Here is a 56,744-nt window from a genome sequence, read left to right on the forward strand (position 1 = left end):
CCCGATCGCCGTCACGATTCCGATCGGGGCGTGGATCGCGAGCTTCGTGTTCGACATCATCGGCCTCATCGTCGCCGACCCCACCCCGTACGCCGTGGGTTCGCGCGTCCTCATCGGGATCGGTCTCGTCGGCAGCCTCGTCGCCATCGTGCTCGGCATCTTCGACTACCTCCGCATCCCCGATCGGACGCGCTCGTCGAGCACCGCCACGATCCACATGGGGCTCAACTTCGTGGTGTGCGGTGCGTATCTGTTCCAGCTCTTCCTGCGGACCTCCACCGACGACATCCCCATCGCCGGGGTGATCTTCAGCGCCGTGAGCCTGCTGATCCTCAGCGCGTCGGGATGGCTCGGCGGCAAGCTCGCCTACCGCTACGGCGTGCGCGTGGCTCACGAGTCGAAGCAGGCGGAGGGCTTCGTCACGCGACGCAGCCGGCGCTGAGCGCTGGTGAAACGGGCGGCGACCTTCGGGAGAGAAGGCCGCCGCCCGTTCACGGCGGCGTGCGCCGGTGTCAGGCGGTGCCGGCCCGGCGTGCGGGTCGGATCGACCACAGGACGCCTCCCGCGACGAGCATGAGCGCAGCCAGCAACGCGGCGCCGAGCGGCGCCTGAGCGCCGGTGACGGCCAGCTGCCCGGAGGCGGTCACGGTGATCGGCACGCTGCCGATCACCTGACCGTCGGCGCCGAAGACCACGATCGTGTGACTGCCCGTAGCCAGATCGGCAGGGATGCGGACGTCGAACGCGACGCGCCCGTTCGCATCGGCGGTGGGGATGCCGGTGACCCGGATCGGGTCGCTCCGCAGTTCGGCGGCCACCTGTTCGCCGGAGTCGAGTCCGGTCACCGTCACCCGCACGGACTGCCCGCGCTCGACCGTCGTCGCCGAGACCGAGACGACCGGCGCCGTGGTGCCGGGCTCGGTCGGGTTGGGCTCGGTCGGGTTGGGCTCGGTCGTGCCGGGCACCTCGCGGGGATCGACGCTCGCGAGCGTCGGCGTCACCGTCTGGAACAGTCCGTCCTCACCGATCTCGAGGCGATCGATCGTCGTCTCGCGGTTGGTGCCGTTGCCGCCGGGGATCGCGAACCGGTGGTAGGCGATGTACCACTCGTCCGTTCCCGGGACGTTGATGATCGAGCTGTGGCCGGTGCCGAGGATGCCCTGCGACGGGTCTTTCTGCAAGAGGATGCCGCGGTAGGTCCACGGCCCGTCGATGCTCGTCGACGTCGCGTAGCCGACGCGGTAGTTCTCCGAACCGGTGTCGTCGATCGAGTACGTCAGGTGGTACGTCCCGTCGCGGTAGTTCAGGAAGAGTCCCTCGCGGAAGTCGGGCAATCCGTCGATGGGCCGGATCGTCTCCTCCTCGACGCTCAGCATGTCGTCGGACAGCTCGCCGTAGACGGGTCGTCCGTTGCCCCAGAAGAGGTACGACTTGCCGGTCTCGGGGTCGGTGAACGCGGCCGGATCGATCGCCTGACCGCTGTTGACGGCCTCGGCGTTGGTGATCATCGGCTCCGCCCGCGCGGTGAACGGTCCTTCGGGACTGTCGGCGACGGCGACGCCGATCATCTTGCGGCTCGCATTCGGCTCATGCCCGCTGAAGTAGAAGTAGTACTTCTCGCCCTTCTCGATGATCGTAGGAGCCCACGCGTTTCCCGTGGCCCACGGCACGTTTCCGTTCGCGCCGTCGAGCGTCAGGATCGGCTCGTCCGACCGGGTCCAGTCGATCAGGTTCTTCGACGTCCAGACGTAGAACGTGTTGCCGGCCCAGCCCGGCGTGCCGTCGGTGGTCGCGTAGATGTAATAGGTGTCGCCGAACACGGCGATGTTCGGGTCGGCGTACAGCCCCGGCAGCACCGGACTCTTCATCTCCACGGCCACGAGCGTCCAGACGACGCCGGGCTGTTCCGGTGTGGTGAGCGTGACCGTGGCGGGCGTGCTCAGGTCGTGCACGGTGCCCGACGCGGGTGTGGCGGTGGTGCCGGATGCTGTGGTGAACACGGGGCGCAGCTGCGTGAGATCCGTGCCGCGGTTCACCGGGAACACGACCGTGCGGGCGTCGGTGTCGACCAGCGGTGCGACCTTGAGGGCACCGGCATCCTGCAGGCTGACGGCCCCGAGCGCTGCGGTGTTGCCGGAGTTCTGCACGATCTCTTCGGCGCTCAGAGCGCGGTTGTACAGCGCGAACTCGCGCATCTGCCCGCGGAAGAGGTTGTCGGCGTCGTAGACCGACTTGCCCAGGTAGTTCGCGAGCGTGCTGCCGCCGCCGATGTCCCCGGGGCGCACCGTCACGTCGGTGTTCTCGGCGACCTGCTGACCGTCGAGGTACAGCCGTGCCGTGTTCCCGCTCAGCGTGTAGGTGAGGTGCACCCAGCGGTCGCGGGGAAGCGCCGCGCCCGACGTGACGTTCTGCTCGCCGCTCCAGTTTCCGGTGGTCAGTGCCGCGCGGTACTGGTCGCCGGTCGAGAACAGGTAGCCGTTGCCGGCACCGTCGCCGCCGGTGTTGCCGAAGCCGTAGAGGAAGTACGGAGTGCGCTGGGCCGGGTCGATCCGCAGTTCGGCCTCGACCGTGATGTCGTCGACGCCGACGAGGACGTTGTCGGGCAGGTCGACGTAGTCGTCGGTGCCGTCGAAGGCGAGCGCGCCGTCGGCGAACGTCGCTCCGCCGCGCACCTGAGCGTCACGCCCGGCGCCGGAACGGTCGTGCAGCACGGCGCCTGCGGCATCCGTGAAGTCGTAGTGCAGCAGCTCGCCCTTCTCGTTGGCCGCGAGGGGCTGCGGCAGGTCGGCACGCAGCGCCTCGAGCTCGGCCGCGGTCACGGGCATGACCGTGCCGTGGCGCGGGCTCGCCGGAAGGCGGTAGCTCGCCGGCACCTGCCAGTCCGGCGCGTCGAGGTCGTCGGTTCCCAGGGGGATGTAGCCGCGTCCGCCGTACTCGTCGACGAAGAGGTAGTAGTTCGAACCGGAGGTGTCGCCGGGGTTGGCCGCGAAGATGGTCGGGCCTTCGACGGCACCGAGGCCCGCATCGCGACCGATGCAGCTGTCGATCAGCTTCCAGGCGGGGTCGCCGGGGTTCCAGCCGGGAGCGTTGCGATCGTCGACGGCGGTCAGGCTGGACGAGGACTCCTGGATGATGTCGCGGCATCCGGTCGTGCTGGCTTCATCCTTCGTGAACCGGTAGTACGTGCCGTTGTCCTCGAGCACCGTGGAGTCGATGCGCGATGCTCCGAAGTCCTGCCAGACCTTCGGCTCGCTGAACGTCGTGAAGTCGCGCGTGGTCGCGTACATCATGGTCTGGTAGAAGCTGCCCGTGTGGTTCGGGTCGTCCTCGCCGAAGAGCGACGATGCCCAGAACACGACGTACTCGCCGAGTGTCTCGTCGTAGTACGCCTCGGGCGCCCAGGTGTTGCCCGCGTTGTCGGGGGCGACGCGGACGTGGCGCTGCTCGCTCCAGGTGACGAGGTCGTGCGACTCCCACACCTCGAGGTACTTCGAACCCTGCGTCTGCGCTCGGCCCCAGTCGCCGTTCCGCCCGATGGAGAGGTCGGTGGCGATGAGGTAGAACGTGTCGCCCTCGGGGGATCGGATGAGGAACGGGTCGCGCAGGCCCCGCTCGCCCTCCGTGGAGGTGAGCGTCGGCTGGCCACCGTTGAGCTCGGTCCACGACAGCGCGTCGTTGCCGTTGCTGGCGGCGAAGTAGATGTTCTCGCCCGCCACGGAGTTTCCCGTGAAGTAGGCGAAGGTGTAGCCCTCGAAGGCTCCGATGTTCGCGGCCTTGCGCACCGCGGCCGGGAAGGAGCGGGTGAGCGTCGACGCGCCCTTCGTCACGGATGCCGTCAGCGCGACGGTGGTGTCTTCCCCGGGACGCGTGACGATGCCGTCAGCGGTGATGACACTCGTGTCGGCCGACGACCAGGTCACGTCGAGTCCCCGCGACGTCGTCGGCAGCGTGAGGTTGCCGCGCACGTCGTCGATGTTCGTGACGGTGAGGGCGTCGAGGGCGGCCTGCGCGGCCTGATCGTCGGGGGTATCGACGAGCGCGACCTGCCCGGAATGCTGAAGTGGTCCGGCAGCCTGAGCTGCGGCGGGAACGACGAGCGGCGCGGCCACGAGTGCAGCGACGAGCGGGACGGCGAGCGTCCAGGGATGGTGTCGGCGCCAGGGCGCCGGGCGAGTGGATGCGGGCACGGGGGAACCTCTCGTATGCGACGTTGCATGGCCGTCAGCTCTGACGACGCTGAAATGTTAGCGCTCACAATTGCCGCAGCGCCAGTGCGCTGCATCCGGCCCTGCCGACGCCGAGGACGCGCATCTGCAGGGTGTTGACTCCCCAGAACCGTGCGGATGCGCCTCCTCGCCGTTGCCGGACGAGCCGTGCAACGCGTTGCAACGTGGCGCGGCGTAGCGTGCCCGACACCACCGCAGCACCGGCGCTGCGGGGAGTCGAGGAGATGACATGACCATCGTCGAAGAGGGCGTCTCGAGCGTCTACGCCGCTCCCGGTCAGCGTGGAGCCGTCGCAGAGTATCGAGCCCGCTACGGGCACTACATCGGCGGCGAGTTCGTCGAACCCGTCAAGGGGCAGTACTTCGAGAACATCACGCCCGTCACCGGAAAACCGTTCTGCGAGGTGGGTCGCGGCACCGTCGAAGATATCGACCGTGCCGTCGACGTCGCCTGGCAGGCGTTCGCGTCGTGGAAGAAGACCACGCCGGCCGAGCGCGCCGTCATCCTGAACAAGATCGCCGACCGCATGGAGCAGCACCTCGAGAAGATCGCGGTGGCCGAGACATGGGAGAACGGCAAGCCCGTCCGCGAGACGCTCGCCGCCGACATCCCCCTCGCGATCGACCACTTCCGCTACTTCGCGGGGGTTCTGCGCGCCCAGGAGGGCTCGCTCAGCCAGATCGACGAAGACACCGTCGCCTATCACTTCCACGAGCCGCTCGGCGTGGTGGGGCAGATCATCCCGTGGAACTTCCCGATCCTCATGGCGACGTGGAAGCTCGCGCCCGCGCTCGCCGCCGGCAACTGCGTCGTGCTGAAGCCCGCCGAGCAGACGCCCGCGTCGATCCTGTTCCTCTTCGAACTGATCGGCGACCTGCTGCCCGCCGGCGTCGTGAACATCGTCAACGGTTTCGGCATCGAGGCGGGCGCGCCGCTCGCGCAGCACCGCCGCATCCGCAAGGTCGCGTTCACGGGCGAGACGACGACGGGGCGATTGATCATGCAGTACGCCTCGCAGAACCTCATCCCCGTCACGCTCGAACTCGGTGGCAAGAGCGCCAACGTGTTCTTCGAGGATGTCGCGCGCGAGCGCGACGACTACTACGACAAGGCCCTCGAGGGGTTCACGTTCTTCGCGCTCAACCAGGGCGAGGTGTGCACGTGCCCGTCGCGGGCGCTCATCCAGCGGTCGGTGTACGACTCGTTCCTCGGCGACGGCCTCGACCGCGTCGGCAAGATCGTGCAGGGCAACCCGCTCGACCCGGCGACGATGATCGGTGCGCAGGCATCCAATGATCAGCTCGAGAAGATCCTGTCGTACATCGACATCGGCAAGGCCGGGGGAGCGAAGCTGCTCGCCGGCGGCGAGCGGGTCGACCTCGGCGGCGAGCTGAGCGGCGGGTACTACGTCGCCCCGACGGTCTTCGAGGGCACGAACGACATGCGCATCTTCCAAGAGGAGATCTTCGGTCCGGTCGTCTCGGTGACGAGCTTCGACGACTTCGACGACGCGATCGGCATCGCGAACGACACCCTGTACGGACTCGGCGCCGGCGTCTGGAGCCGCTCGGGCGACACCGCCTACCGGGCCGGCCGTGCGATCGAGGCCGGGCGCGTGTGGACGAACACCTACCACCAGTACCCCGCGCACGCCGCTTTCGGCGGGTACAAGCAGTCGGGCATCGGTCGCGAGAACCACCTCAAGATGCTCGACCACTACCAGCAGACGAAGAACCTCCTCGTGTCGTACGCCGAGGGCGCGATGGGCTTCTTCTGAGCCGCATCCACTCATCGACATGTCGAACGACACGTACAGCAGGGTCGCGGTGACCGACGCCGCCGCGGCCCTGCTGCGCGACCTCACCGCCCAGCACGGGCCGCTGATGTTCCATCAGTCGGGCGGATGCTGCGACGGCTCGGCCCCCATGTGCTACCCCGTCGGGATGTTCCTGACCGGCCCCGCCGACGTGAAGCTCGGCGAGCTCGACGTCGGCCTTGACGACCCGATCGAGGTGTTCATCTCGCTCGCGCAGTTCGAGTACTGGAAGTACACGCACATCACGATCGACGCGGTGCCGGGTCGCGGCGCCGGCTTCAGCGTGGAAGGGCCGACCGGGATGCGGTTCATCATCCGGTCGCGCATGCTCGACGACGCCGAGCTGATGGCCTTCGGACTGGCGCCGGCATCGCCGTCGTCGTAGGGCGATGATTGCGTCTCAGGCCTGGCCTCGGATCGCGACGTCGAGCTCGGCCATGAGCCGCGAGAGCCGGGAAGACCCGCTTGGAGCCGCCGGGTACCGGCGGAGGATAGCCGGCACCGGCTCGCTGACCACACCAGCCAAAGAGCCGATGTCGGCTGCGCCGGTTCGCAACTCGGAAACTCGTGCGGCGCACGCGGCAGCTCGAAGGATGTGGCCGACCTGGGTTGCCGTAGCGATGGGGTGAAGATACGCGGCGGCGGCGGCATCGCCGCAGGCGAGCGCGGCGAGCTGTGCCGCCTCGCCTTCGACTTCTTTCGCGGCCCGGTGCGCTGCGAAAGCCGAGACCCGCTGCAGGTTCGACCGCGGGCTGCCCGCAATGAACACGTGCGCCGCGTCCAGAGCTTCCTGCGGACGAGAGTCATCAGGCGCGGCTGCTGCAAACTCCGGTAAAACGCGCGTAGCGCACGCAGCTGCGAATCCAACAACCGCTCGCAGCTCGTCCACCGTCAGATCGAAGTCGCCCACCGCCATGCAGCCCATCCTCTCGCTCCTCACGAAGGGCCTCAGAGAATGGATGCCGGCACGGTCTGACGATCAAGATTCTTGTGCGGCGGCGGCAGCGCGTCGACGGGTGTGCCGACAGCTCGACCGCGACAGCCGATCAATCTCGAGTCTGAAGCTCGCCGGAGTTATTGTTCTAAGCAGCTAGTACACTTTGTACGGCATGCCTAGTACACTGAAGCCATGGATTGGCTCATCTTCATCCGGCTCTGGCTCCCCTGGATCCTGGCTGCCCTGCTGGTGAGCGTGCTCGTAGCCGGATCCCGTCGATCTGGACCACACAAGCCCACGGCGGCGTCACGCGTAGATAGCGTCATCGCAGTGGCGGCGTTGGCACTGGTTGCGCTGTGGATGGGCGCGATGGCCGCGCATCGCGGATTGTCGGACGCACTATGGGAAGCACGATTCGGCTATCCGATCATGTGCGGAGTCGTCGCCGTAGTCGTCTTGCTTGTCTCCTACCGAGGCGCCTCACCTGGTGCAACCGTCGACCTCACTCCGAGGCATGTTTGGACCTTCGCCCCACGTAGTGCGTTCATCGGTCTTGGCGCAGCTCTCACGCTGATGGTCGTGCTTGCCCTTACCGCCGGCGGTGTCTCGGAGCCCGATGAGGCAGGCGCGTACCGCGTTTTCAATGTGTCGTTCGGCGAGGCGACGACGCGGGTTGAAATCTACGGTTGGCACTATTCGGTGCCAGCGCTTGCCCTCGCTCTTTTCATGGTCGCGGGACTATATGTCTACATGCGCCGCATCGCTCGACCAGCCTGGGGATCCGACCGAGACGCAGATCAAACCGCTAGATTCGGTCGGGGTCGGAACGCCGTTCTTATCGCCAGCGGCGCCCTGCTGCTCCATCTTGGTTTCGTCTTCCAGTCGCTTAGCGCCACTTCATCTGTACGGATCGAAATCGAGGGGGATACCAACCTCTCGACGGGGACTACGTTCGCTGCGCTGGCCGAAGCTCTCGCGTTCATGGGGCTGGCAGCTACCACAGCCGGGCTAGCTTGCTGGATGTACGTGGCCGTAAGGGGAATGTTAGTCACGAGCCGACCGGCCGCGCAGTCATGAGAATCGGGATCACCTCAGGCGAAGGATCGCCGTCCGAGCAGATTCGAAGTCAGATCCGTGGCCTCATCGTCTCAGGCCAGCTTGCAGCGGGAGAATCACTGCCCACGGTCCGTCAGCTGGCACGCGACCTTGCTGTATCACCAGCCACAGTCGCGAAGGCCTATCGCACTCTAGAGGGAGAGGGGCTCATCGAAACCCGTGTCGGTTCGGGTACTCGCGTCTCTGAAGCCGCACCCGCACCGCCGATCGTGGTAGTCAAAGCAGCTCGTAACCTCATCGCGGCAAGCAAACGAAGCGATATCTCGTTGGACGACGCAATACGTATTGTTCGCGCTTCATGGTGACATAGACGAGGTTGCGGCGGTGCCCTGAAACGACACCGCCGCAACACAGGGTCGCTAATTCCGGAATGGTGCAATTGCGCCGCCCTGGACGATCTATAGAATTGCCCACGGCTGCGCGACGTACGTCGTCGGGTGGGATGCCGTAGGTGCGTTGAGCTCGCGCCGATCGCAGCTCCTCGCCAGTGGCCGAGCCCGACGACTCGCGCCGCATCGCCGTGCCGGCGAAGGTCACAATGTCCTCGGGGGCTTTGAACGGCCCACGATCAGGGCAGCGCCGCTTGCGAGCCGGCGACGGACTGAGCGGCAAGCCATAGTCCGAGGCCCGCCGACCGGGCAGTTTCGGACATCGATGCGGCGATATCGCCGGAGTCGCTGTTCGTCGATGAGGAGCTGGGCGAACTCGTCGACGAACACCACATCGGGTGTCTTTGCCTCTGCGGGTGAGCCTCGCGCTCATGTAACGACGGAGGTCGACAAGCATCAGGTCACCCACGGTGGCCTGGGCTCGGTCGGAGGTGCCGGCGATCGGCGGGTCGCCGTCGCTGCGACGCACCGGTCGGGCCTGCCCGGTGATCATCGACTCGTCCATGCTGGCCGAGCCCTGCACGATGCGCCCATCCGCGGGAACGCGTCCGCCGGGGCGCACCACCACGACATCCCCGCGAGGATCAGCATGATCCAGAACGACTGCCGGAACTGGCCCACACGATCGCCGTGTCCGACGTGATCGTGGCTCATCGTCGCGTGGTCATGTGCCGTGGTGAGCGCATCGCCGTGGTCTCGTCCGCGGCGTGATGGCTGTGTTCGTCGCGCTGTCCCATCGGAACCGCCTGGCCGGATGCGCCCCCAGCGTTCGCGTCATTCGGGCCGCGGTCAGTGCAAGCGGGCGTCGCGTGCCCCTCGGGTTACGGAGGACGCGTCGTCATGGTCCCCGTATACCCCCCCCAGGGCTACAGATCTCCGGGCTGTTCACATCCCCGTGCCAGCGTTGTCTCCCGCGGCGCGAGCCCGCCGCGACCTCAGGCTCGGATCCAGGGGTCTGATGGTCCGAATGCTTGACAGGCGAGGGTCGGGGGTGAGAACGTTTACAACGTCCAGCGTTGGAAACGTTTACAACCGCTCGAGGGAGAGCCATGGTCCGCGTCACGATCACGCAGGTCGCCGCCCGCGCCGGCGTCTCCGTCGCGAGTGCGTCGCGAGCGCTGAACGGACTCGTCGCGAGTCCCGAGACCGCGGCGAAGGTCCGGGATGCTGCGCGTGAACTCGGCTACGTCGCCGATGCCACGGCGCAATCGCTGAAGCGGGGCCGCACGTTGCAGCTGGGCTTCGCCGTCGCCGACATCGGCAACCCGGTCTACGTCGAGATGATGGCCGCGGTTGAACAGGTGGTCTCCGCATCCGGATACCGCCTGCTGCTGTCGTCGACCGGCACGTCGTCGTCTTCGGTGGATGTCGTCCGCGACCTCGGTCGCGGCTATGTCGACGGGCTGATCCTGTCGCCCCTGCGCGTCACCGACGAGCTGCTCACCGCGCTCGCCGCCGCTCCGATCCCGTTCGTCGTCCTCGGCCGGCTGCCCGCCTCGGCCGACTTCGACACCGTGCGCGCCGACTCTCCGACGGCGATGCGGCTCGTCGTCGACCACCTCGTCGCCCAGGGGCGTCGCGACATCGCGTTCATCAACGGCCCGACCGACACCACCCCGGGCGTCATGCGCCGCGACGGTTTCATCGCGGCGGTGGACCGGTACGACGACCTGCGGACGCGGCACGTCGACGCCGCCGACTTCACGATCGCCGCGGGCTACGACGCGGCGCTCCCGCTTCTCGACCGGCCCGACCGGCCGACAGCGGTGGTCGCGGCGAACGACCTGATCGGCGTCGGAGTCCTGCGTGCCGCCGAAGACCTCGGCCTGCAAGTCCCGGCCGATCTCGCCGTCACCGGCCTCGACAACACCGAGCTCGCCGAGGTCGTCCGCCCCGGGCTCACGAGCGTCGACCTCGGCGCCAAGGAGCGCGGTCGCGCCGCTGCCGAGATGCTCCTCGCCCGGATCGCCGACGACACCCGGCCGGCCCGCACCGTCACGGTTCCGCCCGCGCTGGTCGTGCGCGGGTCGACGTCGGCGTCCATCCCCGCGGCGCTCCAGCGCCCCGAGCCCATCGATGAGGAGAGGGCACACGGATGACCACGCTCGCAGAGACGAAGACGTCCTCGCGCCCACCCCGCGTCCGGCAGATCGGACCGCGCGCCCGCGCGCAGCGCAAAGAGGCGATCGCCCTCGTCGCCCCCGCGCTCCTGCCGATCATCATCTTCTCGGTCATCCCGCTCGTCAGCGGAGTGCTCCTCGGATTCACGGATGCCACGCTCGCGCGCAACGCCGAGATCTCGTTCATCGGGCTCGACAACTTCATCGAGCTCGCCGGCGACCGTCGGTTCTGGCAGTCGTTCGGCATCGGCATCGTGTGGGCGGGGTCGGTCGCCCTCCTCACCCTGGTGAGCGCGATGGGCCTTGCTCTGCTGCTCAACAGCAACCTGCGGCTGAAGGGCCTGACCCGCGTTCTCGCACTCATCCCCTGGGCGATGCCGCCGGTGGTCATCGCGATCGTCTGGCGGATGATCTACAACCCCAACTCGGGCCCGCTCAACGGCGTGCTCGGCTGGCTCGGCATCCCGGGAGTGAACTGGCTCGGCGACTTCTCGACCGCTCTCCCGGCCGTGATCGTCGTCGGCGTCTGGGCCGGCATCCCGCAGACGACCGTGCTGCTCCTCGCGGGCATGCAGTCGATCGCCCCCGAGCAGCACGAGGCTGCGGCCGTCGACGGCGCGGGAGCCGTCCGCCGGTTCTGGCACGTCACGCTGCCCGCCCTGCGGCCCGTCATCATCGCGGTCACCGCGCTCGACTTCATCTGGCAGTTCAACTCGTTCGGGCTGATCTACGTGCTGACCGAGGGCGGCCCGGGCGGCCGCACGATGATCCCGCCGCTGTTCACCTACCTCGAGGCGTTCCGCAACCGCGAGATCGGGTACGCGTCGGCGATGGGCAACGTCCTCGTCGTCGCGATCCTGGTGATCCTCTCGCTGTACCTGATCAACCAGTTCCGGCAGAACAAGGGGGCCCGCAAGTGACCACCAAGCGCCCCCTGTACGCGACCGTCCTGATGTACCTGGCGCTCGCGGGCTACCTGATCTTCCTGGGCTTTCCGCTGCTGTGGCTGCTGTCGGCGTCGTTCAAGTCGACACGCGAGCTGAACTCGCTCGCGGTGAACCTCATCCCGCAGCAGTGGGATTTCGGCAACTACATCGCCGCGCTCGAGCGGCAGAACCTGATCACCGCGGCCGGCAACTCGGTGCTCGTCTCGATCGTCACGATGATCGTCGCGGTGCTCCTGTCGATGCCGATGGCGTACGCCCTCGCCCGGCTGAAGGGCCGGCTGCGCGCGGCCGGCACGGTGTGGATCCTCGTGAGCCAGGTGTTCCCGACGATCCTCATCATCATTCCGCTGTTCCTCGTGCTGCGGAGCCTGCAGCTGAACGACACCCTCTTCGGCCTCATCCTCGTCTACGTCACCTTCACGATGCCGTTCACGCTCTGGATGCTGCAGGGGTACGTCGCGGCGATCCCGCCGGAGCTCGAGGAAGCGGCCGAGATGGACGGCGCCGGCCGGTTCACGATCCTTCGCACCGTGATCCTGCCGCTGCTGATGCCGGGCCTGGTCGCCACGGCGATGTTCACCTTCGTCTCGGCCTGGAACGAGTTCTTCCTCGCGCTCGTGCTCATCCAGAGCCCGGAGCTGTACACGCTGCCCATCGCGCTGCGCTCGTTCCTCGGCGCCGAGGGGCAGACCCAGCTGGGGCCGCTGGCCGCCGGCGCCATCCTCGCCACGATCCCGTCGCTCATCATCTTCGGGATCCTGCAGAAGAAGCTCACCGGCGGCATGCTCGCCGGTGCCGTCAAGGGCTGACCTCCCCGTGACGACGAAACCCGAAAACCAGAAAGGCCACACCATGAGAAGAATCCGCGGCATCGGCGCCGTCGTATTCGTGGGCATCGCAGCCGTCGCGCTCGCAGGATGCCAGCAGGGCAGCGCGAACGACAGCGGGGGAGACGGCGACGTCGTCACCCTCCAGTTCCAGTCGCTCTCGGACCAGCCCGCGACCCAGGCGGCCATCAGCGAGATCGTCGACGCCTGGAACGCCGAGCACGACGACGTCCAGGTCAAGATCATCCAGGCCGGCTGGGACGGCACCTACGACAAGCTGATCACCCAGTTCTCGGGCGGCACCGCGCCCGACATCATCCACTTCGAGGCGAGCTCGATCGTGTCGTTCGCGGCCGACGGCTACCTCGCCGACCTGACCGACCTCATCGACCCCGAGCTGAAGTCGGACATCTCCGACGGCATCTGGGAGTCGGTGACCCACGACGGTCAGATCGTCGCGTACCCCTCGACGCTCCAGTCGTACATGGCGTTCGCGAACGCCGACCTGCTGGCCGAGGCCGGGGTCGAGGTGCCCACGGGCGACACGATGACCTGGGATCAGCTCCAGGAGATCGCGAAGGCGACGACGACGGCAGACCACTACGGCCTCGGCTGGGGTCTCGGTTCGCCCACCGCGACGATGATGAGCCTGTCGATGGGCTTCGACGGCGGCTACTTCGACGGCGAGGGCGACGACGTGACGATCGAGGTCGGCGACGACGAGCTCGCCGTGCCCGAGCGCATCCACGAGATGGCCTACACCGACCGGTCGATCGACCCGACCTCGCTCACGCAGTCGGGCTCGGACGTGCTCCCGTCGTTCTACGGCGGCAAGGTCGCGTTGACGGTGCAGGGCTCGTTCCAGGCGACGAACATCGCAGCGGACGCTCCCGAGGGCCTCAACTGGGTCGCGCTTCCGCCGCTCGAAGGATCGGCCGGTGCCATCCAGGCCGCGAACCCGCAGACGTACTCGGTGAACATCGACTCGGAGCACGTGGAGGAGTCGGCGGAGTTCCTGAACTTCTTCATGGACGGCGAGAACCTCGCGAAGATCGCTTACGCCGATGCGCTCATCCCCTCGTCGGGTGCCGCGCGCACGCAGGTCGCCGAGCTCGCCGGCGACGACGCTGCCTGGAAGCAGGTGCTCGCGTCGGGCGAGGGCCTGGAAGGTCCGCCGTTCCTGAAGGTGTCGAAGTACACCGAGTGGAAGGACACGATCGCGACGCCGGCGTTCCAGCAGTACCTGGCGGACCAGATCGACCGCGACCAGCTCGCCGCGCAGCTCAGCGACGGCTGGACCGACGTCGCCGGTTGACGATCCGCGGGGGCGGGTCGATCCGATCCGCCCCCGCCTCACACGCTCGAACGAAGAGAGGGACGTAATGGACGTGTTGCACGATCGGGTGGCAGCAGTACTGGCGGGAGCCGCCGTGGGCGATGCGCTCGGCGGTGCGACGGAGGGCTGGACCCCGGAGCAGATCGAGGAGCGGCACGGCGGACGTGTCGAGGGGATCGTCGGTCCCTTCCTGCCCGACTGGCGCACGGCTCGCCCCATCGCGCCGTACCATAAGGGCGACGGACACGTCACAGACGACACCCTCATGACCCACGCGCTCATCGAGGTGTACGCCAAGCAGCGCCGGCACCTCGACGCGTACGACGTCGCGAGCGATCTCGTGCCCCTCATGATGGGCGAGCGCCGCTGGATCCCCGAGCTCGAAGACGAAGCGCTCATCCTGCAGCGCGTGTTCCTCGCCGAGAAGTGGCTCGTCATGAAGCTGCACTACGGCCACGCCGACCCCCGTGAGGCGGGCGTCGGCAACGTCGTCAACTGCGGCGCGACGATGTACATGGCCCCCGTCGGCCTCGTGCACATCGGCGACCCGCGCGGCGCGTATGCCGAGGCCATCGACATCACCGGCGCGCACCAATGGTCGTACGGTCGCGAGGCCGCTGGCGTGTTCGCGGCCGCCGTCGCGGCATCCGCCACTCCCGGAGCGACGATCGACGACGTTCGACGGGCGGTCCTGGAGGTCGCGCACGACGGCACCGCCGCCGCCATCCGCGCCGTGTTCGAGGCCGTCGACGCCTTCCGTGCCGCCGGCGGATCCGACGATCCGCGTGAGCTCGGTCGCATCATCCGCGACGCGGTGCGGCCCTTCGACACCGTGGGCGAGGCCTACCGGTCACCGGCCATGGACGCGCGTCTTCCCTCGCGGACGAAGGCCATCGAGGAGCTCCCCGTCGCGCTCGGCTTCGTGGTCGCTCACGACGGCGACCTGCGTGCCGCCGTGCTGGACGCGGTGAACTACGGCCGAGACGCCGACTCGATCGCCACGATGGCGGGCGCGATCTGCGGTGGGCTCCACGGCAGCGCTGCCGTTCCCGAGGAGTGGGTGCGCGAGGTCGTGACCGCGAGCCGCCTCGACCTCGATGGCGTCGTCACGACGATGGTCGACGTCGTTCGCGACGTCGCCCGTGCCGATGCCGAGCGGGCTGCCGCGCGTGCAGAGTCGCTGACGTCTTTGCTGTCGGTGGGGGCAGAGCCGTGAGACTGACGTGGGCTCAGCCCGAAGACCTGGTGCCGGCGGAACTCGCGGCGCTGCGCGAGCAGGGGGTGCCCGACGACGAGCTGTCGGCGATCGAACGGCGCTGGGCGGATGCCGGCGGAGCGACGGTCCTCGCTCCCTCCGGAGCCAGCGCGACACCGGCATCCGCCGAACTGCGCGCGACGGCCCGTCGCGTGCTCGATGAGTTGCAGGGACTGCAGCGCCCGAGTGCTGACGAACCCGATGAGTGGGAAGCGATCGAAGCACTGCTTCCCGCGCAACCCGAGCCGAGCGCTGACCGCGGCGCCGCGTTCGATCGCGTACACGGCGCGTGGCTGGGCCGGTCGGCGGGGTGCCTGCTCGGCAAGCCGGTCGAGAAGATCCCGCGCGAAGGCATCGAGCAGATCGCACGTGCCACGGGAAACTGGCCGATCAGCGGCTACTTCACCGCGCGCGGCCTGCCCGCCGATGTCGCGGAGCGCTGGCCCTGGAACCGCCGCTCCGCCCCGACCTCGCTCGTCGAGAACATCGCCGGGATGCCCGAGGACGATGACCTGAACTTCCCGCTCCTCGCCCTCGACCTGCTCGAGCGGCACGGCTCCGCGCTGACGACCGATGATGTCGCCGAGGCCTGGCTCGCGGCCCTGCCGGCGGGGCGGGTGTTCACCGCCGAACGCGCTGCGTACCGCAACATCCTCGACGCGCGGCCGGTGCCCGAGACCGCGACCCACCGCAACCCGTTCCGCGAGTGGATCGGCGCCCTCATCCGCGCCGACGTGCACGGGTGGGCGCACCCCGGCGATGTCCGGGCCGCGGCCCACTCGGCGTGGATCGATGCGCGGCTCAGCCACACCCGCAACGGCCTGTACGGCGCCATGTGGGCGGCCGCTCTCTGCGCGGCATCCCTCGTCGCCGACTCGACGGATGCCGTGCTGGATGCCGCCGACACCGTCGTGCCGCCCGCCTCCCGCCTGGCCGCGGCCGTACGGTTCGGACGCGAGACCGGCCGAGCGCTCGCCACGCGCGAGCTCACGACGGCGGGTGCGCTCGACGCCCTGCATGGCGAGTTCGCCGGGATGCACTGGGTGCACACGCTGAACAACGCCGCGCTCACCGCCTGTGCGCTGCAGGCCCACGATCGCGACTTCGGTGCCGCCGTCGCGCTCGCCGTCGCCGGCGGCTGGGACACCGACTCGGTCGGCGCCACGGTCGGCTCGGTAGTCGGCGGCCTTGTCGGTGCCGATGACATCGGGCCCGCGTGGACGGCGCCCCTGAACGACAGCATCGCGACCTCGATGCCCGGCGGACCGCAGCGATCGATCCGCGAGCTCGCCGAGCGGACGGTCGCGCTCGCGGAGGGAACCTCGTGAGCGTCGTCGTCGTCGGCAGCATCAACCAGGACGTCGTCGCCCGCGTCGCCCGCATCCCCGCTCCCGGCGAGACGCTGCTCGCATCGTCGCTCGTCCGGACCGGCGGGGGGAAGGGTGCGAACCAGGCCGTCGCCGCCCGGCGTGCCGGGGGAGCGGAGGTCGCCTTCGTGGGCGCGGTGGGAACGGATGCCGTGGGCGAGGCGCTGCGCACGGCGCTCGAGGCCGACGGCATCGACGTCTCGGGAGTGGTGCAGGTCGACGAGGTGACCGGAACAGCGCTCATCTCGGTCGATGCATCGGGCGAGAACGCGATCGTCGTCGCCGCCGGGGCCAATGCCGCGCGCGATTCCCTGAGCGACGCGCAACGCGCCGTCGTCGCCTCGGCCTCGGTTCTGCTCACGCAGCTCGAGATTCCGGTGGCTCTGGTACGCGACGCCGCAGCGACCCGGGGCGAGGGAGCCTGGCACGTGCTGAACGCGGCGCCGTCCGCACCCTTCGCCGCCCGCCGCGACGAACTGCTCGCGGCGACCGACGTGCTGGTCGTGAACGAGCACGAGGCCCTCGAGGCGGCGGGCGTCGGAGACCTCGACGAGGCCATCGCCGACCTCGCCCGCACGGTGCGCGGACTCGTCGTCACGCTCGGTTCTCGCGGCTGCCTGGTCGTCTGCGGTGACGAGCGCACCGAGGTGCCGGCCCATGTCGTGACGCCGGTCGACACGACGGGCGCCGGCGACACCTTCTGCGGTGTGCTGGCCGCCGCGCTCGCCGCCTCCGGACGCCGCCCCGACGCCGTCGATCTCGGTCTGCTCGCGGATGCCGCGCGCGCCGGTGCTGCGGCATCCGCCCTTGCCGTCACGCGCCCCGGTGCGCAGGACGCGGTGCCCACAGCCGACGAGGTCGCCGCCTTCCGGAAGGAGAACCGACCGTGAGCGGCGGATTCGATCCCCTGGTCCCGCGCGAGATCGACCGCCCGACGCCGGTGACGCTCGATGCCGACGTGCGCTCGGGCGACGCCGCGGTCGTGCTCGACGACGCGAAGATCTTCGTCGCGCCGACGGATCCGGCCGACCTCGGTGCATGGCGTGCCCAGCTGACGACGTGGCGCGAAGGCGCTCGCGAACGGCACGGCGTGCCGACCCGCTACGAACAGCCCGAGTCCGCGTGGGCGAGCCGGTGCTTCATGGTCGCCCAGGTCTGGCTCTGGGACGAGCTGTTCTTCGACTTCGACGAGCAGCGCTTCACGCCGGAACGCTTCATCGCCGACGCGCAGCGCCGGTTCGGCGGTCTCGACGGGATCGTGCTGTGGCACGCCTACCCCGTCATCGGCATCGACGACCGCAACCAGTGGGACTTCTACGCCGTGCCGGGGCTCGTCGAAGCCGCCGAGGCGCTGCGCGCCGCCGGTGTGGCCGTGTTCGTCGACTACAACCCGTGGGACGTCGGCACGCGGCGCTCGGGAGGCGACGCCGCGGAGCTCGCCGCGACGGTGCGGCGCCTCGGCGCAGACGGCGTCTTCCTCGACACGCTGCGGAAGGCCGACCCCGATCTCGTCGCGGCCCTGGATGCTGCGCGCCCGGGCATCGGCTTGGAGGGCGAGTCGAAGCTCGCGACCGAGCGCATCGCCGACCACACCCTGTCGTGGGCGCAGTGGTTCGCCGACTCGGAGGTGCCCGGCGTGCTGCGCGCCCGGTGGTTCGAGCGCCGACACATGCAGCACCACATCCGCCGGTGGCACCGCCACCACGCAGAAGAGCTGCGCTCGGCATGGCTCAACGGCGTCGGCGTGATGGTGTGGGAGGTCGTCTTCGGCGTCTGGGTCGGGTGGAGCGACCGCGACGCCGCGACCCTTCGGCGGATGCTGCCCGTGCAGCGCGGCATGCACCGCTGGCTGGTCGAGGGGGAGTGGACGCCTCTTGCCGTGCACGACGCGCCGGTATTCGGGTCGGCGTTCGAGCTCGACGGGGTGACGCTGCTGTGCCTCGTCAACACGTCGGGCGCCGACGTCGAGTTCGAGCTCGAGTCGGGGGGCCGGTGGGTGCCGCTGCACGAGCCCGGCGATCGGGTCTCATCGGTGACGGTGCCGGCCGGTGGCGTCGCCGCCGCAGTCCGAATGGCCGGGGATGCCGCGGACACGGCGGACTCCGACGTGCCGCCGGTCGTCGCCGAGGTGAAGGCCGCGCTGCGCGATGAGCCGCCGGTGGCGGACGGGTCGTTCCCGCACCGCCGAGCTCGGCGCCTCACCGCTCCGGCGTGGGCCGGGCCGGTGCGCGACACCGGCGTGCGGGATGAGGTCCAGACGGTGACGGTGACGCCCGGAACGCACCTGCTCACGGTGCGGTTCCGTGCGCGCGAGACCGGGATGTACGAGGGCGCACCCTACGTCGACGAGTGGAAGCCGCTGCCGCCCCGCCTGCACGATCAGCGGACGCTCGAACGCGTCGTCGAGGTGCGGCATCCCGTGCGCGTCGGGGCGGCCGAGGTGACCGAGGCCGAGTACGCGCGGTTCCTCGACGCGATCGGCGAAGACGCGGAGGCCCGTGACCCCGAGCGTCCGGCGACGCGGGTGACCTTCGCGCGGGCCCGGGAGTACGCCGCATGGGTCGGCGGACGTCTCCCCACCGAGGACGAGTGGCAGCTCGCGGCATCCGATCCGTCGTTCCGGCGGCGCACGCCGGAGGTGTGGAACTGGACGGAGTCGGAGCACTCCGACGGCCGCACCCGCTTCGTCATGCTCAAAGGCGGCAGCGCCCACCGCAGCGAGGGCTCGGACTGGTACTTCGACGGCGGCGTGCAGACGCCGGAGTTCTCGGCCAAGCTTCTCCTGCCGGGACTCGGCCAGGACGCGTCGCCCTCGATCGGATTCCGCGTCTGCTGGGAGGACCGCTCGTGACCCCGCTCGACGGACTGCGCGTCATCGACGCCTCGACCCTCTTCGCCGGCCCGATGGCGGCGATGCACCTCGGCGACATGGGAGCCGAGGTCGTCAAGGTCGAGCATCCGACCAAGCCCGACCCGGCACGTGGTCACGGTCCGAGCAAGGACGGCCAGAACCTGTGGTGGAAGACGCTCGGCCGCAACAAACGGACCGTCGCGATCGACCTGCACACCGCCGACGGGCGCGAGGCGTTCCTGCGCCTGGCCCGCACCGCGGACGTCGTGGTCGAGAACTTCCGCCCCGGAACCCTCGAACGCTGGGGACTCGGGTACAACGAGCTGTCTGCCGAGAACCCCGGCCTCGTACTCGCCCGCGTCACCGGATTCGGGCAGATCGGGCCGTACCGCAGTCGCCCCGGATTCGGCACGCTCGCCGAGGCGATGAGCGGGTTCGCCGCCGCAACGGGCGAGCCTGACGGGCCGCCGACCCTTCCTCCGTTCGGCCTCGCCGACGGCATCGCTTCACTCGCGACCGCCTACGCGATCATGACCGCGCTGCACGCCCGCGACCGCGACGGCCGCGGGCAGGAGGTGGATGTCGCGATCATCGAGCCGATCCTCGCGATGCTCGGCCCGCAGATCACGCGCTGGGATCAGCTCGCGACCGTGCAGCCCCGCACCGGCAATCGATCGGCGAACAACGCGCCGCGCAACACGTATCGCACGGCCGACGGTTCGTGGGTCGCCGTGTCGACGAGCGCGCAGTCGATCGCCGAGCGGGTCATGACCCTCGTCGGCCGCCCCGACCTCGCCGCCGAGCCGTGGTTCGCGAGCGGGTCGAGCCGGGCGCAGCATGCCGACCAGCTCGACGAGGCCGTCGGCAGCTGGATCGCCCAGCGCACGCGCGACGTGGTGATCGAGGCGTTCGAAGCGGCGCAGGCCGCGGTCGCCCCGGTGTACGACCCCTCCGACATCGTCGCGGACCCGCAGTTCCGGGCGCTCGGCACGGTCCACCGCATCCACGACCCCGACCTCGGCGACATGGCCATGCAGGGGCCGCTGTTCCGGATGTCGCGCGACGAGTCGACGATCGCGTTCACCGGCCGGGCTCACGGCGCCGACACCGCCGAGGTGCTCGCTTCGCTCGGCTACACCGACGACGACATCGCCCGCATGCGTGCCGAGGGATCGGTCGCATGACCCGCCCGATCGTGGTCGCGCTGTATGCGCCCGCCGACCGCCCCGAGCGCTTCGAGAAGGCGCTGGATGCGGGAGCGGATGCCGTCATCGTCGACCTCGAGGACGCCGTCGCGCCCTCCCGCAAGGCGCGGGCGCGCGCGTCGCTCACCGAGTTCGCCGAGGCGTGGGCGTCGCGAGGGGCTGCCGCGCCGGCGGTGCAGGTCAGGGTGAACGCTCGGGGCGCACGGACGCACGACGAGGACGTCGCTGCTGTCGCGGATCTGCCCGCGGCGTTCGGCATGCGCCTTCCGAAGACGCAGTCGGCGGATGACGTCGCGGCGGTCCGAGCCGCCGCACCCGGGCGCGAGATCCATGCCCTGCTCGAGTCGGCGCTCGCGATCGAGCGGGCGTTCGAGATCGCGCAGGCCGGGGTCGCGTCGGTCGCGGTGGGCGAGGCCGACCTGCGCGCGGAGATCGGCGTGCCCGCCGGGCGTGAGGGGGAGCCCGGGCTCGCGTGGTCGCGCGCGCGGGTCGTGAACGCCGTGGCGGCGGCCGGTCTGCCGCTGCCGCTCATGGCGGTGTGGGCGGACGTCGCCGACGTCAAGGGCCTGGAGGCGAGCTGCCGGGTCGGTCGTGCGCTCGGCTACGCGGGGCGGACGGCCATCCATCCGCGGCAGATCGAGGTGATCCGGCGGGTCTTCACCCCCGACGCCGACGAGGTGGAGCGCGCGCGGCGCATCGTCGAGCGGGTGCGCACGGCGGCCGCCGACGGCACGGGCGCGTTCGTGCTCGACGACGGCACCTTCATCGACATCGCGATGGTCAAGGCTGCGCAACGCATCCTCGCCGCCGCTCCCTGACCCTCGCTGCATCCGCCGGGCCCCCTGCATCCTTCGCATGCGAGGTCCCGGTTGGGCCGGTTACCGAGCCGGGATTCCCGGCCGAAGTGGGACCTCGGTGGGCGGGGTCAGCGGGTGATCACGCGGTACGGCACTTGATGGTGCACGCCGGCCTGCGTGGTCGCGTCGCTCAGGATGTCGAGGATCGACGCCGCCGCCTGCTCGACGCCGTGGTCGACGGTCGAGAACGCGGGGATGTGGAAGCGCCCCTCTTCGATGTCGTCGAAGCCCATGACCTGCACGCGGTCCGGCACGGAGATGCCGTGGGTGCCGAGGGTGTACAGCGCGCCGAGGGCGAGGCTGTCGCTGAAGCAGAACAACGCATCGACATCGGTTCCGCTCGCGAGAAGGCGTGCGACTGCCGTCGACCCTTCGGCGCGGTTGAACTGATCGACCGAGGCGTACAGCGCCGGGTCGTCGGCGATGCCCGCTGCGGCCAGCGCTCGCCGGTACCCCTCGAATCGGAGTCGAGAGGTGGCAGTGGGCCCGGCTTCCTGCACGCCTACCGCGGCGATGCGACGTCGCCCCTGCTCGATGAGCTGCGTGGTGGCTGCTGCCGCCGCCGAGACGTTGTCGATGCCGACGTGATGTACCGAAGGGTTCACGAGCTCTTCGGCCTGCTCTCCGATCAGCACGAGCGGAGGAACGCTCGGCCGGTCGCGCACATCGTCGGCGGTCAGGGCTAGCGGACTCATCACGATCCCGTCGAGCGCGGGGAAGCCCTCGCCGGCCATCATCGCCAGCTCCGCGGCACGGGCGCCGCCCGTCTGCGCGATGAGAACCGTCAATGACCGGGTCTGCGCGGTGGTGACGAACTGCGACGCGAACTCGGCGAAGTAGGGCTCTCGCAGATCGGGGAGGACGAGCGCGATCAGTCCGCTGCGCCCGTTCCGCAGTTGCCTTGCGGCGAGGTTCGGTCGGTATCCGAGCTCGTCGATCGCAGCGAGGATGCGCCGTCGCATCTCGTCGCCGACCCATCCCGTTCCGTTCACGACGTTGGAGACGGACTTCGCGCTCACACCGACACGAGCGGCGACGTCGGCAAGTGTGACGCGGGTCATGCAGGCTCCTGTCGAGCAGTTCCGAGGGTCGCTGTTGACTCTAGTTCAGCGTGGAACTATCGTGTAGTTCAACGTGGAACGGAAAGCGGTTTCCATCCCGTCTGCGGGCGGGTCAGCGACAACGCCGGCATCGATGCCGGCAGAGGGAGTCAATGCAGTGGAGCAGGATGCCGGTCGAGAGCCCGACACGGTGCGTGCGAGCACGCTCGAACCGGCGCGGCCGCGTCCGCAGCTCGTGCGCGACTCGTTCCTCCTGCTCGACGGGGAGTGGGGGTTCGCTCACGACGATGACGACCGAGGCGTCGCCGAGCGGTGGTTCGACGGCCGTGACCTGGCCGGCAGCATCCTCGTGCCTTTCCCGCCCGAGTCGCCGGCCTCGGGCGTCGGCGAGACGGGGTTCCATCCGATCGTCTGGTACCGCCGGACGCTGACCGACGCCGACCTCGCCGCCGCCGGACACCGGTCGGAGCAGCGTGCGATCGTGCGCTTCGGTGCCGTCGACTATCGGGCCACCGTCTGGGTGGACGGGCAGATGGTCGGCAGCCACGAGGGCGGCCACACCCCCTTCGCCGTCGACATCACCGACGCGCTCGACGGTGACGCTCGCGAGCATGTCATCGTCGTGCGCGCCGAGGACGACCCGCACGACCTCGCGCAGCCTCGAGGGAAGCAGGACTGGGAGGAACAGCCCCACTCGATCTGGTACCACCGCACGACGGGGATCTGGCAGTCGGTGTGGCTCGAGTCCGTCGCGCCGCAGCACATCACCGCGCTCAACTGGACCAACGACCTCACTGACGGCACGGTGACCCTCGAGCTCCGACTGAGCCGGCCCGGTCGCGCGAGCGCGAGCATCCGGATCGCGCACGAGGGGCGGGAACTCGCCGCTGCGACGATGCGGACGAGCGGCACGAGGGCGACGTTGACGATCGCCCTGGACGGACAGCGAAACGGTCAGAACTACGAACGCCTGCTCTGGAGCCCCGACCGGCCCACCCTGCTCGACGCCTGGATCGAACTGACGGATGACGGCGGACGAACGGATGCCGTCGCGAGCTACCTCGGTCTGCGCAGCGTCTCCTGGAGCGACGGCGCGCTGCTGCTCAACGACCGCCCGGTGACGCTGCGGTCGGTTCTCAGTCAGGGGTACTGGCCCGAGTCTCACCTCGCGGCCCCCTCGCCCGACGCACTGCGACGCGAGGCCGAGTTGATCGCCGAGCTCGGCTTCAACTCGGTGCGCGTGCACCAGAAGGTCGAGGACGACCGGTTCCTGTACTGGGCGGACCGGCTCGGACTCCTGGTGTGGGGCGAGATGGCCGCGACGTACACGTTCGACGAGCGAGCCGTGCAGCGGACGACCGCGGAGTGGACGGAAGCCGTGCTCCGCGACCGGGCGCACCCCAGCATCATCACGTGGGTGCCGCTCAACGAGAGCTGGGGCGTGCAGCACATCGCCTCGCGCTCGGATCAGCGGGCTTTCGCCGAAGCGCTGTTCCACCTGACGAAGGCGCTCGACCCCACCAGGCCCGTCATCTCCAACGACGGGTGGGAGCTCGGTACCTCCGACCTGTGGACCCTGCACGACTACGAGGCGGACGGCGGCATCCTCGCCCGCCGCTACGACGTCGACGCGGTCGAGCTGCGCAAACTCGTCTCGGGCATCGGCCCGGCAGGTCGCCGCGTGCGTCTGCCCGGAACGACCGACAGCGGACAGCCGGTCATGCTGACCGAGTTCGGCGGGGTGAAGTGGGCGGCTGATGCGAGCCCGGATGATTCCTGGGGCTACTCCGAAGCGCGCGGCGCCGAGGAGTACGGCCGGATGGTCGCGGCGATCCTCCGCGCGGTGCAGTCGGGCACGCGAGGCTTCGCCGGCCGACCCGACGGGCTCGCCGGCTGGTGCTGGACGCAGCTCACCGACACCATGCAGGAGCGGAACGGCCTGCTCACCGAAGCCCGGGAACCCAAGCTGCCCGTCGAGACGATTCGCTCACTCGTCCAGGGAACCGACACCGACTGATCTCGGCCGGCTCTCGGCCGGCCACCGCCATCGACACCCCGGGCCCATGCCCGCTCAATGAGGAGGAACCATGATCAAGAGACTGCCCGCATCGCTCGCCTTCGTCGGAGCCGCAGCACTTCTGCTCGCCGGCTGCGGCACGGGAAGCGGCTCGAACGCCGCCCCCGAGGAGATCACCTTCGACGACCAGACCGCAGCGAAGATCAGCTTCTCGTGGTGGGGGAACGAAGACCGTGCCGCCCGCTTCGAAGAGGTCGTGGCGCTCTTCAACGAGCAGTACCCGAACGTCGAGGTGGTGCGCAACTTCAACGCCTGGGGCGACTACTGGACTGCGCGCAACACCGAGGCGGCGGGAAAGTCGCTTCCCGACGTGGTGATGATGGATGCCGGCTACCTCGGCGAATACGCCAGCAAGGGTCTGCTCGCCGATCTCTCGCCCTACCGCGACTCACTGCTCCCGCTCGACGGCGTCAACGATCAGGTGCTGGGATCGGGAACGGTCGACGACGAACTCGTCGGCGTCCCGCTGGGCACGAACGCCTGGTCGATGATGTACAACAAGGACATCCTCGACTCGTTCGGCATCGACTATCCGACCGACGACATGACCTGGGACGAGTTCAACGACTTCGTCCTCGAGGTCAACGCGGCGGGAGCGTCATCCGAACCCCGGATCTACGGGGCGGAGGACTACACGGGCGGCCTCCCGAACTTCATCTACCACCTCATGCAGGACGGCAACCCGGTCTTCGAGGAGAACGGTGCGCCCGCGTTCGACGAGAACGATGTGATCGAGTACCTCGACTCTGCCGCCGACCTCCGCGACGACGGCGACTTCTACCCCGTCGAGCGCAGCGTCGCCCTCTCGCCCAGCGGGGGCTTCCTCGCCGGTGAGACGGCGATCTGGTTCAACTTCTCGACGACGGTGCTGCAGGGCATGACGGATGCCGGCACCGAGAACATCGGCATGGTGCAGCCGCCGCTCGAGAAGGGCCAGGACGAGCATGTGCTCGCGCCCAAGCCGAGCATGCTGCTGAGCGTGGCGAAGAACTCCGACCAGCAGCAGGCCGCTGCTGCCTTCGTGAACTTCCTCACCACCTCGCCCGAGGTCGCGACGATCTTCGGTACGTCGCTCGGCACACCGCCCACGGAGGCTGGACGTGATGCGATCGATCAGACCGCAGCCGACACCGTCAACCTCGACTACCTCGCATCCATCGACGATGAGCTGACGGCGAGCTACCCGATCCTCCCCGCGGGCTACGGCACCATCGAGGCCAAGTGGGGAGAGCTGCACGAGCAGCTGAGGTACGGCGACCTGACCACGAAGCAGTTCGCGCAGGAGCTGTTCTCGGAGATCTCGTTGGTGCTCGGCTCCTGACCGCTCCGCACGACCCTGCCGTACGGCCGAGACGCCGGTTCGCAGGAGAAAGGAACAAGCCATGACTGCTGCAGCCGTCGTCCCGGTTCGTGCGGGCTCGACCGTGCGGGCTCGACGCGAGACGCGTGCCGGCTATCTCTTCCTGAGCCCGTGGCTCATCGGGTTCTTCGCCCTGACCGCGGGGCCGATGGTCGCCTCGCTCGTGCTGTCGTTCACCGACTACAACCTGTTCAACGATCCCGAGTTCATCGGCGTGGACAACTACACGCGCATGTTCTCCGACCCGAACTTCCTGCAGGCGGTCAAGGTCACCGGGATCTACGTGCTGGTCGGTACGCCGCTGAAGCTCGTTGCCGCGCTCGGTGTGGCGCTGCTGCTGAACGCACCGCGCCGGGGCCAGGGGTTCTACCGGTCGGCGTTCTACCTGCCCTCGCTGATCGGCGGCAGCGTCTCGATCGCGATCGTGTGGAAGGCGATGTTCATCGACGACGGCATCGTCGCGCAGATCGGCTCGTTCTTCGGCGGGCCACCCGCCTCGGAGGGCGGATGGGTGGGCGACCCGGCGCGCACGCTGCCGCTGCTCATCCTGCTGACGGTGTGGCAGTTCGGCGCGCCGATGGTGATCTTCCTCGCGGGGTTGAAGCAGGTGCCGCCCGAGCTGTACGAGGCGGCCTCCGTCGACGGCGCCGGACCGGTGCGCCGGTTCCTCTCGATCACGATCCCGATGCTGTCGCCCGTGCTCTTCTTCAATCTGCTCCTCGAGACGATCCACGCCTTCCAGGTGTTCAACTCGGCCTACATCATCTCCAACGGCAGCGGTGGGCCGGCCGGATCGACGCTCTTCTACACGCTCTACCTCTACCTGCGGGGATTCCGAGATTTCCAGATGGGCTACGCCTCGGCGATGGCCTGGGTGCTCGTGATCGCCGTCGGGCTGGTCACGCTCATGCTGTTCCGCACATCGCGGGCGTGGGTTCACTATGCGGGGGACGAACGATGACGAACACGATCGCCCAGACCGAGCTCATCACGACCGACTCGTCGTCGCGGCGACGCGGCCGCGAGCACGCGGGAGGGCGGGGCTGGCGCAGGCGGGGGAGCGCAGCGGTCTTCCACGTGCTCGCGATCGCCGTGCTCGTCGTCATCCTCTATCCGGCGGCGTGGATGGTGATGTCGTCGTTCAAGCCGGGCAACGAGATCATCGGCTCGGTGAGTCTCGTGCCGGAGAGCTTCTCCCTCGAGAACTACGCGACCGCCTTCGCCGGCATCGGGGGAGTCTCGTTCTGGACGTTCGTCGTGAACTCCCTCATCCTCGCGGTCGCCTCGGTCGTCGGGGTCGTGCTCTCGTGCTCGGTCACGGCGTACGCGTTCGCCCGCATCCGTTTCCGCGGCAGCAAGGTCTTCTTCCTGTGCATGATCGCGACGATGCTCCTGCCGTTCCACGTCGTGATCATTCCGCAGTACATCGTGTTCAATCAGCTCGACATGATCAACACCTACTGGCCGCTGCTGCTGGGGAAGTTCCTCGCGGCCGACGCCTTCTTCGTGTTCCTCATGATCCAGTTCATCCGGGGTCTGCCGCGCGATCTCGACGAGGCCGCGCGCATCGACGGCGCCGGCCATGCGCGCACCTTCACCGCCGTCATCCTGCCCCTCATGCGACCCGCGCTCGTCACGAGCTCGATCTTCGCGTTCATCTGGTCGTGGAACGACTTCTTCGGGCCGCTCCTGTACCTCAAGGATCCGGGCATGTACACGATGCCGCTGGCTCTGCGCCTTTACGTCGACCAGACCTCGACCAGCGACTACGGCGCACAGATGGCTATGGCGATCCTCGCCCTGGTGCCCGTGGTGCTGTTCTTCCTCGCCTTCCAGCGGTACCTGGTGGCGGGCGTCGCGACGGAGGGGCTCAAGGGATGACCTCCGCGCGCAGGACAGACGGATCGCCCGAGAGCCGCGCGGTCTTCGGCGGCTCGGGCGTCGCCGGGTTCGGCGAGATGTTCGTGGTCGGCATCGGGGTGACGCTCCTGTCGCTGCCGCTCGTGACCCTGGCTCCGGCCTTCGGCGCAGGGGTGCAGCACTTCCGCGCACACCTCGACGACGAGCCCGACTCGATCCGACTCTTCGCTCTGCGCGGCCTCCAGGCAGTGCGTTCGGGCTGGTGGTTCGGTGCGGCCTGCGCCGTGGTCATCGCGCTCCTCGCCCTGAACGCGGTCGGGGCGGCACAGGGGGCGCTTCCCGGCGGGACGGTCTTCGCGATCATCAGCGGCGGACTGGCGGTCGTGGTCGCCGTCGCGATGCTGCGAACCGCGGCGCTCTGGACGCCGGGTGCGCGGTGGATCGACCTCTGGCGGGAGGGGCGCGGCATCGTCGTCGACGACCCGATCGGAACATCGCTGGTGCTGGTGGGCCTCGGGGTGAGCACGACCGTCGTATGGATGCTGCCGCCCCTCATCGTGATCGCGCCCGGGCTCGTCGTCGTGTCGCTCGTCGGTGCCGAACGCCGCCGCGCTGCGACATCATCGAGGAGAGCCGCGTAGGCGCGGCCCCGATCGGAGGAGAGCACGATGCAGTGGGATCTCGACGGCAAGGTCGTCGTCGTCACCGGAGCGGGTCGCGGCATCGGCCGCGCCATCGCCGAGACGTTCATGCGCGAGCGCGCCGTCGTCGTCGCGACGGACATCGCCGAAGATGCGGTGGCCTGGGCCGACGACGCACGCCGCGACGCGGAACTCGACGGTGCCTCGCTGGCGTGCGACGTGCGGTCGTCCGCTTCGGTGCGGCAGGCCGTGGATGCTGCGCTGAGCCGGTTCGGACGCGTCGACGTGCTGGTGAACAACGCCGGCATCCTGGGTGACGGGCTCATCGAGGACGCCGATGCCGAGACCTGGAACCGCGTCTTCGACGTCAACGTCACCGGCACGTTCCGCACCTGCCATGCGGTCATCCCCGCGATGAAGCGGCAGGGCGGGGGCCGCATCGTCAACGCGGCCTCGTTCGCGGCCATCATCCCCAGTGTCGGCGGTGCGGCCTATGCGGCATCCAAGGCCGCTGTCGTCCAGTTCACCAGAACACTCGCGGGAGAACTGGGCCCCTGGGGGATCACTGCCAACGCGTACGCTCCGGGCATGATCCCCACCGACATGAACGGCTTCGCCGACAAGCCGCACGATGACCAGCGTCGCCTGCTCGACACGCTCACGCTGCGGCGCTGGGGTGACCCGCGCGAGGTGGCGGACGCCGTCTGCTTCCTCGCGAGCGATGCCTCGCGCTACGTCACGGGCACGCTGCTCGATGTGAGCGGCGGCAAGTTCGCGACCCAGTTCCCCCAGCGCGCGTACGAGATGGCGGCCCGGGCATGACGTCCACCGTCGCCTCCCAGCGACGCGTCGCATGGATCACCGGCGCCGGCAGCGGGATGGGCCGCGCCGCCGCGCTGGCCCTGGCCCCCGACCGGCGTCTCGCGCTCAGCGGACGGCGCCACGACATGCTCGCCCAGACGGCGCGCGAGGTCGCGGATGCGGGCGGCGAGGCGATCGTGCTGCCGTTCGACGCCCGGGACACGGGCGCGGTGAGTGCGGCGCGTGACGAGATCCGTCATCGGTGGGGCCGCATCGACGAGCTCGTCCTCGCCGCCGGCCTCAACTCGCCGCGGCGGACGTGGGAGAACCAGTCGGTCAGCGAGGTCGAACAGGTCATCGACACGAACCTCCACGGCGTCATCCACGTGATCGACGCAGCGCTCCCGGACCTCCGGGCATCCGGTTCGGCCGTCGTCGTCGTGGTGTCGTCGATCGCAGCCTGGCGTTTTTCGCCCGTCGCGGGTGTCGCCTACAGCGCCAGCAAGCGCGCGCTCGCCGCTGTCTGCGAGACCTTGAACGCGCAGGAGGCTGCCGCCGGCATCCGCGCGTGCCACCTGTGCCCGGGCGACGTCGACACGGAGTTCCTGAGCCTCCGGCCCGAAGTGCCGGATGCGGACGCCCGCGAGCGGATGCTGACTCCCGACGACATCGGGCGAACGGTGCGCTTCGTCATCGATGCGCCCCCGCACGTGCGTATCGACGAGTTGGTGATCAGCCCGGTCGCGCGGCCCTGAAGGCGCGAGGGTGCACGTCTGCACGGTGTCGGGGGCTCCGGACCCTGCGGATGCGCGTCCTCGCTGCCGCGCGGGAGGTCAGACCCCCTGCAACCTCGCGGTCGCGTCGCGGGCGGCGGCCAGCACGAGCTGCGCGAGGTCGTGGTGCTGGGTGTCGCCGAGTCGGTCGACGAGGTAGGCGACCGAGAGAGAACCGGCCGGGCTGCCATCACGGTCGAAGATCGGGGCGGCGACGCTGCTCGACATCCGCACGCGCTCGCCCGCGGTATGCGCCCACCCGCGCTCGCGGGTCTCGGCCAGACGGTCTCGGATCATCGTCTCGTCGATGACGGTCGCCTCGGTGTACGCGTGCCGCTCCTGGCTCAGGACGTAGTCGATGTCGACCGGGTCCATGAACGCCAGGATGCTGATGCCGCTCGCTCCCGACCACAGCGGAACATGGTCTCTCATGCGCACGCTGATGCGGATCGGGTTGATGCTCTCCACGAGGCCGATGTAGTGCCGTCCATGTCCGTGGCGGGCCGTCAGCGTCGTGGTCTCGCCGGTCTGATTGGCCAGGTGCGAGATCGCCGGCATCCCCGCGGAGTACAGCCGGCTGCCCGCGGCTGCCGTCTGACCCAGGGCGACCGCCGCTGGGCCGAGGCAGTAGCGGCGAGTGTCGGGCAGGTAGTCGACGAGTCCCGATGCGACGAGGGACTGCAGGATGCGGTGAACCACCGCCTTGCTCAGGTCGCACGACCTCGCGATCTGCGAGACGCCCAGCGGCGCGGTCGCGTCGGTGAACGACATCAGCACCTCGGCGACCCGGGATGTCGTCGACGGGGCAGTATCGGCCATGGCGCACTCTCCTCGCGTGGATGAGCGTCCGGCACGCTCTGCGCAGAAGCGTACGGCCACGTTTCACTGAACGGAACGCCAGATGCCCGATTCGGGCGAGACGAAACATTCCGGATACACGCGGGCAACTGGCGCCGCATATCCGAGGCATACCGTCGCATACATCCCAGTCAGGGACTAACCCGAACGTTCCGGTCACCGAAACAGCTCCATCAGACGGAACACCACCCTCCAAGGAGTCGAGTTGAAAACCACGAGTCGCTTCACGCTCGCCGTGACCGCTCTCGCCGTCGGCAGCGTCACGCTCGCGGCCTGTGCCGGATCCGCCGTCGGAGCAAGCCAGGCAGCATCCTCGGGCGAGGCACCCGAGGAGATCGTCATCGGAGCCCTCCACCCGCTCAGCGGTTCGAACGCGGTCGACGGCCAGCAGATGAGCAACGCCGCACAGATGGCCGTCGACGCGATCAACGACGCCGGCGGCATCGAATCCCTCGGCGGCGCGAAGCTCGTCCTCGAGGCGGCCGACACCCGCGGCGAGCCGGAGACCGGGCAGAGCGAGGCGACGCGTCTCATCCAGGAGGGCGCCGCGGCGCTCGTCGGTTCGTACCAGAGCGCGACGAGCGCGAACATCGCCTCGGTCGCCGAGCGCAACGGCGTGCCGTTCGTCATGGACGTGTCGGCACTCGACTCGATCCTGGAGCAGGGCTACACCAACTCGTTCCGCATCCAGCCGTCGGCGAGCATGATGGGCGAGCAGAGCGCGACCTATCTGTCCGAGATCGCCGAGGCCGCGGGCACCCCGGTGACCAAGGTCGGCTACCTCTACGAGCAGGGGAACTTCGGCGCCTCGGCTTACGAGGCGTTCGCTGCGAAGGCCCAGGAGTACGGCATCACGGTCGAACCGGCGATCAGCTACGACCCCTCGTCGAGCGACCTGTCGACCCAGGTGCAGCAGGTGGCAGCCGCCGGCGCCGACGTGCTCGCCGTCTCGGGCTACTACAACGACAGCCTCGCGATCGCTCGCGCTGTCAGCTCCATCGCCCCCGATCTCGACGCCGTGTTCGGTGTCGCCAACGGCGGATACGACCAGGTGCAGTTCACCGCCGACGCCCCCAACGGGGGTGAGAACTACTTCGACGCGAACTACCGGTGGGATGCCACCAACGATGAGGCGGTCGCGGTCGCCGAGGCGTTCGAAGCCGAGTTCGGCGAGCCGATGCGGACGAGCGCGATGCTCACCTACGACGCCGTGACGCTCATCGCCGAAGCGATCGACGCCGCCGGGAGCGCCGACCCCGCCGACATCCGTGATGCGATCGCCGCCACGACCTACGAGCCGCACGTCGTCAACGACGGTCCCGTCTCGTTCGATGAGACGGGACAGAACGTCAACGCCTCGGTCGTCACGATGCAGGTGCTCGGCGGCGCAGTCACCCAGGTCTACCCGGCGGCCCTGGCTCAGCAGCCGCTCGTCTACCCGGCCCCCGTCCGCTGACAGCGAGGAGTGAGTCTCATGACGATCCAGGCGTCCCCGCCCACCGCCCCGGCCGGCGAGAAGCCCGTCCGCAACCGCCGCTACAACGGCCCCTCGCCGCGCGCTCTGGTCGTGACCCTCGGGGTGCTCGCCCTCGCGGCCGTGGTGGCCGGGTTCATCTCGGGCAGCCCGACCGTGCTGGCGCAGGCGCTCGTGACGGGACTGCTGACCGGAGGCATCTACAGCCTGGTCGCCATGGGACTCACCCTCGTCTACGGGGTGCTCCACATCATCAACTTCGCCAACGGGGCCATGGTCGCTCTGGCGATGTACCTCACATACGTGCTGGTGAACCTCACCGGGATGCACCCCTACGCGACGCTGCTGATCACCGTTCCGACGATGTTCCTGCTCGGCGCGGTGACGCAGGCGGGTCTGCTGAACCCGATCATGCGCGCCCCCATCCACACCCAGCTGCTCATCACGATCGGCTTGGCGCTGGCGATCGAGAACATCCTGTTGCTCGTGTTCGGCCCCAACCCGCTCTCGGTCCAGCTGCCCGGCAACACCGGTGTTCCGATCCTCGGCGCGACGGTCGACCTGAGCCGCATCTACGCCTTCGTCGGTGCGCTGGTCCTCGTCGCGGCCCTGTGGCTCATCCTGCAGCGCACCCCGGTCGGCACGGCGGTCCGATCGGTCGCCGCGAACCCCGAGGGCGCCCGCCTGGTGGGCATCGACATCAAGGGGATCTACATCCTCACCTTCGCGCTCGGCGCGGCCGCAGCCGGAGCCGCCGGCACGCTGGTTGCTCCCTTCACCACGATCGAACCGACAGCCGGGTCGGTGTTCAACCTGACGGCGTTCGTCGTCGTGGTCCTCGGCGGCATGGGCAACGTCCCCGGTGCGCTCGTCGGCGGGCTGATCGTCGGCCTCACCGAGCAGCTGGGCGGGCTGATCCTGCCCGGCCAGTCACCGCTGCTGGCCGTGTTCGTCGTCTTCCTCATCGTGCTCTTCGCCAAGCCCCGCGGAATCTTCGGGAGGACCGCATGACCGTCGCCACCCCCGCGCGCCCGACGGCGCCCGACTTCACCACGGGTGCTCACCTGCTCGCACCGCGTATCCCTCTGCACCGTCGCACGACCTTCCGTCACTACGTCGCCCTCGGGGTGCTGGCGGTCGTCGGGGTCGCCCTGCCCTTCGTCCTTCCCGCTGCGGAGCTCGCCGTCGCCATGCGCGTGCTGATCTTCGCCCTCATGGGGATCGGCTGGAACATGATGAGCGGCTTCGGCGGAATGTTCAGCTTCGGTCACGCCGCCTACTTCGGCATCGGCTCGTACGTCACGGCCGTGCTGCTCGTCGACTTCGGTGTGAGTCCGTGGATCGGCCTGATCGCCGGGATGGCCCTGGCAGCAGCGGCAGCCGTGGGCATCAGCTTCCTCGCCCTGCGCTACAAGCTGACCGGTGCCTATTACGCGCTGTCGACGTTCGCCTTCGCCGAGATGCTGCGACTGTTCGTCGTCGGCAACGACGCGCTCAACCGCACGGTCGGCTTCACCGTCCCCGTGCTGCGCGGCGACGACTGGGCGATGTTCCAGTTCCCCGTCGGCTCGCCGAACTACTGGTGGATCGGCGTGGGCATGGTCGTGCTGGCACTCGTCGTCGTCATCGAGTTCCTGCGTCGCCGCACGGGTCGTTTCACCCTGGCATCGCGCGACGACGACCTGGCGGCGGCGGCCATCGGCGCCAACGTGCTGCGGTACAAGCTGACCACCGTCGCTCTCTCCGCCGCCATCACGGCCGCGGCGGGCACGCTCTACCTGCAGTACTACATGTTCATCGATCCCGAGCTCGCGTTCGGCGCCCACGTCTCGAACAACGCGATCATCACGGCCGTCGTGGGCGGGGTCGCGACCGTCTGGGGTCCCGTCATCGGAGCCGTCGTCATGGCGCCGCTCTCGGATGCCGTCGCCGCTTTCCTCCGTCACCCTCCCGAGGCGCTGTCGTTCCTCCAGGGCCACGGCGGTCTCGACATCCTCATCTACGCCGTCATCCTCATCGCCTGCGTCCTGCTCCTCCCCAAGGGCGTCTACGGCACCGTCAAGAACTGGGTGGTGAAGAAGAAGTGACCCTTCTCGAGATTCAGGGCATCAACAAGTCGTTCCGCGGCCTGCACGCGCTGCGCGACGTCGACATCTCCGTCGACGAGGGCGAGATCGTCGGGATCATCGGCGCGAACGGCGCCGGCAAGACGACGCTGTTCAACTGCGTGACGGGCGCCTTCCCGCCCGACTCGGGGCGGGTCACGCTCGACGGGCGCGACATCACCGGCGCGAAGATGCACGTGCTCGCACGCTCGGGGCTCGTGCGGACGTTCCAGCTGATGCGGCCCTTCCACACGATGACCACCCTCGAGAACGTCACGATCGCGGTGCAGAGCCGCGGGGTGCGGCCCGAGCGCGCGGCGCGTGACGAGGCGGCGACGCTCCTCGATCGCACCGGCCTGTGGTCGTGGGCGGATGCCGAGTCGGGCTCGCTCCCGACGGCGGTCCAGAAGCGTCTCGAGCTCACCCGCGCCCTCGCGATGCGTCCGCGAGTGCTGCTGCTCGACGAGGTGCTGGCTGGTCTGGTGCCGTCCGAGCGCACTCCCGTGCTCGACCTGCTCGACGAGCTGCGGCGCGAGGAGGGCGTGACGATGCTCTTCATCGAGCACATCATGACCGCCGTCCGCCGACTCAGCGACCGCGTCGTGATGATGGACCAGGGAGCCGTCATCGCGCGGGGCTCGGTCGACGACGTTCTGCAAGATCCCCGAGTCATCGAGGCCTACCTCGGTAAGGAGTACGGCGATGCTGCTTGAGATCGACGACCTGCGTGCGGGTTACCACGGACTGGAGATCCTCCACGGGATCTCGCTCTCGGTCGACGCCGGAGAGGTCGTCGCGATCGTCGGGGCGAACGGCGCCGGCAAGTCGACGACACTGAAGACCATCGCCGGCGAGGTGAAGCAGCAGGGCGGCTCGGTCCGCTTCGACGGCGGCGCCGTCGGCTACGGACGCAGCCACCTGGTCGCGCAGCGCGGCCTGATGCTCGTGCCCGAGCACCGCGCGCTCTTCGGCTCGCTCACCGTCGAGGACAACCTGCGCATGGGCGCTTGGGGCAAGAAGGGGCGCACGGGGTTCTCGGAGGACGAGATCCTCGACCTGTTCCCGATCCTGCGCGAGCGACGCCAGCAGCTCGCCGAGACGATGTCGGGCGGTCAGCAGCAGATGCTCGCCATCGCCCGCGCTCTCATGGGAGCGCCACGTCTGCTCATGCTCGACGAACCCTCGACCGGGCTCTCGCCGAAGCTCACCTGGGACGTCTTCCACGCCGTCAACGCCATCCGCGATCGCGGTGTGGGCGTGCTGATCGTCGAGCAGAACGCCCACCAGGTGCTGCAGCTCGCCGACCGCGCCTACGTTCTCGAATCGGGCAGCGTCGCGCTCGACGGCACCGCCTCGGCGCTCGCCTCGGACGAGCGCGTCCAGGCCGCCTACCTGGGCCACTGAGCATGACGACTCACCGCGAAGCGTCTCGGATTCTCGGCGAGTGGGCCGCGTCGGCGCCGTTCGCAACGGCCTCGGATGATGCGAAGCGTTCGCTCGTCCGCGCCGTCGAGAACCTGCTCGCGGTCACCGTCGGAGCCGCCGCGATGCCCGAGATGCAGCGGCTGCGGCGTGCCTGGACGCCGAGCCCCGGGCCCGCGACCCTCGTCGGATCCCCGCGCCGCGTCGCCGTCGAATCAGCTGTGTGGCTCAACGGAGTGGCCGGGGTCTCGACCGAGCGCGACGAAGGCAACCGGTACAGCAAGGGGCACCCCGCGGCGCAGACCGTGCCGGCCGTGCTCGCGCTCGCGGAGGCGCAGGACATCGCGGGCGAGCGGCTGTGGGACGCCCTCTACGTCGGTTACGAGGTCGCCGCGCGCATCGGGCGGGCGACGACCTTCCGGCCCGACGTGCACACCCACGGACCCCTCGGCGCCGTCGGCGCGGCAGCGGGCTGCGCGGTGCTCCTGGGTGCGGATGCCGACGGCGTCGCGCGCGCCGTCGGCACCGGCGCCGCGATGGCTCCCGCGACGTCGTGGCAGCCCGTGCTGCGCGGTTCGGCGGCGCGCGATCAGTGGGTCGGCCAGGGGGCCCTGGCCGGACTCGCGGCGGCGCGCTTCTCGGCCGCCGGGCTCGCCGCCGACCCCGACGGGCTCGCCGCCGATCTCGGCGGTCTCGGGACGATCGACCCGGATGCCGTGATCCGCGGCCTCGGTGACGAGAGCCTCGTCACCACCAGCTACCTCAAGCAGCACTCCGCATGCGCCTACACGCACGGTCCCGCCGACGCGGCGCTCCTCGTTCGCGCTCGCATGGTCGCGGCGGGCGTCGACCTCGCCGACATCGTCTCGGTGCGCGTCGAGGGGGTGGCCTCGGCGGCATCCTTGCCCGCCACATCGTGGGGTTCGCGGCACGGCGCGTACTTCTCCGTCCCGTTCGCCGTCGCCAGCGCACTGTGGTTCGGTGACGTGTCGGCCGAGCGGGCCGACGTGCCTCCGCACCCGCAACTGGCGCGCATCGCCGCCGTGGTGGCGGTAACGGATGCCACGGCCGACCTGCGGCCCGATACCGCGACCTCGCGTCCCGCGCGGGTCACCGTGCACCTCGCCGACGGCACCGCCCACACGGCATCCGTCAGGCACCCGCAGGGCGACGCCGTCGATACTCCTTTCTCGGATGCGCGGATCGACGCGCTGCTCACCGAGGCGCTGCGTCCGACGGGCTTGGGCGCCCCCGACATCCATCGCGCCGTCCACGACTTCCACGACCCCGACCCCGGAGCGCTCACTCGCGCTCTCGGCCGACTCGCCCCACCCTCCGAAGGAGACCTCGCATGAACGACACGATCGACTGGAACGTCGAGATCGACACGATCCGAGACCTGCGCGCCCGGCGCACGAAGGTCGGACCGGGAACGTCACCCGCCGTGATCGTCATCGACTTCCAGCGCGCGTTCACCGAGCACGAGAAGATCGGCCCCGGGACGGCGGTGGCGCTCGCGCACACGAACGAGCTGCTCGAGGCGGCGCGGGCCGCGGGCGTTCCCGTCATCTACGCGGTGATGATCCTCGACTCGCTCGACGACCGGATGCTGGCACAGCGGGTGCGCTCGAGCCTGACCGAGCGCTGCGAACGCGGCAACCCGTGGACCGAGATCAGCGCTGCCGTTCCGCCGGCTCCGACCGACCACATCGTCGAGAAGACCGTCGCGTCGGCGTTCTACCGCACCCGCCTCGACGACCTGCTCGCCGAGCTCGGCGTCGACGAGCTGATCTTCACGGGCACCTCCACCAGCGGATGCGTCCGGGCGAGCGTCGTCGACGCCGCCTACCGCAGCTTCCACATCAGCATCGTCGAGGAGTGCTGCGACGACTTCCGCACGGTGTCGGGCGAGGTGTCGCTGTGGGACATGCAGGACCGCTTCGGCGACGTCGTGACCAAGCAGTGGGTCCTCGACCGATTCGCGGCGATGCGCGGTGCCGATGCCGAGGCGCCGGCCGAGGCCGCCGCGGAGCTCGCATGACGATCCGCAACAACGAGCGCCTCTGGTACGCCCCGATGGCGACCCGGCCACGCGTGGAGTGGCCGGGCGGCAAGCTGCTCGCGTTCTGGCACGCGCCGAACGTCGAGCACTACGACTGGATCGCGCCCGGGGGCGGCTCACCGCAGGGCCGGATCGCCTTCCCCGACGCGCAGCACTACATGCACCGCGACAGCGGCAACCGTGTCGGCCTGTGGCGGATGCTGCGCATCGTCGATGAGTTCGAGATGCCGTCGACCGTGTCGCTCAGCCTGTCGCTGCTCGAGGAGCAGCCCGAGGTTCGCGACGCCATGTTCGAGCGGGGGTGGGAGATCATGAGCCACGGCATCTCGAACCTGCGGCCGATCTACGACATGCCCTACGACGAAGAGGACGCCTTCTACGCGCTCTCGCAGCGGCTGAGCGAGACCTACTACGGCGGCCGGCGCATCAAGGGGATGCTGGGCCCGAAGATCTCGGGAACCGACAACACCGTCGACCTCATGGCCGCTCACGGAATGCAGTACTTCGCCGACTTCATCCACGATGAGCAGCCCCGTCCGCTGCGGACGGTCGGCGACGCCCCGATCGTGTCGATGCCGTACAGCTTCATGCTCAACGACGTCCCCATGGTGCACGTGCGGAGCCTCTCGGCATCCGACTTCATCGCCCTGGCGAAAGCGCAGATCGACCGCTCGGTGGCCGACAGCGAGCGCGACGGGCAGGGGCGGGTGGTCTGCCTCGCGACGCACCCCTTCCTCGCCGGGCAGCCGTGGTTCGCCGGGGCTCTCCGAGAGCTGTTCGCGCACGTTCGCGCCGACGAGCGCATCTGGGCCACGACGGCCGGCGCGATCAGCGACCACTACCTCGCCCATCACTACTACGCGCAGGTCGACTTCGCTCGCACGCTCGCCGACGAACACGCGGCTCTTCTGACGGAGGTCGGCGCATGAGCCTCATCTCCCACCCCGCGGACGCGACCGTGTTCGCCCCCGACCTGCCGCGCGCCTACGACGCGCACCGTCCGGCGTGGACGCTGCCGGGCGCGAAGAAGCTCGTGGTCTCGGTGCTGCTGCACGCTCCCTCGTACCAGGACGACCTTCCCGCGGGAGCGTTCTCGCCGACGTCGATGCAGGGCGGTGTGGGCCGCGACACCTCCGAGCCCCGGCACGGACAGGTCGCCCGTCTGTCGCAGTGGGACTTCGGCCTGACGACCGGCATCTGGCGGCTGCTCGACATCGCCGACCGTGCGGGCGTTCCCGTCGCCGTCGCGCTCGACGAGTTCGGTGCCCGTACTGTGCCGGGGCTCGCCCGCGGCGTCGCGGCACGTGCCGACGAGATCGTCGTGCGAGGTGCCGGCGCGAACGTCATCCTGTCTCCTGAGATGGATGCCGCCACCGAGCGCTCGTACATCGAGAGCGCACGCGACACCGTCCAGCGTCTGACCGGGCGCGAGGCCACCGGATGGTTCGGCCCCGAACGCGCCGGCACCTCGCGGACCACCGCCCTGCTGCGCGAGGCGGGGTTCGGCTGGTTCGGGGACTGGCCGATCGACGAGCGCCCCGTGACGCTGGTCGGCGCCTCAGACGGCCTTGTCGCCGTGCCGCATCCGCTGGAGACGGAGGACATGTTCGAGCTCTACGCCCGGGGGATCGTCGCCGACGACTACGAGGAGCTGCTCACCGCGACGGTCGACCAGCTGATCGCCGACGCGGACATCGTCGGCGCCCGCCACCTCGGACTCAGCCTCTTCGGCTGGGTCTCGGGTCAGGCGTGCTTCGCCGACGTCGTCGAGCGCACCTTCCGGATGCTCGCCGCCCACCCCGATGTGCTCCTCGCGACACCGGGCGGGGTGGCGGAGCTCGCCGAGTGACGCCGGAACCCGCGGCTGCGGGCGGCCCGGACGGCCGCCGCTCGCTGCCGCTGCGGCTGCCGTGGTCGCTCGGCAGCGGCACGATCCTCCTCGGGCTGAACTCGTCGATCATCGCCGTCGCGCTCGTCCCGATGGTCGCTTCGTTCGGAGGGGATGCAGCGGACGCGACGACCGCGACAGCGTGGATCATCAGCGCCCTCTACATCGCGGCAGCCGTCGGCTCGCCCACCGCCGGACGCCTCGCCGACCTGTACGGGCCGCGACGCGTCTACCTCGCGGGGCTGGCGCTCATCCTGGTGGCCTCGGTCGCCGGTCCGTTCATCGCCGACAGCGGCTGGATGATCGTCGACCGGGTCGTGCTCGGCCTGGGAGCCGCCGCGCAGTTCCCCGCGGCGATGGCGATCATCCGCCGCCAGGCCGACCTCGCGCGCGCCACGCCCACCGGCGCGATCGGCATCATCGCGCTGTGCGGGCAGACGACGGCAGCTCTCGGCCCGACCGTCGGCGGTCTCGTGGTGGTGGCGTGGGGGTGGCCGGGCATTTTCTGGGTCAACATCCCGATGGTGATCCTCTGCGCGACGCTCGTGCTGGCCTTCGTCCCCGCCGACGCCCGCGGCCCTCGGGCGAGCGCAGCGCAGACCTGGCGGGCGCTCGACCCCGCCGGCATGGTCCTCATGATCGGCACGCTGGTCGCGCTCATGGTGGCGCTGCTCAGCATCGACTCGGCGCCGACGGTCGCGGTGGTCTCGGCGGCGGTGACGGTCCCGTTGGCCTCCGGGTTCGTCTGGCGTGAACTGCGGGCGGAGCGGCCCTTCGTCGACGTGCGCCTGCTGGGCCGGTACCCGCAGTTCGGCCTCACCTGCCTGCGGGCGATCGCGACGTTCATCTCGTTCTACGTCATCTTCTACGGACTCCCGCAGTGGATGCAGGCGACCCGCGACCTCGGACCGGCCGTGACGGGACTGCTCATGCTGCCGGTGTTCGGGGTCGGGGCGCTCTCCACCGTCCTCGCCACCCGCCTCGGGCGCACTTGGCACCCGCGTGCCCTGCTCGCCGTCGGCACCTCGGCGATGGTCCTGGCCGGCACGCTCCTCGCACTCACCGGTGCGGCCGACATGCCGCTCTGGGTGCTCGCGATCGTCTGCGCCCTGCTCGGCGTGCCCAACGGCTTCAACAACCTGGGCAACCAGCTCCTGCTCCATCACGCGGTGCCCGCCGGGGCTGCCGGTGCCTCCACCGGGATCTACCGCACCGCGCAGTATGTCGGCGCCGCGCTCGCCGCCGTCGTCGTGGCGCACCTGCTCGACGCGGGCGCCGTCGCCGGCGGCATCCGCGACGTCGGGCTGACGATCGCCGGGCTGGGGCTCGCCCTGCTGCTCGCGACCGTCGTCGCCGTCATCCGTCTCCGCCGAAAGGAAGCAGGAGCATGACCCTGATCTCTTCTCGTCCTGCCGGGAAAGGAGCCGCCGACGAGGCGGACCGCCCGGCGCTGCTCCGACCGATGCGGCTGCGCGACCTGACCCTGCGCAACCGCATCGGGGTCTCGCCGATGTGCATGTATGCCGCTCCAATGCCCGACGGCGTCGTCGACGACTGGCACGTCGTCCACTACGGACAGTTCGCCCTCGGCGGCGCGGGGCTCATCATCACCGAGGCGACCGCGGTGTCACCGCTCGGCCGGGTGACCCCCGACGACTCTGGCATGTGGGACGACCGGCACATCGCCGCCTGGCGACGCGTCACCGACGCCGTGCACCGCGCCGGCGGGCGCATCGCGGTGCAGCTCGCGCACGCCGGACGCAAGGGCAGCAAGTACGCCGGGCTACCGGGTGATCCGCCGGAGCACCGCGGATCGGTTCCCCCAAGCGCCGGCGGATGGCAGACCCTCGGCGCTTCTGGCGAGCCCTTCGGGCGCTTCGCCGATCCCGCGCGCATGGACGCCGACCAGGTGGATGCCGTCGTCGCGGAGTTCGCCGCAGCCGCGCGCCGCTCGGTCGCCGCCGGCTTCGACGCGATCGAGCTCCATGGCGCGCACGGGTACCTGCTGCACGAGTTCCTCTCACCGGTGACGAACCGCCGCGACGACCGGTGGGGTGCCGACCGGGCGGCCCTCCTGCTCGCGACGGTCGCCGCGGTGCGGGCGGAGATGCCCGAGGGTATGCCGCTCATCGTGCGGCTGTCGGTCGACGACGTCGCTCCGGGCGGGTCGCAGGCCGCCGACAGTGCTGAGCTCGCGCGGCGCCTGCACACAGCCGGGGTCGATCTCGTCGACTGCTCGTCGGGGGGACTCGTCGCCGGTGCAGAGTACTCCCCGTCGCCCGGCTATCAGGTGCCGGGATCAGCCGTGGTTCGAGCCGCCGGGGTTCCGACCGCCGCCGTCGGTGTCATCACCGACCCGCGGCATGCCGACCGGATCGTCGCCGACGGCGACGCCGACCTCGTCCTCCTCGGCCGCGAGATGCTCCGCGACCCCCACTGGGCCCGCCGTGCCGAGCTCGCTCTCACGGGCGCGGCGTCGCTCGAGCCTCGCTACCACCGCGCCTACCTCTGACACGGATTCGCCCGGCGGTGCTCGGCGAGGTCCCAGTTCGGCCGGGTATCGGGGGGTGATTCCCGGCCCAGATGGGACCTCGCCGACCGACACGGGTGCCGCGCCGGCGGGTCAGCGCACGGCGGCGAAGATTCCGCCGATGAAGGCGATGACTGGGCCGATGGCACCGACCGTGACGATGAGCAGCACCACGACCACTGCCATCCACGGCACGCTCTTCTTCAGCCGCTGGCCGGGTGCGGCGACGCCGGGCGGCGGCCGCAGCAGTCCCGGCGGCGGCGTGACGGGCAGCGCGGGTGCGGAGCCGGCAGCCGCACCCGGTCCCGCCGCAGCCGGCCCAGCGGTCGCGGTCTCCGCGGCACCGCCCGGCGCCACCCCCACACCGGATGCCGCCGGCGCCGCCAGCCGGTCGTCGCGCCAGCGCTCCCACTGTGCGAACTTGTCGATCATCGCGCCGACGGCGCCGAACAGCCACGACCAGGTGGCCGGGTCGAGGGTCGAGAAGTCGCGCTTTCCGTAGAAGAAGAGCCAGTCGTCGACGATCTCGACATCCAGTGCCGCGGCGTTGTCGACGAACCGCGCCATGATGTCGGGCGTGAAGAGGTACAGCGCGTCGCGTTCGTATCCGCGCGGGCAGTAGAGGCGGAAGTACCGGTCGAAGTCGCCCTCGAGGCTCAGGTGCTGGTCGCGGTCGAACGCGACGGGGAGGTTCGAGCCGAACAGCCCGTTGTTGCCGAGCGCGTCGAGCACGATGTGCGGCAGGGGAGTCGACAGGTGCACCGCGACGTAGCCCCACGTGTGCGTCTGCTGGTTCTTGCCCGACCCGGTCGTGTAGCGGTAGTTCGCGAACTCGACGAAACGCGGCTGGTCGCCGCGGACGAGATTGGATGCCATCCGCCCCGACCCCTGCGAGAAGATCATGCCCGGCAGCGGGGGCTGGGGCCGCTGCGGCTCGAAGCTCATGCCGTTGGCCCGCGCGAACCCGTCGAGCCGGTACCAGACCGCGGCTTGCGCAGCGCGCTGTCGGCGGACGAAGAACGGGATGAGCGCCGCGAGCGCGATCAGGATGACGAGGGGGATGACGGGCGCCAGCGAGACCACCGCGCCGGAACCCGACTGCGTCCCGATGGCGAACACCAGGCCGCCGACCATGGCCGACAGGACGCCGCCGAACACCAGCACCACGAAGACGATGACGACGATCGCGATGATCACGCCGGCGGTGCCCGACCCGCCGGGAAGCCGGCCGCTGTCGGCCAGATGCTTCCGGAACGCACGTGCGGTGGCGGGCGACACCGGCTCGAGCAGGGGCCGGGGGTCGAACGGGACGCTCATCGATTCACCTCGTCTGCTCCCCACGACAGGGATGCGTCGGCCGGCAGGGGCAGGGCTTCGAGCTCGGGGGAGCGGCAGATCGCGTCGACGAGCTCCCTCGAGCCGCCGACGATCGTCGAGTCGAAGTCGACTTCCGAGACCATGACCCAGGCGCGGTCCGCGGGCCAGAGCAGGCTCGGGCTCTGCGACGTCGGCACGGCTCCCATCGCCTCGGCGGCGAGGTCGCGCCACGGCATCCGCAGCTCCCAGTCGTCGTCGGCGAACTCGTCGACAGCGCCGTGGAACAGGACGAACGCCCGCTCCGGCAGCCTCAGCCGTGGTCCTTCCGAGATCTCGCGCGAGAGGATGCCCTCCTGCCAGGTGGGTTTGCGGAAGACGCTGTTGAAGCGGTCGCCGATCGACGACCCGAGCATGCGGTTGTGGCGGTCGAGGGTCGCGTCGTCGGGGTCGCCGGGCTGGAAGACCGTGCGCGACGGCGCGCGTCCGAGGTGCCCGACCAGGCCGCCCCGGCCTTCCCAGAGGCCCGCGCTCACGTCACCCGCGGTCGAGGTGTGCCCGATCAGCTCGCGCGCGAGAACCGCCATATGGTGCGGGTCGAGCTCGCCCTGCGCGGGCGCGACGAACCAGCGGCCGTCGGGGGACGCCGTCTGGTTCGAGCCGAACTCGGGCGAGCGCACGATCGAGTCCCACTGCGCCAGCGGATGCAGCGTCGTCCCGAACGCGGCGGCGGTCTCGGCCCATGTGGCGGGATCGGTGACGAGGTCTGTCGCCACCTGCTGCGACTGCTGCCACGGCATCTCGACCCACGCGTCGAACGGGGGGAGTGGCGCGCCGTCCGCACGCGACTGAACCGATGCCGGATGCAGGATGCGCGCGTACGCCTCGAAGCCCCGCGGCACCACGTCGTGGACCGTCCCTCGCCACGGATCGTCGATGCGCTCGCGCAGCCAGTCGCCGGTCGAGACATCCGCGATCCACTCCATGCGCCCACGCTACCGGTGACCGGTCGGCGGCATCACGCGCGATCAGGTAAGCTGTTGTGGTTGTCCGACCTCGGTTGGGCACGTGCTACACACCCTCCTGCTTCCGGGAAACGCCCGGGAGCCGTTCTAGTCCGAAGGAGGTGGGTCAGTGACGCACACGTACCAGTACGAGCTCATGGTGATTCTCCAGCCCGAGATCGATGAGCGTCAGGTTGCTCCCAACCTTGACAAGTTCCTCAAGGTCATCACGAATGACGGCGGAACCATCGAGAACATCGACATCTGGGGCCGTCGCCGCCTGGCGTACGAGATCCAGAAGAAGAACGAGGGCATCTACGCCGTCGTCAACTTCACCGCGACGAGCGAGACCACGCAGGAGCTCGACCGCCAGCTGAAGCTGAGCGAGTCGATCATGCGCACCAAGGTCCTGCGCGCCGAGGAGGCCATCGCACAGGTCGCCGCCGAGAAGGCGCGCTCCGAGGCGAAGGCCGCCCGCAAGGCTGCCGCCCCCGCTAAGGCTGCGAAGGCGTAAGGCTCATGGCCGGCGAGACCGTCATCACCGTCGTGGGCAACCTCACGGCAGACCCCGAGCTGCGTTACACGCAGAACGGACTGCCGGTGGCGAACTTCACGATCGCCTCGACTCCTCGCACCTTCGACCGTCAGGCGAACGAGTGGAAGGACGGCGAAGCGCTGTTCCTCCGCGCGTCCGTGTGGCGTGACTTCGCCGAGCACGTGGCGGGTTCGCTGACCAAGGGCATGCGGGTCGTCGCGACCGGCCGCCTGCGTCAGCGCTCCTACCAGGACCGTGAGGGCCAGAACCGCACCGCGATCGAGCTGGAGGTCGACGAGATCGGCCCCTCGCTGCGCTACGCGACCGCACAGGTCACGCGCGCCGCATCCGGCTCCGGTGGTGGCGGCGGGGGAAGCTTCGGCGGCGGTCAGCAGTCGCGCCCGCAGCAGCAGGTGCAGGAGGAGCCGTGGGCGACCCCGGGTTCTTCGGCTCCCGACGCGTGGAGCGCACCGGGTACCAGCGGCGCCTCCTACGGCGACGACACCCCGTTCTGAATCGGATTCCGGATGCTGCGTGCAGCGGCATCCGATCATCACTCTCGTAAGGAAAAACAATGGCTGGAAAGGCAACCGGCGACCGCCGCAAGCCGCGGAAGGGCGCGAAGAACGCGGCCCCCGCGAAGGCGATCCGCGTCGGCGTCATCGACTACAAGGACGTTTCGACGCTCCGCAAGTTCATCTCGGAGCGTGGGAAGATCCGCGCCCGTCGTATCACCGGTGTCTCGGTGCAGGAGCAGCGTCTGATCGCCAAGGCGATCAAGAACGCGCGCGAAATGGCGCTCCTGCCTTACGCCGGCGCTGGCCGGTAAGGAGCACCGACATGGCAAAGCTGATTCTCACGAACGAGGTCGCCGGGCTCGGAAGCGCCGGTGACGTCATCGAGGTCAAGAACGGGTACGCCCGCAACTACCTCATCCCCCAGGGCTTCGCTGTGGCCTGGACCCGCGGTGGCGAGAAGCAGGTGGCGTCCATCCGCGCCGCTCGCGACGCCCGCGCGATCCACGACCACGAAGAGGCCGTGGCCCTCAAGAACAACCTCGAGTCGAACAAGGTCAAGCTGTCGGTCAAGGCCGGCGCCGAAGGCCGTCTGTTCGGTGCAGTCAAGCCCGCCGACGTGGCTGACGCCGTCAAGACCGCTGGTCTGGGCGACCTCGACAAGCGCAAGATCCACATCACCTCGCCGATCAAGGCCGTGGGCGAGCACGAGGCGACCATTCGCCTGCGTGACGACCTCACCGCTGTGATCACCCTGCAGGTGGTCGCCGCCAAGTAATCCCTGGCGCACCGTACGGATGCCGCGGACCTTCGGGTTCGCGGCATCCGTCGTTTCCGGGGTGTGCCGCGGGCCGGGATGCAAGGTTTGCGGGCCGACACCCCGAGAGCGGATGCCGAGCGCCGGGGTGTCGGTGCAGATCCCTTGCATCCCGGCGCGGTGGCGTGCGCGTCGATGGCGTGCCCCGCGGGCAGGCCGGAGCGGATGCCGCAGGCCGAGGCCCGCGGCATCCGCTGTATCCGAAACTGACTCCTGTCGGGATCAGACCGTCGCGCGGCGGCGCAGAGCGACGAGGACGAGCCCCATCAGCGTCAGCGCCAGGGCGCCGATGCCGAGACCCATCGGAGCCTCACCGCCGGTCTTGGCGAGCATCAGCGGGCGAGCCGACGCTGCCGAGGCCGTCGTGCCGACCACAGCGGTGTCCGTCGTGCTCGACGCGGTCGGAACCGCGGGAGCTCCGCCGTTGCCATCCGTGCTGGGCGTGGTGCCGGGGTCGGTGCCCGGGTCGGTGCCGGGGTCCGTGCCCGGGTCGGTGCCGGGGTCGGTGCCCGGGTCGGTTCCGGGGTCGGTGCCCGGGTCCGTGCCCGGATCGGTGCCCGGGCCCGCCGGGGTGACGACTTCGGTGGTCGAGTCGCCGACGACGGAGATCGCGGTTCCGGTCAGTGAGATCGGAGCAGTGATCGGGAGCACCAGCTGGGTGCCGCCGAGGATGCTGTCCGAGCCGCTGGTCGACGCGCCGGGTGTGGTGCCCGTCGTGCCGCCGTTGCCACCGGTGGTGGTGTCGGTGGTGGCGTCTCCGATGACCGAAACGGCGGTGCCGCTGAGGTCAATCGGTGCGGTGACCGGGGCGAGCACCTGGGTGCCGCCGAGGATGCCGTCGGTGCCGTCGGTGGTCGCCTCGGGCGTGGTGCCCGACGTGCCACCGTTGCTGCCAGCGGTGGTGCCACCGGTGGTGGTGTCACTGGACGCGTCGCCGATGACCGAGACGGCGGTGCCGCTCAGGTCGATCGGTGCGACGATCGGGGCGACGACCTGGGTGCCGCCGAGGATGCCGTCGGTGCCGTCGGTGGTCGCCTCGGGCGTGGTGCCCGACGTGCCACCGTTGCTGCCAGCGGTGGTGCCACCGGTGGTGGTGTCACTGGTGGCGTCTCCGATGACCGAGACGGCGGTGCCGGTCAGGTCGATCGGTGCCGTCACGGGTGCGAGCACCTGGGTGCCGCCGAGGATACCGTCGGTGCCGTCGGTGGTCGCCTCGGGCGCGGTGCCCGAGGTGCCACCGGTGCTGCCAGCGGTGGTGCCACCGGTGGTGGTGTCGCTGGTCGCGTCGCCGATGACCGAGACGGCGGTGCCGCTCAGGTCGATCGGTGCGGTGACCGGGGCGAGCACCTGGGTGCCGCCGAGGACGCCTTCGGTGCCGTCGGTCGACGCGTCGGCCGAGGAACCGCCGCCGCTGCCAGCGCCGTTGTCACCGGTGATGGTGTCGCTGGTGGCGTCTCCGATGACCGAGACGGCGGTGCCGCTGACCTCGATCGGCGCCGTCACCGGAGCGACGACCTGGGTGCCCGAGGCGACGCCATCCGCGCCGTTCGTTTCGGCAGCGGGTGCCGGAGCGGTCTGCGCCGGAGCAGGAGCCGGCTCGGCGGGTGTGCTGCCGCTGTCCGTCGACGACGTGCTGTCGCCGACGACGGCGACGGAGGTGCCCTCGACGGTCACGGGCACGGAGACGCTGATGAGCGCCTGCGACCCCGAGCCGACGCCATCCGAGCCGCTCGTCGAGCCGCTGGGCGCCGGTGCCGACTCCGGTGCGCTCGAGCCTGACGTCGAGCTGTCCGCATCACCGAGGACGGCGACGGACGTCCCGCTGACCGTTATCGGAGCGTCGACGGAGATGATGCCTTGGGTGCCCGAGAGCAACCCGTCCTCTCCCGTGGTGTCGGCCGCGTGGGCGACCGATGCGCCGAGGATCGTGATCCCCCCGGCGACGAGCGCGCCCCAGATGGCACGCGAGACGATGGTGTTCATGAGTGTTCTCTCCTTGAGAATGACGAATGGATGGCGCAGAGCGCCGGTGGTCGTGCCGCTCGAGCGCGGCCGGCCGTTCGTCAGTCAGGAGAGACGTCGGTGGGGTAGACGGGCGAGATCGGTCCCGTCGAGTTCATGAGGCGTCCGCGACGTCCGGGGAGCAGGAACGCTGCTCCGGCGAATGCGAACAGGGCTGCGGCGATACCGCCTCCGGCAGCGGCGGCGCCGACCGAGGCCGCGCCCGGAGCGCTGACGGCGAGGCCACCCGACGCCGGTGCGCCCAGAGCGAGCGCATGACCCGCGACGGCGGGTGCCTCGCTGGCCGCCGCGGCGAACAGTTCGGATGAGGGCGCGAGAACCTCGGCCGACGTCGCCAGGACGCCGAAAATGCCGAATGGGCCGTCGGTCGACGTGGACGTAGCCAGGTCGCGTGCCAGACCGAGGGCGACGGTGGAGAGCGCGTCCAGCGGCGAGCTGGTGGCGATTCCGGGCTCCGGCGTCTCGCCGGGAAGCAGGGGGACGAGCGGCTGCGAGCCGCCGGGTACAACGGCATCCGTGATCGGGACGATGACGGGAGTGAATGCGTCCGTGACGGGCGCGAGGGCATCGGTCACCGGAGCGAGCACCGCCACGACGGGTGCCAGGGCGCCGTCGAGGATGCCGAGCACGGGAATCACGGGGGCGCCGACGGCATCGGTCACCGGAGACAGTGAGCCGACGATCGGTGCGACGACAGGCGCGAGGTTCTCCGTGACGGGCGCCGCGACATCCGAAACGGGCTCGATGACGGGAGCCGCGGTGTCGGCGACCGGCTCGACCACGCCTGCAGCCGGCTGCACGGCCGGGGCGACGACGTTCTGCGCGACGGGCTCGACCACCTCGCGAACGACCGGGTCGACGACCGGAACGACGGCGGGAGGAGCGGACTGGACGACAGGGGCGACAGCCTGGACGACGGGCTCTGCGACGCGGGCCACGGGCTGGACCACGGACTCGAGCACGGGCGCGACGACGTCTTCGACGGCACGGTCGACCGGATCGGCGACGGCGGAGACGATGCCCTGCAGAGGCCCAGTCTCTTCGTCGGCCGCGTAGCTCGCGGGCGCGAGTGCAAGGGAGAGCGCCGTCCAGGCGAAGGCGAGACCGACGCCGGTGCCGAGGATCGGCACCCAGCGAGGCGCACGGCGGTGCTGGGCCATGACGAGCGATCACCTCCCCCGAGAGCGTCGACATCGTTCGCACGGGAGACCCCATGCCGTCGGGTACTGCTTGGCGAAGAAAGATACTCCCGTCTCGCGCAACTGTCTAGGGTTCCACTGAGTTCGACATGAGCCCGTCCTGAGGATGCCGCGCCGGGGGCGCCGAGTCGACTTGACAAGGCGGGCGTTTTACACAAGTGAGTCCCCAGATGAACAACCTTCAAGTGAGACTTCAACCACGATCTTCATCCACAGGTTGGGGAAACTTAAACCCCTGATCAATGCCTACTTACTCGTGGACTTTCCACGTATCCCCGGGCGTTTTCCACAGGACTTCTTCACAACCGTCGCGGCGTTTCCCGCATCCTCTCCACAGAGTTATCCACAGGCCGGTTTGCGGGTGTCGGACGCCCTCCATACCGTGTACTCCGGCTCGGTCACAGGCCAGGATGCGGGGGTGCGGATGTCGATCGCGGACATCTCTGACGACAGGCTCGGCGGACGGCGCGAACCCGATCGCACCCCGCCGCACGACATGCTCGCCGAGCAGAGCACGCTCGGCGGCATGCTGCTGTCGAAGGATGCCGTCGCCGACGTCATCGAGACGCTCCGGGGCACCGACTTCTACGTGCCCAAGCACGAGCTCATCTACGAGGCGCTCCTCTCGCTGTACTCCCACGGTGAGCCGACCGATGTCGTGGCCGTCACCGACGAGCTCATCAAGAACGGCGAGCTGCAGCGCGCCGGCGGCGCCGACTACCTGCACACGCTCACCTCGATCGTGCCGACCGCGGCGAACGCGGGTTACTACGCGACGATCGTCAACGAGCGCGCCCTGCTGCGCCGCCTCGTCGAGGCCGGAACCCGCATCGTCCAGATGGGCTACAACGGCCAGGGCGACGCGGTCGACCTCGTCAACAACGCACAGGCCGAGATCTACTCGGTCACCGGCGCCGAGAAGGCCGAAGACTACGTGCCCCTCGAGGTCGCGGTCACCGCGGCCATCGACGACATCGAGGCCGCCCGTGGTCGCGACGGCCAGATGACCGGCATCCCGACCGGCTTCTCGGGGCTCGATCAGCTGACGAACGGTCTCCACCCCGGCCAGATGATCGTCGTCGCGGCGCGTCCCGCCATGGGTAAGTCGACCCTCGCGCTCGACTTCGCCCGCGCTGCCGCGATCAAGAACAACTCGCCCACGATCTTCTTCTCTCTCGAGATGGGGCGCAGCGAGATCGCGATGCGCCTGATGAGCGCCGAAGGCGCCGTGCCGCTGCAGTCGATGCGCAAGGGAACGCTCGACTCGCGCGACTGGACGACCGTCGCCGCGACGCGCGGCCGTATCAACGACGCGCCCCTCTACATCGACGACAGTCCGAACATGACGCTCGTCGAGATCCGGGCGAAGTGCCGACGGCTCAAGCAGCGTGTGGGCCTCAAGATGGTCGTGATCGACTACCTGCAGCTGATGACGAGCGGTAAGCGCGTCGAGTCGCGCCAGCAGGAGGTCTCGGAGTTCTCCCGTGCCCTGAAGCTGCTCGCCAAGGAGCTGCAGGTTCCCGTCATCGCGCTGTCGCAGCTGAACCGTGGTGCCGAGCAGCGTGCCGACAAGAAGCCGGCGATCAGCGACCTTCGTGAGTCGGGCTCGATCGAGCAGGACGCCGACATCGTCATCCTGCTGCACCGCGAGGCCGCCTACGAGAAGGACAGCCCGCGCGCCGGCGAGGCCGACCTGATCGTCGCCAAGCACCGTAACGGTCCGACCGACACGGTGACCGTGGCGTTCCAGGGTCACTTCTCGCGCTTCACGGATATGGCCGTGGGGATGGACTGAACGGTCAGCCGACGACCGTTATAGTCCAGTGCGCGCGATCACGCGCATCCGCCCTCGGCCCGTTGGGAGCCTGATGCCGTTCCGCAGTAAGGAGACGCTCGAGCGCTGGCTCGACGAGTTCCACGAGCTCCGCGGCGCGGGCGAACTCATCCGTGTTCTCGTTCAGGACGGCTCGGAGGGATCGGACACGGGGCTCGTCGTCGTGCCCCTCGCGACCTCTTCCGTGTCGGTGTTCATGGAGCCCATCGAGATCGGCGATGCCCGCTGGCGGATCACCATCGAACCGCAGCCCGACTTCACCATTCTCAGCAGCTTCCAGATGCAGTCGCTCGCCGCAGAATTCAACGTCGCCGCCGAGCTCTGCGCGTTCCTCGAGGCGAAGTCGATCGGTCACGAGGAAGACGACCTCGACGAGTCGTGACACCTCGCCATCATGGCGTCCGCTGGCGCGAGCGCAGTCGGCTGGTCCGGATGCTGCGCCTGTGGCGCACACGCAATCCGACGACGTTCCGTGAGAAGGTGCGGTACAAGATGCTGCGCGACCGCCGCAGCCTCATCGTCACCTTCGCCGACAAGGCCGCCGTGCGCGACCACGTCGCCGCGGTCATCGGCGAGCAGTACCTGCCTCGCGCGTACGCGATCGTCGAAGATCCGCAGAGCCTGCTGGACCTCGACTGGCCCGATGCCTACGTCGTGAAGCCGACGCACGGGAGCGGCGCTGCGATCGTCATGTCGGCCGCCGCCTCCGCGGATGCCCGGCTTCCGGAAGCGCGCTGGGGGTGGGTCTATCGGCACGTGCGCCCGGAGTTCGCGAACCCGCACGACCTCGCGGCGATCGCCGCGAGCTGGCTCACCAAGCTCTACGGTCAGGGCCCGAATCGCGAGTGGGTCTACGGGCAGGTGCCGCGCCGAGTCATCGTCGAGGAGTTCCTGGTCGGTGCCGACGGCGGCATACCGGACGACTATAAATTCTTCGTCTTCCATGGGCGATGCCACTTCATCCAGGTCGACGGCGGACGCTTCGGCGGTCGCACGCAGGACTTCTTCCGACCCGACTGGAGCCGCATCCCTATGAGCGGCGGCCCGTCCTGGGCTGATCCCGAGCGCTCGCGGCCGGCGCATCTCGACGAGATGATCAGCATCGCCGAGCGGCTCGGCGAGGGCACCGACTTCGTGCGCGTCGATCTGTACGACGTCGACGGTCGCGTCGTCTTCGGCGAGCTCACGAGCTTTCCCGCCGGCGGCGACAGCCCGTTCGATCCGGAGTCGTACAACACCGAGTTCGGCCGCCCCTGGACGGTGCCGCGGCGCTACCGCTGACGCCGTGCCTCACCCGTGCGCCGGATGCCGGCGCGTCCGAATTCCTTCGCACGGCGGAGGCGCGACGAACCGCGCGTGCATAGCGTCGTATCCATGAGCACCGCCACCGCGAACCAGCCCACCGACCGTGCGACGCGAGAGGCGTCTTGCCTGCAGATGGCGAGGACCTGGCTGCCGGTCGGATCGGCCATCGCCCTGCTGGCCCTCATCGTTTGGGCGATCGTCGCGGGCGTGAGCGGATCGCCTGCGGGCGTCATCGCGGCGACCTCGGGAGCGGCGGCGGTCGCCGTGGCCGGGAGTACGGGCCTCGTCGGCATCACCGCGCGGTTGCGTCAGCTCGGCGTGGTGCGGGCCCGCCACCCCCGCACTCGTCGGCTCCGTAGCTGACTCAGTCGAGCGCGGCCGCGATGGCGCGGTCGAGGTCGCGGACGTATGCCTCGGGTTGCTCCCACGAGGGAAAATGACCGCCCACCGGGTGCTCCTCGAAGGCCTCGAGGTCGAAGAGGCGCTCGGCGAAGTCGCGCGGGGCGTTGACGAGGTCGTCCGGGAAGATCGAGAGCACGACCGGGATGCGGCCGGGTATCTTCGTGTTCGGCGGCGCGGTCCGCAGTGCATAGGGGCCGAACGACGAGCCGATCGCGCTGGTGAACCAGTATGCCGATACCCAAGTGAGAACCTCGTCGTGCGAGAAGACGCTGGTGATGTCATCGCCGTGGTCGGTCCAGGTCCAGAGCTTCTCTCCGATCCAGGCGAGCAGTCCGGTGGGGGAGTCGGTGAGCGCGGCGGCGATGGTGGCGGGTTTCGTCGCGTGTTCGAGGCTGTATGCGGCCTCGGTGGTCTGCCACCGGTTCCAGCGGTCGACGTAGTCGCGCTCCGTTGGACTGAGGTCATCGGGGATGCCGCCGGCGAGGTGTCTCTGCGACACGTCGGTCAGGTGTGCCGCCGCGACCATCGAGGGGTGATTGCGCATCAGCGCCTCGGCGACGTTGCATCCGATGTCGCCGCCGCTGACCACGAAACGTGTGTACCCGAGTCGGTGCATGCCGGCGGCGACGACGTCGGCCATCTCGTTCGCCGACATCCCCTCGGCCGGGGCGTCGACGCTGAACGGATAGCCGGGCAGCGCGGGCGCGACCACCGTGACATGCCGGAGCAGTGGCAGCACCTTCTCGAACCGCAGCACCGAATCGGGCCATCCATGGAGGAGGAGAACCACGGGGGCGTCCGGTTCCGCCTTCTGGTGGATCACGCGAAGCGGGTGTGGCGCGTCGACGAGCTCCCACGGCAGGGCGAGGATCCGGTCCTCCTGCGTGCGCCAGTCGAACCCGTCCGTCCATCGCGCGACGAGCGTGTCGAGCCAATCCAGATCGACACCGGCCGGGGGTTGCCCGCCGAGGAGCGCGGCGAACCGACGCCGACGGCTGAGACGCGCATGCAGGTCGGCGATCGCCTCGTCGCTGACACGATCGGGGGCGTGGTGCTCGTTGGTCATGCCCCGAGTATCCCGCTCGCGTCGCCGCACCGCAGAAGCTTGTCAAGCCGCTACGGGTTTCGGGATGCCGCGACCTAGCGTTCGCGGAATGAGCAAGACCGATACCCTTGCACCTACCCGCCTCCGGCGAGGAATGGGCGGACCGCTGCTGTTCGCCTTCATCCTCGGTGACGTTCTGGGCGCGGGTGTCTACGCGCTCATGGGGGTGCTGGCCGAGCGCGTGGGCGGGATGCTGTGGGCGCCCTTGCTCGCCGCCCTCGTGCTGGCGCTGCTCACCGCCGGGTCGTACGCGGAGCTCGTGACGAAGTACCCCCGGGCCGGCGGTGCGGCCGTCTTCGCCGAGCGCGCGTTCAAGAACAAGCTCGTGTCGTTCCTCGTCGGCTTCTGCATGCTTGCCGCGGGCGTCGTGAGCGCAGCGGGGCTGTCGATCGCCTTCGCCGGTCAGTACCTGCAGACGTTCGTCGAGGTTCCCGTGGTGCCGGTAGCGATCGTGTTCCTGGCCGTGCTCGCGGCGCTCAATGCCCGCGGCATCCGGGAATCGATGGGTGCGAACTTCGTCATGACCGCCATCGAGGTCTCGGGGCTGGTGATCGTCGTGGTCGTGGTCGGTTTCCTCCTCGCCGGCGGAGGCGGGGATGTCTCACGCGTCACGCAGGTTCCCGAGGGCACCGGTGTCGCGTCGGCCGTGCTCGCCGGAGCGATCATCGCGTACTACTCATTCGTGGGCTTCGAGACGTCGGCGAACATGATCGAGGAGGTCAAGGAACCCTCGAAGATGTACCCGCGCGCGCTGTTCGCCGCTCTCGGTGCAGCCGGGCTGGTCTACATGTTGGTCGGCCTCGCGAGCAGCATCGCGCTGCCGCCCGAAGAGCTGTCGAGCTCGAGCGGACCGCTCCTCGCGGTGGTCGAGGCGAGCGGTGTCGCCATCCCCTCGTGGCTATTCAGCCTCATCGCGCTCATCGCCGTCGCCAACGGTGCACTGCTGACGATGATCATGGCGAGCCGCCTCACGTACGGCATGGCAGAGCAGGGGCTGCTGCCGCGTGCTCTGTCGCGGGTGCTGCCCGGGCGCCAGACGCCGTGGGTGGCGATCCTCGCCACGACGCTCGTCGCGATGCTGTTGACGCTCGTCGGTGACCTGGCGCTGCTCGCCGAGACGGTCGTCCTGCTGCTGCTCTTCGTCTTCCTGAGCGCGAACATCTCGGTGCTCGTGCTGCGCCGCGACCGCGTCGATCACGATCACTTCCGCGTGTGGACGTTCGTTCCCGTGCTCGGCGTCGCGTCGTGCCTGCTCCTGCTCAGCCAGCAGACCCTGCGCGTCTGGACCTTCGGCGCGATCCTCCTCGCCGTCGGCGTCGTGCTGTACTTCGTGGCGCGGTGGGCGCGTGGTCGCGGGGAGCGGGAGCAGGAGCAGGCAGCATCTCGATGATGCGGTAGCCACCGCCGTCCGAGATGCTTCGTGGGCATATCGTTAGTAGCCTAACGATATCCACGAGAAGGAGGGCGTCAGCGTGTTCGTGCTGTTCTTGGTTCTGTTCCTCGGTGGCATCTACCTGATGGGTGCCGCTTTCAACGTCGCCGAGTTCCCCGGCCTCGTCTTCACTGGAGGGCTGCTGGTCACGTCGGCGGCCGTCGGCATCCCGTTCCTCATCGCCGCGGTCGAGCACCGTGGTGAGGAGCGCAGCGACGGCAGCACGCGCTGAGACATTCGCGGCGCGTGCTGCCGGTGGCGGTCTGCGGCTGCCGGTGGCTACCGGTGCGACTCGCTGACGACGCCGGCCGCGAGCCGTAACCGTCGGCCGGCACGCGCGGCGACGGCGGAATCGTGGGTGACGACGATCAGGGTGAGGCCCTCGGCGTGCAGCGAGTCGAGCACTCGAAGGATGTCGTCGCGCATCGATTCGTCGAGGTTGCCGGTGGGCTCGTCGGCCAGCAGGACGCGCGGACGCTTCGCGATGGCTCGCGCGATCGCCACCCGTTGCTGCTGACCGCCGGAGAGCTCGCCGGGCAGGTGGTCGGCGCGTTCCGCGAGGCCGACGCGCGCGAGCGCTTCAGCCACCCGCGTCCGGCGCTCCTCGCGCGGCAGGCCGAGCGGCTCGAGTCCCATGTCGACGTTCTCCGATGCGGTCAACGTCGGTATGAGGTTGAAGCCCTGAAAGACGAAGCCGATGTCACGAGCACGGATGGCGCCGAGAGCGCGGTCGGATGCCGATGCGAGGTCAGCGTCACCGAGCTGGACGGTGCCGCTCGTCGGGCGATCGAGTGCCCCCAGCAGTTGCAGGAGCGTCGACTTGCCTCCGCCCGTCGGGCCCTGGATCGTCACGAAATCGCCTGCTTCGATCTCCAGGTTCACGCCGGCGAGAGCGCGAACAGAGCGCCCGCCGCGGGAATACTCCTTCGTCACGTTCTCGATCCGGTAGCCGGCGGTCCGTGTCGGCGTCGTGATGGGGGTGTCGGTCATGGTCTCTCCTTCGGGTGAACGCGGGTCGTCGATGCTCATGCGACAGCTCGCAGGGCCTCGGCGGGCCGGAGTCGCGCGGCACGCCAGCCGCCGAGGATCCCGGCGACGA

54 protein-coding genes and 1 pseudogene (2 of these 55 cut by a window edge) are annotated in these 56,744 nt (G+C 69.5%); 43 read left to right on the forward strand and 12 right to left on the reverse strand.

Going from position 1 to position 56,744, the window contains the following annotated elements:
- Nucleotides 1-442, forward strand: partial view of a DUF2231 domain-containing protein gene (locus tag C3481_RS09620; RefSeq protein WP_023953464.1) — the 3' portion only. 74 nt of this gene lie to the left of the window's left edge; only the last 442 of its 516 coding nucleotides appear in the window; its start codon lies off the left edge, out of view; its stop codon occupies nt 440-442.
- A gap of 70 nt (nt 443-512) precedes the next feature.
- Here C3481_RS09620 and C3481_RS09625 read toward each other — a convergent pair whose 3' ends face one another.
- Nucleotides 513-4,187, reverse strand: coding sequence for a family 43 glycosylhydrolase (locus C3481_RS09625; RefSeq protein WP_103841839.1), 3,675 nt, complete (start codon nt 4,185-4,187; stop codon nt 513-515).
- A 268-nt stretch (nt 4,188-4,455) separates the two neighbouring features.
- Here C3481_RS09625 and C3481_RS09630 point away from each other — a divergent pair, with 268 nt between their 5' ends.
- On the forward strand, nt 4,456-6,003 hold the full coding sequence (locus tag C3481_RS09630; RefSeq protein ID WP_071918848.1) for an aldehyde dehydrogenase family protein: 1,548 nt from the start codon (nt 4,456-4,458) through the stop codon (nt 6,001-6,003).
- Nucleotides 6,004-6,022: 19 nt separating this feature from the next.
- Nucleotides 6,023-6,427 carry a DUF779 domain-containing protein gene (locus C3481_RS09635; protein WP_103841841.1) on the forward strand — a complete coding sequence of 135 codons (405 nt, stop codon included), beginning with the start codon at nt 6,023-6,025 and terminating at the stop codon, nt 6,425-6,427.
- A gap of 15 nt (nt 6,428-6,442) precedes the next feature.
- On the opposite strand, the gene C3481_RS09640 is transcribed toward C3481_RS09635, so the two are convergent.
- Nucleotides 6,443-6,958 (reverse strand): putative immunity protein, encoded by a 516-nt coding sequence (locus C3481_RS09640; protein ID WP_103841843.1) that lies wholly within the window; start codon nt 6,956-6,958, stop codon nt 6,443-6,445.
- A gap of 213 nt (nt 6,959-7,171) precedes the next feature.
- Here C3481_RS09640 and C3481_RS16430 point away from each other — a divergent pair, with 213 nt between their 5' ends.
- Both C3481_RS16430 and C3481_RS09645 read left to right on the forward strand, forming a co-directional pair.
- Complete coding sequence (locus C3481_RS16430; protein ID WP_146053638.1) at nt 7,172-8,056, forward strand: hypothetical protein; 885 nt, start codon at nt 7,172-7,174, stop codon at nt 8,054-8,056.
- Nucleotides 8,053-8,400 carry a GntR family transcriptional regulator gene (locus C3481_RS09645; RefSeq protein ID WP_083990461.1) on the forward strand — a complete coding sequence of 116 codons (348 nt, stop codon included), beginning with the start codon at nt 8,053-8,055 and terminating at the stop codon, nt 8,398-8,400. Before C3481_RS16430 ends, C3481_RS09645 begins: the two co-directional genes overlap by 4 nt.
- Nucleotides 8,401-8,914: 514 nt before the next feature.
- Here the strand turns inward: C3481_RS09645 and C3481_RS09655 are convergent.
- Nucleotides 8,915-9,061, reverse strand: a pseudogene (locus tag C3481_RS09655) (hypothetical protein); the annotation flags it as partial.
- Nucleotides 9,062-9,533: 472 nt separating this feature from the next.
- Between C3481_RS09655 and C3481_RS09660 the strand changes: the two are divergent.
- From C3481_RS09660 to C3481_RS09705, 10 genes are all read left to right on the forward strand, one after another.
- Nucleotides 9,534-10,583, forward strand: coding sequence for a LacI family DNA-binding transcriptional regulator (locus C3481_RS09660; protein ID WP_064955303.1), 1,050 nt, complete (start codon nt 9,534-9,536; stop codon nt 10,581-10,583).
- On the forward strand, nt 10,580-11,524 hold the full coding sequence (locus C3481_RS09665) for a carbohydrate ABC transporter permease (protein WP_023953486.1): 945 nt from the start codon (nt 10,580-10,582) through the stop codon (nt 11,522-11,524). The genes C3481_RS09660 and C3481_RS09665 overlap by 4 nt, the downstream gene beginning before the upstream one ends.
- Entirely contained in the window at nt 11,521-12,360 is an 840-nt protein-coding gene (locus C3481_RS09670; RefSeq protein ID WP_023953487.1) for a carbohydrate ABC transporter permease, read from the forward strand. Before C3481_RS09665 ends, C3481_RS09670 begins: the two co-directional genes overlap by 4 nt.
- Nucleotides 12,361-12,403: 43 nt before the next feature.
- Nucleotides 12,404-13,693 carry an ABC transporter substrate-binding protein gene (locus tag C3481_RS09675; RefSeq protein WP_103841845.1) on the forward strand — a complete coding sequence of 430 codons (1,290 nt, stop codon included), beginning with the start codon at nt 12,404-12,406 and terminating at the stop codon, nt 13,691-13,693.
- Nucleotides 13,694-13,760: 67 nt separating this feature from the next.
- Nucleotides 13,761-14,930 (forward strand): ADP-ribosylglycohydrolase family protein, encoded by a 1,170-nt coding sequence (locus tag C3481_RS09680; RefSeq protein WP_103841847.1) that lies wholly within the window; start codon nt 13,761-13,763, stop codon nt 14,928-14,930.
- Complete coding sequence (locus tag C3481_RS09685) at nt 14,927-16,297, forward strand: ADP-ribosylglycohydrolase family protein (protein ID WP_103841849.1); 1,371 nt, start codon at nt 14,927-14,929, stop codon at nt 16,295-16,297. Before C3481_RS09680 ends, C3481_RS09685 begins: the two co-directional genes overlap by 4 nt.
- On the forward strand, nt 16,294-17,226 hold the full coding sequence (locus C3481_RS09690; RefSeq protein WP_103841851.1) for a ribokinase: 933 nt from the start codon (nt 16,294-16,296) through the stop codon (nt 17,224-17,226). The genes C3481_RS09685 and C3481_RS09690 overlap by 4 nt, the downstream gene beginning before the upstream one ends.
- Nucleotides 17,223-19,187: an SUMF1/EgtB/PvdO family nonheme iron enzyme gene (locus C3481_RS09695; protein WP_103841853.1), complete on the forward strand. Its 1,965-nt coding sequence runs from the start codon at nt 17,223-17,225 to the stop codon at nt 19,185-19,187. The genes C3481_RS09690 and C3481_RS09695 overlap by 4 nt, the downstream gene beginning before the upstream one ends.
- The gene (locus C3481_RS09700; protein ID WP_181021903.1) at nt 19,184-20,371 is read left to right on the forward strand and encodes a CaiB/BaiF CoA-transferase family protein; all 1,188 of its coding nucleotides are present in this window, start codon (nt 19,184-19,186) and stop codon (nt 20,369-20,371) included. The genes C3481_RS09695 and C3481_RS09700 overlap by 4 nt, the downstream gene beginning before the upstream one ends.
- Nucleotides 20,368-21,210, forward strand: a complete 843-nt coding sequence (locus C3481_RS09705; RefSeq protein WP_103841855.1) for a CoA ester lyase — start codon at nt 20,368-20,370, stop codon at nt 21,208-21,210. Before C3481_RS09700 ends, C3481_RS09705 begins: the two co-directional genes overlap by 4 nt.
- A 107-nt stretch (nt 21,211-21,317) precedes the next feature.
- Here the strand turns inward: C3481_RS09705 and C3481_RS09710 are convergent, their stop codons facing one another.
- Entirely contained in the window at nt 21,318-22,310 is a 993-nt protein-coding gene (locus C3481_RS09710; protein ID WP_071918861.1) for a LacI family DNA-binding transcriptional regulator, read from the reverse strand.
- A 133-nt stretch (nt 22,311-22,443) separates the two neighbouring features.
- Between C3481_RS09710 and C3481_RS09715 the strand changes: the two genes are divergently transcribed.
- The 7 genes from C3481_RS09715 (at nt 22,444) to C3481_RS09745 (ending at nt 29,804) form a co-directional block, all read left to right on the forward strand.
- Nucleotides 22,444-24,327, forward strand: a complete 1,884-nt coding sequence (locus tag C3481_RS09715) for a glycoside hydrolase family 2 protein (protein ID WP_103841857.1) — start codon at nt 22,444-22,446, stop codon at nt 24,325-24,327.
- 70 nt (nt 24,328-24,397) lie between these two features.
- The gene (locus C3481_RS09720) at nt 24,398-25,708 is read left to right on the forward strand and encodes an ABC transporter substrate-binding protein (RefSeq protein WP_023953503.1); all 1,311 of its coding nucleotides are present in this window, start codon (nt 24,398-24,400) and stop codon (nt 25,706-25,708) included.
- Between the two features lie 61 nt (nt 25,709-25,769).
- Entirely contained in the window at nt 25,770-26,708 is a 939-nt protein-coding gene (locus C3481_RS09725; protein WP_023953505.1) for a carbohydrate ABC transporter permease, read from the forward strand.
- Nucleotides 26,705-27,628, forward strand: a complete 924-nt coding sequence (locus tag C3481_RS09730; RefSeq protein ID WP_103841860.1) for a carbohydrate ABC transporter permease — start codon at nt 26,705-26,707, stop codon at nt 27,626-27,628. Before C3481_RS09725 ends, C3481_RS09730 begins: the two co-directional genes overlap by 4 nt.
- Nucleotides 27,625-28,248, forward strand: a complete 624-nt coding sequence (locus tag C3481_RS09735) for a hypothetical protein (protein ID WP_103841862.1) — start codon at nt 27,625-27,627, stop codon at nt 28,246-28,248. Before C3481_RS09730 ends, C3481_RS09735 begins: the two co-directional genes overlap by 4 nt.
- A gap of 27 nt (nt 28,249-28,275) precedes the next feature.
- A complete protein-coding gene (locus C3481_RS09740) occupies nt 28,276-29,070 on the forward strand; it encodes an SDR family NAD(P)-dependent oxidoreductase (RefSeq protein WP_064955311.1) in 795 nt (264 codons plus the stop codon).
- The gene (locus C3481_RS09745; protein ID WP_103841864.1) at nt 29,067-29,804 is read left to right on the forward strand and encodes an SDR family oxidoreductase; all 738 of its coding nucleotides are present in this window, start codon (nt 29,067-29,069) and stop codon (nt 29,802-29,804) included. The genes C3481_RS09740 and C3481_RS09745 overlap by 4 nt, the downstream gene beginning before the upstream one ends.
- Nucleotides 29,805-29,882: 78 nt before the next feature.
- On the opposite strand, the gene C3481_RS09750 is transcribed toward C3481_RS09745, so the two are convergent.
- Nucleotides 29,883-30,641, reverse strand: coding sequence for an IclR family transcriptional regulator (locus C3481_RS09750; protein WP_103841866.1), 759 nt, complete (start codon nt 30,639-30,641; stop codon nt 29,883-29,885).
- Between the two features lie 244 nt (nt 30,642-30,885).
- Here C3481_RS09750 and C3481_RS09755 point away from each other — a divergent pair, with 244 nt between their 5' ends.
- Genes C3481_RS09755 through C3481_RS09800 form a run of 11 tightly spaced genes read left to right on the forward strand, consistent with a single transcriptional unit; the run spans nt 30,886 to nt 42,143 of the window.
- Nucleotides 30,886-32,136: an ABC transporter substrate-binding protein gene (locus C3481_RS09755; protein ID WP_064955318.1), complete on the forward strand. Its 1,251-nt coding sequence runs from the start codon at nt 30,886-30,888 to the stop codon at nt 32,134-32,136.
- An 18-nt stretch (nt 32,137-32,154) separates the two neighbouring features.
- A complete protein-coding gene (locus C3481_RS09760; protein ID WP_064955319.1) occupies nt 32,155-33,165 on the forward strand; it encodes a branched-chain amino acid ABC transporter permease in 1,011 nt (336 codons plus the stop codon).
- Nucleotides 33,162-34,241 (forward strand): branched-chain amino acid ABC transporter permease, encoded by a 1,080-nt coding sequence (locus C3481_RS09765; protein ID WP_103841869.1) that lies wholly within the window; start codon nt 33,162-33,164, stop codon nt 34,239-34,241. Before C3481_RS09760 ends, C3481_RS09765 begins: the two co-directional genes overlap by 4 nt.
- Nucleotides 34,238-34,972, forward strand: a complete 735-nt coding sequence (locus C3481_RS09770; protein WP_064955320.1) for an ABC transporter ATP-binding protein — start codon at nt 34,238-34,240, stop codon at nt 34,970-34,972. The genes C3481_RS09765 and C3481_RS09770 overlap by 4 nt, the downstream gene beginning before the upstream one ends.
- Nucleotides 34,962-35,663, forward strand: coding sequence for an ABC transporter ATP-binding protein (locus tag C3481_RS09775; protein WP_023953530.1), 702 nt, complete (start codon nt 34,962-34,964; stop codon nt 35,661-35,663). Before C3481_RS09770 ends, C3481_RS09775 begins: the two co-directional genes overlap by 11 nt.
- Before the next feature lie 2 nt (nt 35,664-35,665).
- On the forward strand, nt 35,666-37,036 hold the full coding sequence (locus C3481_RS09780) for an MmgE/PrpD family protein (protein ID WP_103841871.1): 1,371 nt from the start codon (nt 35,666-35,668) through the stop codon (nt 37,034-37,036).
- A complete protein-coding gene (locus C3481_RS09785; protein WP_064955322.1) occupies nt 37,033-37,722 on the forward strand; it encodes a cysteine hydrolase family protein in 690 nt (229 codons plus the stop codon). The genes C3481_RS09780 and C3481_RS09785 overlap by 4 nt, the downstream gene beginning before the upstream one ends.
- Complete coding sequence (locus C3481_RS09790) at nt 37,719-38,672, forward strand: polysaccharide deacetylase family protein (protein ID WP_103841873.1); 954 nt, start codon at nt 37,719-37,721, stop codon at nt 38,670-38,672. The genes C3481_RS09785 and C3481_RS09790 overlap by 4 nt, the downstream gene beginning before the upstream one ends.
- A complete protein-coding gene (locus C3481_RS16530; RefSeq protein ID WP_172407768.1) occupies nt 38,669-39,592 on the forward strand; it encodes a hypothetical protein in 924 nt (307 codons plus the stop codon). The genes C3481_RS09790 and C3481_RS16530 overlap by 4 nt, the downstream gene beginning before the upstream one ends.
- On the forward strand, nt 39,589-41,022 hold the full coding sequence (locus C3481_RS09795) for an MFS transporter (RefSeq protein ID WP_181021904.1): 1,434 nt from the start codon (nt 39,589-39,591) through the stop codon (nt 41,020-41,022). The genes C3481_RS16530 and C3481_RS09795 overlap by 4 nt, the downstream gene beginning before the upstream one ends.
- The gene (locus C3481_RS09800; protein WP_103841877.1) at nt 41,019-42,143 is read left to right on the forward strand and encodes an oxidoreductase; all 1,125 of its coding nucleotides are present in this window, start codon (nt 41,019-41,021) and stop codon (nt 42,141-42,143) included. Before C3481_RS09795 ends, C3481_RS09800 begins: the two co-directional genes overlap by 4 nt.
- Nucleotides 42,144-42,254: 111 nt before the next feature.
- Here the strand turns inward: C3481_RS09800 and C3481_RS09805 are convergent, their stop codons facing one another.
- Complete coding sequence (locus C3481_RS09805) at nt 42,255-43,478, reverse strand: hypothetical protein (RefSeq protein WP_103841879.1); 1,224 nt, start codon at nt 43,476-43,478, stop codon at nt 42,255-42,257.
- Nucleotides 43,475-44,461, reverse strand: a complete 987-nt coding sequence (locus tag C3481_RS09810) for a hypothetical protein (protein WP_103841881.1) — start codon at nt 44,459-44,461, stop codon at nt 43,475-43,477. Before C3481_RS09810 ends, C3481_RS09805 begins: the two co-directional genes overlap by 4 nt.
- Nucleotides 44,462-44,636: 175 nt before the next feature.
- On the opposite strand from C3481_RS09810, the gene rpsF reads away from it, so the two are divergent.
- From rpsF to rplI, 4 genes are read left to right on the forward strand one after another with little or no spacing between them, the layout of a single operon-like run.
- Entirely contained in the window at nt 44,637-44,993 is a 357-nt protein-coding gene (rpsF, locus tag C3481_RS09815; RefSeq protein ID WP_036305492.1) for a 30S ribosomal protein S6, read from the forward strand.
- A gap of 5 nt (nt 44,994-44,998) precedes the next feature.
- Nucleotides 44,999-45,529: a single-stranded DNA-binding protein gene (locus C3481_RS09820; RefSeq protein ID WP_023953543.1), complete on the forward strand. Its 531-nt coding sequence runs from the start codon at nt 44,999-45,001 to the stop codon at nt 45,527-45,529.
- A 59-nt stretch (nt 45,530-45,588) separates the two neighbouring features.
- Nucleotides 45,589-45,843 (forward strand): 30S ribosomal protein S18, encoded by a 255-nt coding sequence (gene rpsR / locus C3481_RS09825; RefSeq protein ID WP_023953545.1) that lies wholly within the window; start codon nt 45,589-45,591, stop codon nt 45,841-45,843.
- Nucleotides 45,844-45,854: 11 nt separating this feature from the next.
- Entirely contained in the window at nt 45,855-46,307 is a 453-nt protein-coding gene (gene rplI / locus C3481_RS09830; RefSeq protein ID WP_023953547.1) for a 50S ribosomal protein L9, read from the forward strand.
- Nucleotides 46,308-46,568: 261 nt separating this feature from the next.
- Here the strand turns inward: rplI and C3481_RS09835 are convergent, their stop codons facing one another.
- On the reverse strand, nt 46,569-48,329 hold the full coding sequence (locus C3481_RS09835; RefSeq protein WP_103841883.1) for a chaplin family protein: 1,761 nt from the start codon (nt 48,327-48,329) through the stop codon (nt 46,569-46,571).
- Nucleotides 48,330-48,409: 80 nt separating this feature from the next.
- A complete protein-coding gene (locus C3481_RS09840; RefSeq protein WP_103841885.1) occupies nt 48,410-49,528 on the reverse strand; it encodes a hypothetical protein in 1,119 nt (372 codons plus the stop codon).
- 463 nt (nt 49,529-49,991) lie between these two features.
- On the opposite strand from C3481_RS09840, the gene dnaB reads away from it, so the two are divergent.
- From dnaB to C3481_RS09860, 4 genes are all read left to right on the forward strand, one after another.
- Nucleotides 49,992-51,362 (forward strand): replicative DNA helicase, encoded by a 1,371-nt coding sequence (dnaB, locus tag C3481_RS09845; RefSeq protein ID WP_036304736.1) that lies wholly within the window; start codon nt 49,992-49,994, stop codon nt 51,360-51,362.
- A gap of 73 nt (nt 51,363-51,435) precedes the next feature.
- Nucleotides 51,436-51,783 carry a hypothetical protein gene (locus C3481_RS09850; RefSeq protein WP_071918878.1) on the forward strand — a complete coding sequence of 116 codons (348 nt, stop codon included), beginning with the start codon at nt 51,436-51,438 and terminating at the stop codon, nt 51,781-51,783.
- The gene (locus C3481_RS09855) at nt 51,780-52,682 is read left to right on the forward strand and encodes an ATP-grasp fold amidoligase family protein (RefSeq protein WP_258039077.1); all 903 of its coding nucleotides are present in this window, start codon (nt 51,780-51,782) and stop codon (nt 52,680-52,682) included. The genes C3481_RS09850 and C3481_RS09855 overlap by 4 nt, the downstream gene beginning before the upstream one ends.
- 93 nt (nt 52,683-52,775) lie before the next feature.
- Nucleotides 52,776-53,069, forward strand: a complete 294-nt coding sequence (locus C3481_RS09860) for a hypothetical protein (RefSeq protein WP_023953555.1) — start codon at nt 52,776-52,778, stop codon at nt 53,067-53,069.
- A 1-nt stretch (nt 53,070) separates the two neighbouring features.
- Here C3481_RS09860 and C3481_RS09865 read toward each other — a convergent pair whose 3' ends face one another.
- Nucleotides 53,071-54,174 (reverse strand): epoxide hydrolase family protein, encoded by a 1,104-nt coding sequence (locus C3481_RS09865; protein WP_023953556.1) that lies wholly within the window; start codon nt 54,172-54,174, stop codon nt 53,071-53,073.
- A gap of 88 nt (nt 54,175-54,262) precedes the next feature.
- On the opposite strand from C3481_RS09865, the gene C3481_RS09870 reads away from it, so the two are divergent.
- Together C3481_RS09870 and C3481_RS09875 are read left to right on the forward strand one after the other, a co-directional pair.
- Nucleotides 54,263-55,603 carry an APC family permease gene (locus C3481_RS09870; RefSeq protein WP_103841889.1) on the forward strand — a complete coding sequence of 447 codons (1,341 nt, stop codon included), beginning with the start codon at nt 54,263-54,265 and terminating at the stop codon, nt 55,601-55,603.
- 82 nt (nt 55,604-55,685) lie between these two features.
- Entirely contained in the window at nt 55,686-55,877 is a 192-nt protein-coding gene (locus C3481_RS09875; protein ID WP_064955809.1) for a hypothetical protein, read from the forward strand.
- A gap of 47 nt (nt 55,878-55,924) precedes the next feature.
- On the opposite strand, the gene C3481_RS09880 is transcribed toward C3481_RS09875, so the two are convergent.
- Together C3481_RS09880 and C3481_RS09885 are read right to left on the reverse strand one after the other, a co-directional pair.
- On the reverse strand, nt 55,925-56,635 hold the full coding sequence (locus tag C3481_RS09880; RefSeq protein WP_023953559.1) for an ABC transporter ATP-binding protein: 711 nt from the start codon (nt 56,633-56,635) through the stop codon (nt 55,925-55,927).
- 35 nt (nt 56,636-56,670) lie between these two features.
- On the reverse strand, nt 56,671-56,744 hold the final stretch of the coding sequence (locus tag C3481_RS09885; protein ID WP_088379795.1) for an ABC transporter permease. 1,417 nt of this gene lie beyond the right edge of the window; only the last 74 of its 1,491 coding nucleotides appear in the window; the start codon falls outside the window, past its right edge — the gene reads right to left on this strand; its stop codon occupies nt 56,671-56,673.

This window comes from Microbacterium sp. Ru50 (assembly GCF_002920555.1).
GTDB lineage: Bacteria > Actinomycetota > Actinomycetes > Actinomycetales > Microbacteriaceae > Microbacterium > Microbacterium arborescens.

Bases quoted from the DNA above. Each gene is read 5' to 3' on its own strand.
- C3481_RS09665 (WP_023953486.1), top strand. From the start codon at position 10,580: ATGACCACGCTCGCAGAGACGAAGACGTCCTCGCGCCCACCCCGCGTC.
- C3481_RS16530 (WP_172407768.1), top strand. From the start codon at position 38,669: ATGAGCCTCATCTCCCACCCCGCGGACGCGACCGTGTTCGCCCCCGAC.
- C3481_RS09735 (WP_103841862.1), top strand. From the start codon at position 27,625: ATGACCTCCGCGCGCAGGACAGACGGATCGCCCGAGAGCCGCGCGGTC.
- rpsF (WP_036305492.1), top strand. From the start codon at position 44,637: ATGGTGATTCTCCAGCCCGAGATCGATGAGCGTCAGGTTGCTCCCAAC.
- rplI (WP_023953547.1), top strand. From the start codon at position 45,855: ATGGCAAAGCTGATTCTCACGAACGAGGTCGCCGGGCTCGGAAGCGCC.
- C3481_RS09765 (WP_103841869.1), top strand. From the start codon at position 33,162: ATGACCGTCGCCACCCCCGCGCGCCCGACGGCGCCCGACTTCACCACG.
- C3481_RS09630 (WP_071918848.1), top strand. From the start codon at position 4,456: ATGACCATCGTCGAAGAGGGCGTCTCGAGCGTCTACGCCGCTCCCGGT.
- C3481_RS09800 (WP_103841877.1), top strand. From the start codon at position 41,019: ATGACCCTGATCTCTTCTCGTCCTGCCGGGAAAGGAGCCGCCGACGAG.
- C3481_RS09835 (WP_103841883.1), bottom strand. From the start codon at position 48,329: ATGAACACCATCGTCTCGCGTGCCATCTGGGGCGCGCTCGTCGCCGGG.
- C3481_RS09810 (WP_103841881.1), bottom strand. From the start codon at position 44,461: ATGGAGTGGATCGCGGATGTCTCGACCGGCGACTGGCTGCGCGAGCGC.
- dnaB (WP_036304736.1), top strand. From the start codon at position 49,992: ATGTCGATCGCGGACATCTCTGACGACAGGCTCGGCGGACGGCGCGAA.
- C3481_RS09645 (WP_083990461.1), top strand. From the start codon at position 8,053: ATGAGAATCGGGATCACCTCAGGCGAAGGATCGCCGTCCGAGCAGATT.
- C3481_RS09790 (WP_103841873.1), top strand. From the start codon at position 37,719: ATGACGATCCGCAACAACGAGCGCCTCTGGTACGCCCCGATGGCGACC.
- C3481_RS09745 (WP_103841864.1), top strand. From the start codon at position 29,067: ATGACGTCCACCGTCGCCTCCCAGCGACGCGTCGCATGGATCACCGGC.
- C3481_RS09720 (WP_023953503.1), top strand. From the start codon at position 24,398: ATGATCAAGAGACTGCCCGCATCGCTCGCCTTCGTCGGAGCCGCAGCA.
- C3481_RS09635 (WP_103841841.1), top strand. From the start codon at position 6,023: ATGTCGAACGACACGTACAGCAGGGTCGCGGTGACCGACGCCGCCGCG.
- C3481_RS09660 (WP_064955303.1), top strand. From the start codon at position 9,534: ATGGTCCGCGTCACGATCACGCAGGTCGCCGCCCGCGCCGGCGTCTCC.
- C3481_RS09880 (WP_023953559.1), bottom strand. From the start codon at position 56,635: ATGACCGACACCCCCATCACGACGCCGACACGGACCGCCGGCTACCGG.
- C3481_RS09680 (WP_103841847.1), top strand. From the start codon at position 13,761: ATGGACGTGTTGCACGATCGGGTGGCAGCAGTACTGGCGGGAGCCGCC.
- C3481_RS09750 (WP_103841866.1), bottom strand. From the start codon at position 30,641: ATGGCCGATACTGCCCCGTCGACGACATCCCGGGTCGCCGAGGTGCTG.
- C3481_RS09805 (WP_103841879.1), bottom strand. From the start codon at position 43,478: ATGAGCGTCCCGTTCGACCCCCGGCCCCTGCTCGAGCCGGTGTCGCCC.
- C3481_RS09760 (WP_064955319.1), top strand. From the start codon at position 32,155: ATGACGATCCAGGCGTCCCCGCCCACCGCCCCGGCCGGCGAGAAGCCC.
- C3481_RS16430 (WP_146053638.1), top strand. From the start codon at position 7,172: ATGGATTGGCTCATCTTCATCCGGCTCTGGCTCCCCTGGATCCTGGCT.
- C3481_RS09640 (WP_103841843.1), bottom strand. From the start codon at position 6,958: ATGGCGGTGGGCGACTTCGATCTGACGGTGGACGAGCTGCGAGCGGTT.
- C3481_RS09785 (WP_064955322.1), top strand. From the start codon at position 37,033: ATGAACGACACGATCGACTGGAACGTCGAGATCGACACGATCCGAGAC.
- C3481_RS09730 (WP_103841860.1), top strand. From the start codon at position 26,705: ATGACGAACACGATCGCCCAGACCGAGCTCATCACGACCGACTCGTCG.
- C3481_RS09865 (WP_023953556.1), bottom strand. From the start codon at position 54,174: ATGACCAACGAGCACCACGCCCCCGATCGTGTCAGCGACGAGGCGATC.
- C3481_RS09780 (WP_103841871.1), top strand. From the start codon at position 35,666: ATGACGACTCACCGCGAAGCGTCTCGGATTCTCGGCGAGTGGGCCGCG.
- C3481_RS09860 (WP_023953555.1), top strand. From the start codon at position 52,776: ATGAGCACCGCCACCGCGAACCAGCCCACCGACCGTGCGACGCGAGAG.
- C3481_RS09715 (WP_103841857.1), top strand. From the start codon at position 22,444: ATGCCGGCAGAGGGAGTCAATGCAGTGGAGCAGGATGCCGGTCGAGAG.
- C3481_RS09775 (WP_023953530.1), top strand. From the start codon at position 34,962: ATGCTGCTTGAGATCGACGACCTGCGTGCGGGTTACCACGGACTGGAG.
- C3481_RS09710 (WP_071918861.1), bottom strand. From the start codon at position 22,310: ATGACCCGCGTCACACTTGCCGACGTCGCCGCTCGTGTCGGTGTGAGC.
- C3481_RS09740 (WP_064955311.1), top strand. From the start codon at position 28,276: ATGCAGTGGGATCTCGACGGCAAGGTCGTCGTCGTCACCGGAGCGGGT.
- C3481_RS09675 (WP_103841845.1), top strand. From the start codon at position 12,404: ATGAGAAGAATCCGCGGCATCGGCGCCGTCGTATTCGTGGGCATCGCA.
- C3481_RS09705 (WP_103841855.1), top strand. From the start codon at position 20,368: ATGACCCGCCCGATCGTGGTCGCGCTGTATGCGCCCGCCGACCGCCCC.
- C3481_RS09725 (WP_023953505.1), top strand. From the start codon at position 25,770: ATGACTGCTGCAGCCGTCGTCCCGGTTCGTGCGGGCTCGACCGTGCGG.
- C3481_RS09840 (WP_103841885.1), bottom strand. From the start codon at position 49,528: ATGGCCCAGCACCGCCGTGCGCCTCGCTGGGTGCCGATCCTCGGCACC.
- C3481_RS09850 (WP_071918878.1), top strand. From the start codon at position 51,436: ATGCCGTTCCGCAGTAAGGAGACGCTCGAGCGCTGGCTCGACGAGTTC.
- rpsR (WP_023953545.1), top strand. From the start codon at position 45,589: ATGGCTGGAAAGGCAACCGGCGACCGCCGCAAGCCGCGGAAGGGCGCG.
- C3481_RS09870 (WP_103841889.1), top strand. From the start codon at position 54,263: ATGAGCAAGACCGATACCCTTGCACCTACCCGCCTCCGGCGAGGAATG.
- C3481_RS09820 (WP_023953543.1), top strand. From the start codon at position 44,999: ATGGCCGGCGAGACCGTCATCACCGTCGTGGGCAACCTCACGGCAGAC.